This window comes from SAR324 cluster bacterium, assembly GCA_015232315.1.
In the GTDB taxonomy this organism is placed as follows: domain Bacteria; phylum SAR324; class SAR324; order SAR324; family NAC60-12; genus JADFZZ01.
Genome location: JADFZZ010000001.1, coordinates 57,672 through 115,342 on the forward strand (window position 1 = coordinate 57,672; position 57,671 = coordinate 115,342).

At 46.4% G+C, this 57,671-nt stretch carries 47 protein-coding genes (2 of these 47 cut by a window edge); 29 read left to right on the forward strand and 18 right to left on the reverse strand.

Annotated features, from left to right (window positions below):
* On the forward strand, positions 1-134 hold the 3' end of the coding sequence (locus tag HQM11_00240) for a flagellar hook assembly protein FlgD (GenBank protein MBF0349424.1). It extends 682 nt beyond the left edge of the window; the window shows 134 of its 816 coding nt (coding positions 683-816); the start codon falls outside the window, past its left edge; it ends in the stop codon at positions 132-134.
* 68 nt (positions 135-202) lie between these two features.
* The gene (locus HQM11_00245; GenBank protein MBF0349425.1) at positions 203-1,681 is read left to right on the forward strand and encodes a flagellar hook protein FlgE; all 1,479 of its coding nucleotides are present in this window, start codon (positions 203-205) and stop codon (positions 1,679-1,681) included.
* A 39-nt stretch (positions 1,682-1,720) separates the two neighbouring features.
* On the opposite strand, the gene HQM11_00250 is transcribed toward HQM11_00245, so the two are convergent.
* From HQM11_00250 to HQM11_00270, 5 genes are all read right to left on the reverse strand, one after another.
* Positions 1,721-2,491: an SAM-dependent chlorinase/fluorinase gene (locus HQM11_00250; protein ID MBF0349426.1), complete on the reverse strand. Its 771-nt coding sequence runs from the start codon at positions 2,489-2,491 to the stop codon at positions 1,721-1,723.
* Positions 2,492-2,987: 496 nt separating this feature from the next.
* Positions 2,988-3,476 (reverse strand): chemotaxis protein CheW, encoded by a 489-nt coding sequence (locus tag HQM11_00255; GenBank protein MBF0349427.1) that lies wholly within the window; start codon positions 3,474-3,476, stop codon positions 2,988-2,990.
* Positions 3,477-3,485: 9 nt separating this feature from the next.
* Entirely contained in the window at positions 3,486-4,682 is a 1,197-nt protein-coding gene (locus HQM11_00260; GenBank protein MBF0349428.1) for a hypothetical protein, read from the reverse strand.
* A gap of 810 nt (positions 4,683-5,492) precedes the next feature.
* The gene (locus tag HQM11_00265) at positions 5,493-6,710 is read right to left on the reverse strand and encodes a serine hydrolase (protein ID MBF0349429.1); all 1,218 of its coding nucleotides are present in this window, start codon (positions 6,708-6,710) and stop codon (positions 5,493-5,495) included.
* Positions 6,711-7,021: 311 nt separating this feature from the next.
* Positions 7,022-7,723: a 5'-methylthioadenosine/S-adenosylhomocysteine nucleosidase gene (locus HQM11_00270; GenBank protein MBF0349430.1), complete on the reverse strand. Its 702-nt coding sequence runs from the start codon at positions 7,721-7,723 to the stop codon at positions 7,022-7,024.
* Here HQM11_00270 and tilS point away from each other — a divergent pair.
* The 5 genes from tilS (at position 7,722) to HQM11_00295 (ending at position 13,027) form a co-directional block, all read left to right on the forward strand.
* Positions 7,722-9,095, forward strand: a complete 1,374-nt coding sequence (gene tilS / locus HQM11_00275) for a tRNA lysidine(34) synthetase TilS (GenBank protein ID MBF0349431.1) — start codon at positions 7,722-7,724, stop codon at positions 9,093-9,095. The genes HQM11_00270 and tilS overlap by 2 nt on opposite strands.
* Positions 9,092-9,583: a SpoIIE family protein phosphatase gene (locus HQM11_00280; GenBank protein MBF0349432.1), complete on the forward strand. Its 492-nt coding sequence runs from the start codon at positions 9,092-9,094 to the stop codon at positions 9,581-9,583. Before tilS ends, HQM11_00280 begins: the two co-directional genes overlap by 4 nt.
* A 77-nt stretch (positions 9,584-9,660) precedes the next feature.
* A complete protein-coding gene (locus HQM11_00285; GenBank protein MBF0349433.1) occupies positions 9,661-9,945 on the forward strand; it encodes a SpoIIE family protein phosphatase in 285 nt (94 codons plus the stop codon).
* A 320-nt stretch (positions 9,946-10,265) separates the two neighbouring features.
* Positions 10,266-10,565: a nucleotidyltransferase domain-containing protein gene (locus HQM11_00290; protein MBF0349434.1), complete on the forward strand. Its 300-nt coding sequence runs from the start codon at positions 10,266-10,268 to the stop codon at positions 10,563-10,565.
* Positions 10,566-10,945: 380 nt separating this feature from the next.
* Positions 10,946-13,027 (forward strand): response regulator, encoded by a 2,082-nt coding sequence (locus HQM11_00295; GenBank protein ID MBF0349435.1) that lies wholly within the window; start codon positions 10,946-10,948, stop codon positions 13,025-13,027.
* Here the strand turns inward: HQM11_00295 and corA (HQM11_00300) are convergent.
* Positions 13,005-13,985, reverse strand: a complete 981-nt coding sequence (corA, locus tag HQM11_00300; GenBank protein MBF0349436.1) for a magnesium/cobalt transporter CorA — start codon at positions 13,983-13,985, stop codon at positions 13,005-13,007. The genes HQM11_00295 and corA (HQM11_00300) overlap by 23 nt on opposite strands.
* A gap of 3 nt (positions 13,986-13,988) precedes the next feature.
* Positions 13,989-15,038, reverse strand: coding sequence for a magnesium/cobalt transporter CorA (gene corA, locus HQM11_00305; GenBank protein ID MBF0349437.1), 1,050 nt, complete (start codon positions 15,036-15,038; stop codon positions 13,989-13,991).
* A gap of 200 nt (positions 15,039-15,238) precedes the next feature.
* Between corA (HQM11_00305) and HQM11_00310 the strand changes: the two genes are divergently transcribed.
* From HQM11_00310 to HQM11_00340, 7 genes are all read left to right on the forward strand, one after another.
* Positions 15,239-15,907, forward strand: a complete 669-nt coding sequence (locus tag HQM11_00310) for a pentapeptide repeat-containing protein (GenBank protein ID MBF0349438.1) — start codon at positions 15,239-15,241, stop codon at positions 15,905-15,907.
* 199 nt (positions 15,908-16,106) lie between these two features.
* Positions 16,107-17,069, forward strand: coding sequence for a phosphate ABC transporter substrate-binding protein (locus HQM11_00315; protein ID MBF0349439.1), 963 nt, complete (start codon positions 16,107-16,109; stop codon positions 17,067-17,069).
* A gap of 376 nt (positions 17,070-17,445) precedes the next feature.
* Positions 17,446-19,668, forward strand: coding sequence for an ABC transporter permease subunit (locus HQM11_00320; protein ID MBF0349440.1), 2,223 nt, complete (start codon positions 17,446-17,448; stop codon positions 19,666-19,668).
* A 21-nt stretch (positions 19,669-19,689) separates the two neighbouring features.
* On the forward strand, positions 19,690-21,306 hold the full coding sequence (gene pstA / locus HQM11_00325) for a phosphate ABC transporter permease PstA (GenBank protein ID MBF0349441.1): 1,617 nt from the start codon (positions 19,690-19,692) through the stop codon (positions 21,304-21,306).
* A 27-nt stretch (positions 21,307-21,333) separates the two neighbouring features.
* Positions 21,334-22,110 (forward strand): phosphate ABC transporter ATP-binding protein, encoded by a 777-nt coding sequence (locus HQM11_00330; protein ID MBF0349442.1) that lies wholly within the window; start codon positions 21,334-21,336, stop codon positions 22,108-22,110.
* Positions 22,111-22,277: 167 nt separating this feature from the next.
* Positions 22,278-23,159, forward strand: a complete 882-nt coding sequence (phoU, locus tag HQM11_00335; GenBank protein MBF0349443.1) for a phosphate signaling complex protein PhoU — start codon at positions 22,278-22,280, stop codon at positions 23,157-23,159.
* Positions 23,160-23,167: 8 nt separating this feature from the next.
* Positions 23,168-23,860, forward strand: coding sequence for a response regulator (locus HQM11_00340; GenBank protein ID MBF0349444.1), 693 nt, complete (start codon positions 23,168-23,170; stop codon positions 23,858-23,860).
* Between the two features lie 166 nt (positions 23,861-24,026).
* Here the strand turns inward: HQM11_00340 and tesB are convergent, their stop codons facing one another.
* From tesB to HQM11_00355, 3 genes are all read right to left on the reverse strand, one after another.
* Positions 24,027-24,887 (reverse strand): acyl-CoA thioesterase II, encoded by an 861-nt coding sequence (gene tesB / locus HQM11_00345; protein MBF0349445.1) that lies wholly within the window; start codon positions 24,885-24,887, stop codon positions 24,027-24,029.
* A 107-nt stretch (positions 24,888-24,994) separates the two neighbouring features.
* Complete coding sequence (locus tag HQM11_00350) at positions 24,995-25,759, reverse strand: YkgJ family cysteine cluster protein (protein ID MBF0349446.1); 765 nt, start codon at positions 25,757-25,759, stop codon at positions 24,995-24,997.
* A complete protein-coding gene (locus tag HQM11_00355; GenBank protein ID MBF0349447.1) occupies positions 25,756-26,547 on the reverse strand; it encodes a metallophosphoesterase in 792 nt (263 codons plus the stop codon). The genes HQM11_00350 and HQM11_00355 overlap by 4 nt, the downstream gene beginning before the upstream one ends.
* A 272-nt stretch (positions 26,548-26,819) precedes the next feature.
* On the opposite strand from HQM11_00355, the gene HQM11_00360 reads away from it, so the two are divergent.
* From HQM11_00360 to HQM11_00370, 3 genes are read left to right on the forward strand one after another with little or no spacing between them, the layout of a single operon-like run.
* Positions 26,820-28,157 carry a response regulator gene (locus HQM11_00360; GenBank protein ID MBF0349448.1) on the forward strand — a complete coding sequence of 446 codons (1,338 nt, stop codon included), beginning with the start codon at positions 26,820-26,822 and terminating at the stop codon, positions 28,155-28,157.
* Positions 28,157-28,960 (forward strand): pyrroline-5-carboxylate reductase, encoded by an 804-nt coding sequence (locus HQM11_00365; GenBank protein MBF0349449.1) that lies wholly within the window; start codon positions 28,157-28,159, stop codon positions 28,958-28,960. The genes HQM11_00360 and HQM11_00365 overlap by 1 nt, the downstream gene beginning before the upstream one ends.
* 59 nt (positions 28,961-29,019) lie before the next feature.
* Entirely contained in the window at positions 29,020-30,303 is a 1,284-nt protein-coding gene (locus HQM11_00370; GenBank protein MBF0349450.1) for an adenylosuccinate synthase, read from the forward strand.
* Positions 30,304-30,350: 47 nt separating this feature from the next.
* Here the strand turns inward: HQM11_00370 and HQM11_00375 are convergent, their stop codons facing one another.
* The 3 genes from HQM11_00375 to uvrA form a co-directional block, all read right to left on the reverse strand.
* Entirely contained in the window at positions 30,351-30,635 is a 285-nt protein-coding gene (locus tag HQM11_00375) for a hypothetical protein (GenBank protein ID MBF0349451.1), read from the reverse strand.
* Between the two features lie 31 nt (positions 30,636-30,666).
* Positions 30,667-31,911 carry a hypothetical protein gene (locus HQM11_00380; GenBank protein MBF0349452.1) on the reverse strand — a complete coding sequence of 415 codons (1,245 nt, stop codon included), beginning with the start codon at positions 31,909-31,911 and terminating at the stop codon, positions 30,667-30,669.
* A gap of 79 nt (positions 31,912-31,990) precedes the next feature.
* Positions 31,991-37,408: an excinuclease ABC subunit UvrA gene (uvrA, locus tag HQM11_00385; protein MBF0349453.1), complete on the reverse strand. Its 5,418-nt coding sequence runs from the start codon at positions 37,406-37,408 to the stop codon at positions 31,991-31,993.
* 208 nt (positions 37,409-37,616) lie between these two features.
* Here uvrA and HQM11_00390 point away from each other — a divergent pair, with 208 nt between their 5' ends.
* The 10 genes from HQM11_00390 (at position 37,617) to HQM11_00435 (ending at position 47,111) form a co-directional block, all read left to right on the forward strand.
* Positions 37,617-38,375, forward strand: a complete 759-nt coding sequence (locus HQM11_00390; protein MBF0349454.1) for an outer membrane lipoprotein-sorting protein — start codon at positions 37,617-37,619, stop codon at positions 38,373-38,375.
* An 11-nt stretch (positions 38,376-38,386) separates the two neighbouring features.
* On the forward strand, positions 38,387-39,607 hold the full coding sequence (locus HQM11_00395; GenBank protein ID MBF0349455.1) for an ABC transporter permease: 1,221 nt from the start codon (positions 38,387-38,389) through the stop codon (positions 39,605-39,607).
* A 4-nt stretch (positions 39,608-39,611) separates the two neighbouring features.
* Positions 39,612-40,835 (forward strand): ABC transporter permease, encoded by a 1,224-nt coding sequence (locus HQM11_00400; GenBank protein MBF0349456.1) that lies wholly within the window; start codon positions 39,612-39,614, stop codon positions 40,833-40,835.
* Positions 40,836-40,849: 14 nt separating this feature from the next.
* A complete protein-coding gene (locus HQM11_00405) occupies positions 40,850-41,692 on the forward strand; it encodes a Uma2 family endonuclease (GenBank protein ID MBF0349457.1) in 843 nt (280 codons plus the stop codon).
* 135 nt (positions 41,693-41,827) lie between these two features.
* Positions 41,828-42,796 (forward strand): Uma2 family endonuclease, encoded by a 969-nt coding sequence (locus HQM11_00410; GenBank protein MBF0349458.1) that lies wholly within the window; start codon positions 41,828-41,830, stop codon positions 42,794-42,796.
* An 11-nt stretch (positions 42,797-42,807) separates the two neighbouring features.
* Positions 42,808-43,497 (forward strand): ABC transporter ATP-binding protein, encoded by a 690-nt coding sequence (locus HQM11_00415; GenBank protein ID MBF0349459.1) that lies wholly within the window; start codon positions 42,808-42,810, stop codon positions 43,495-43,497.
* Positions 43,466-44,698, forward strand: coding sequence for a hypothetical protein (locus HQM11_00420; GenBank protein ID MBF0349460.1), 1,233 nt, complete (start codon positions 43,466-43,468; stop codon positions 44,696-44,698). Before HQM11_00415 ends, HQM11_00420 begins: the two co-directional genes overlap by 32 nt.
* Before the next feature lie 235 nt (positions 44,699-44,933).
* Positions 44,934-45,281, forward strand: a complete 348-nt coding sequence (locus HQM11_00425; GenBank protein MBF0349461.1) for a hypothetical protein — start codon at positions 44,934-44,936, stop codon at positions 45,279-45,281.
* 249 nt (positions 45,282-45,530) lie between these two features.
* Positions 45,531-46,118, forward strand: coding sequence for an AgmX/PglI C-terminal domain-containing protein (locus HQM11_00430; protein MBF0349462.1), 588 nt, complete (start codon positions 45,531-45,533; stop codon positions 46,116-46,118).
* Between the two features lie 12 nt (positions 46,119-46,130).
* A complete protein-coding gene (locus HQM11_00435; protein MBF0349463.1) occupies positions 46,131-47,111 on the forward strand; it encodes an alpha/beta hydrolase in 981 nt (326 codons plus the stop codon).
* An 18-nt stretch (positions 47,112-47,129) separates the two neighbouring features.
* On the opposite strand, the gene HQM11_00440 is transcribed toward HQM11_00435, so the two are convergent.
* Both HQM11_00440 and HQM11_00445 read right to left on the reverse strand, forming a co-directional pair.
* Positions 47,130-50,060: a PAS domain-containing protein gene (locus HQM11_00440; protein MBF0349464.1), complete on the reverse strand. Its 2,931-nt coding sequence runs from the start codon at positions 50,058-50,060 to the stop codon at positions 47,130-47,132.
* A 12-nt stretch (positions 50,061-50,072) separates the two neighbouring features.
* Complete coding sequence (locus HQM11_00445; GenBank protein MBF0349465.1) at positions 50,073-50,483, reverse strand: CopG family transcriptional regulator; 411 nt, start codon at positions 50,481-50,483, stop codon at positions 50,073-50,075.
* 158 nt (positions 50,484-50,641) lie between these two features.
* Between HQM11_00445 and HQM11_00450 the strand changes: the two genes are divergently transcribed.
* Both HQM11_00450 and HQM11_00455 read left to right on the forward strand, forming a co-directional pair.
* Positions 50,642-52,360 carry a response regulator gene (locus HQM11_00450; protein ID MBF0349466.1) on the forward strand — a complete coding sequence of 573 codons (1,719 nt, stop codon included), beginning with the start codon at positions 50,642-50,644 and terminating at the stop codon, positions 52,358-52,360.
* Between the two features lie 8 nt (positions 52,361-52,368).
* Positions 52,369-54,897, forward strand: a complete 2,529-nt coding sequence (locus HQM11_00455) for a response regulator (GenBank protein ID MBF0349467.1) — start codon at positions 52,369-52,371, stop codon at positions 54,895-54,897.
* Between the two features lie 14 nt (positions 54,898-54,911).
* On the opposite strand, the gene thiD is transcribed toward HQM11_00455, so the two are convergent.
* From thiD to tadA, 3 genes are all read right to left on the reverse strand, one after another.
* The gene (thiD, locus tag HQM11_00460) at positions 54,912-55,691 is read right to left on the reverse strand and encodes a bifunctional hydroxymethylpyrimidine kinase/phosphomethylpyrimidine kinase (GenBank protein MBF0349468.1); all 780 of its coding nucleotides are present in this window, start codon (positions 55,689-55,691) and stop codon (positions 54,912-54,914) included.
* A 366-nt stretch (positions 55,692-56,057) separates the two neighbouring features.
* Positions 56,058-57,338: a phosphoribosylamine--glycine ligase gene (locus HQM11_00465; protein MBF0349469.1), complete on the reverse strand. Its 1,281-nt coding sequence runs from the start codon at positions 57,336-57,338 to the stop codon at positions 56,058-56,060.
* A 3-nt stretch (positions 57,339-57,341) separates the two neighbouring features.
* Positions 57,342-57,671: the end of a Flp pilus assembly complex ATPase component TadA gene (gene tadA, locus HQM11_00470; GenBank protein MBF0349470.1), read on the reverse strand. It continues 1,167 nt past the right edge of the window; only the last 330 of its 1,497 coding nucleotides appear in the window; the start codon falls outside the window, past its right edge; the stop codon is at positions 57,342-57,344.

The following is a 57,671-nucleotide window of genomic DNA, read 5'->3' on the forward strand; positions in this document are numbered from 1 at the left end:
AGCGCTTGGGCAATGACTCTCTGCGCCGTTTTGACAGCGCAATGCCCTTGCCGCTTCGCAAGGATTTAAATACGCGGAAACTTGTGATTCCGCCTGCTTATTCCCAGGCTTCCAAACCTGAGGAAATCAAATAAATGCAATGGATGCATCATTTTTGTTCTGGAAAACAGTCGTAATTGTTCATTTTTAATGGAGTAGTTCTATGAGCTTGCTAGGCGCATTAACAACAGGTTCCAGCGGTGTAACGGCTTTTGGCCGGGCCATGACGGTGGTAGGTAGCAATATCGCTAACGTTAATACCTTTGGTTACAAAGCCGCCCATGTTTCTTTTGAAGACGTGCTTTCTTCGGATTTTCCACAAGGCACAGGCCCTACCAAGGTCAGTCAGGGTGTGGGAATTGCCAGCATCAATCAAAATTTCACTCAGGGCGCGTTTGAACAAACCGAACTGCAAAGCGATATGGCGATCAACGGGGAAGGTTTTTTTACCGTGCAGGATCAGTTTGGCCGACGTTATTATACCCGGGCCGGACAGTTCACTTATGATAAAAATGGTCAACTGTCTACTGACAGAGGATTGAATGTGTTGACCAAGGATGTCGATCCTGTCACCAAAGAAGCTGTTGGACTGCCCAAGCCACTGAAAGTGCTGGGAACGATTGATCCACCTGTACCGACCGGTGATGGACGGATGGATTCCGGTATCAAGGTCGCGGCCAATCTGGATGCGGGTGCCGCTGTGCTGGACACCCCGTTTGATCCAACCAACGTGAAAAGTAATATGTACAATTATTCTACCACCACCACGGTTTATGACCGGTCAGGCGCAGACCACACCGCCACGATTGTCTATCGCAAACGACCGGACATTCCGGAACAGGTTGATCCCAACAGTGGACAGGTGATTCCAGCCATCCGCAACCAATGGGAATGGTACACGCTGTTTGAAGGCGAGGAAGTTGGCCAACGACCGGGGCAAATGGTGGCTGTCGGTGGTGGATTTCTGCAATTTACAGATGATGGCCGGTTGGTTCAATCCACAGGCGGACAATTTATAGCGCAACCAGGAGGTGTGGATCCAAACACAGGTCAGCCCTTACCTTCCGGTCCGCCGATTTTGCAACCGGCACCTGTCAATCCTGACACAGGCAAACCGCAGATCACGGTTGATTTTGGCTCTGACGCACCGCAGGTGATCGGTATCAGTCTTGGTATGGGCTCCAATCCGGATGATCCCAATGATGAACGTACAGGTTTGGAAGGACTCACCCAGTTTGCGTCTCCCAACAGTATTATCGGGGTCGATGCCGATGGGCATCCAAGTGGTACACTGGAAGGCATTGTTGTCGAATCCAGTGGTGTGGTGATGGGTCGTTTTGATAGTGGGTATATGCGACCTATGGGCAAAATTGTCCTCACAAAATTTGACAATCCACAAAAATTGCTCAAACAGGGTGATAATCTGTTTCAAACGTCTCCGCATTCAGGCAAGGCAATTCTTGGTGAACCGGGTGTGGGCGCATTTGGAGAGATTCGCAGTCAGACGCTGGAACAATCCAACGTGGATCTGGCACGGGAATTTGTGAAGATGGTTGAAACCCAGCGCGCCTTCCAGGCCAACGCTAAAACAGTGACCACCGCGGATGAAATGATCCAGGAAATGGTCAACCTCAAACGATAACACAAGGCGCGGGCTTCGGCCCGCCACAGGCTTCAGACATCACTCCTGAAACACAATTCTCACTTCCTCATTTTCTTTGAGATCCCAGCGTATTTGAGCGGAATCGGCATAACAGGCGAGTTCCAGCAATCCATCACTGTTGATCAGGGCCATCAATGGTTCAGATCTTCCGGCTTCATAATGATGATATAACGGGATTTCCTGATTCCTGAAAAAAATTTTTACAGGTCTGGTGTGCCATTGCGATGCACGCAAATTGGTCAGCGCATTCCCGAAACGATCGAACAAAATAACCGTTCCCGCAACATAGCCGGCAGTTTCAACCGAATCAGGGACCTGGAGCTTCTGAAAAGATGAAGCAGGGACGCCCACATCGAACAACGACATTCCACGAGACAAGTGAGCGGCAACAGGAGCAAACACTGCGAGTCCGTCAAAACTGGCATGAGATTGCCAGAAAGGCGTGTGTTTATGAATCCGCACTATTTGTTCCGCAACCACGGTGTTCAGCAGTAGTGAAACAATGCCATTATCAGGGCCGATCCAGATTCCATGAGGTGTTTTTATGGCAAGTCCCCCCCTGTCTGAGCCAACACCGGGATCAATCACCGCAATATGAATCGTATCCTGGGTAAAACTGGGAAGGGAGCGTTGAATACAATAGGCTGCGGCGATGAGATTTTGCGGAGGCAAGTCGTGCGTGATATCCACCAGTGAGACGGATGGCACAATCGAAAGGATTTTACCTTTCATGGCACCCACATAACCATCACGGGTGCCAAAATCAGTGGTCAAAGTGATCACAGGCATAGAACAAATCCTTTATGAAGATGCTAAGGAATGGCAAAAGTAAGTTGTAAAAGTTTGCTCGTGCCCTACGTCCCGTGGGGCACGTTATCCCTCAGGCAAAGCTCTGCTTCGCACCTACCGGAGGTGGGCAATGTCATAAGCAATCAATTAAAGTGCAAAAAAAAATATAATTTTCTGGAATCGTCTATTATTTTGAGTTTTTCTGATTATAACGGACATACCATCCCGCGCGCGGAGGATAAACTGACTATCATAGGAGAACAGTACCATACGCTGAGATCAATCAACCAGCAATATTCTGGTCGCCTCTATAATCATGAATAATGCGAAGATTGGATGGAATAAACGATTGATGGCGAGATGGGAACATGCGTATTTGCTGAAGGTTCTGAAAGGAATCAGTCTGTAGCGTGATTGCCTTGGTGTGTCCACGAACACCTGCCTTTTGAAATTGGGATAACGAAAGACAGGCGTCATGGACACATTTTTCCAGGATTTATGTAGTTTCTGAAATGTCTGATGCCATCATCAATTCATCCTGCGAAAAAACTTTGTCTATATCCAGAATAATCAGGAATCCCTCGTTGTGTTTTCCCATTCCCTTGATAAACTCTGTGTTGAGTTTTGTTCCAATTTTAGGCGGGGGTTGAATGAATTTATGATCCAGTTCAATCACCTCCCTGACAGAATCCACCAATGCGCCAATCACCACCTTCTCTGTGGAAATATGGATTTCCACAATGATGATGCAGGTGTTGACGGTCTTGCTGGTGACCTCCAGACCAAATTTCATCCGCATATCCACCACAGGAACAACGCTTCCGCGAAGATTGATCACACCGCACATGAAGGACGGCATTTGTGGGACTTTGGTGATGGTGGTGACTTCGAGGACTTCCCTCACCTTGTTAATGTCCAGGGCAAATTCCTCGTTATCCAGCGTGAGGGTTAAATATTGAGTGGTTTGAGTTTCCTGTTCAGCCATAAGTTCCTCCTAATACCGCTCGAATGTGTTGTCATCATCCTTATCCTTCAGCATGAGTTTGACACCTGTATCTTTTTCAGCGGGGGCTGATAATTGTTTTTTTGCCTGGAATTGAGAGGTGGCCAATTGTTTTTTGGGCTTGGTCTGCATAGTTTTCCTTCGTTGTGTCTCGACCTGAAAGAAAGCGACCGTATCTTGCAGTCCTTGCGCTTGAGTGGATAGTTCTTCCGAAATGGAAGACATTTCTTCTGAGGCGGAAGCATTTTGCTGAATCACACGATCCAGTTGCTGAATGGCCTGATTGATCTGATCTGCACCAGATTTTTGTTCATTACCAGAAGCCGTAATTTCCTGCACCAGTTCTGCTGTTTTCTGGATGTCTGGCACTAATTTATCCAACATTTCTCCTGCTTTTTCAGCAACTTGAACAGACATTGAAGATAGTTTCGTAATCTCTCCTGCTGCTGACTGACTGCGTTCAGCCAGTTTTCGAACTTCTGAGGCCACAACAGCAAACCCTTTGCCATGTTCTCCGGCTCGTGCTGCCTCAATGGCGGCATTAAGCGCCAACAAGTTGGTTTGACGAGCAATTTCTTCAATGATAGAAATTTTTTGCGAAATATCTTTCATGGCACTGACGGCTTGTCTCACCGCCGTCCCACTCTCTCTGGCATCCTTGGATGCTTTGGACGCGATATGATCCGTTTGTTTGGAATTATCCGCGTTTTGCTGAATGTTGGAGGACATTTCTTCCATGGATGATGACACTTCCTCAATAGAAGCGGCTTGTTCTGTCGCGCCTTGTGACAAAGACTGGGCGCTTTGGGTAATCTGTTCGGAACTCATGGTGAATTGTTGGGTTGCGTCATTGACTTGTCCCAGCACATTCTTCAAAATACTTACTGTCTTCTCCATTTCGCCATAAACCCCTCTCAATCCATGCGTATCAAAAGCAATCATCAAGTTCCCTTCGGCTATTTTACGCATCACCTCCGCAAGCGTTCCGGGTTCATTCCCCAATTGTTTCAAAATGCCTTGTGTAATAATGGTTCCAATTAAAAGACTGACCAACACGCCCAACACACCGCCAATAATCAGGACCATCTTGGTTTGAGATTCCAAGCGTTCCATGTCTTCACTCCTTTTGCCTAATAAAGAGCTTTCTTCATTGATCATGTCACTGATGATTCCTCTCATTCCATCCATGGACTGCTTCCCTTTTCCTGACGCGATGAAACTAACCACATCCTCTGTTGTCTTGCGACCGTCATTGGCCTCACGACGTAATTTTATGAGCGCGTCAATTTCATCAGCAAACCAGCGGTTGTATTGTTCCCGCAAACGGTTGAATCGTTCTTGCTGTTTCATGTTATCAGAGGTTAATGATTTTGCTTTATTGAAATGTTCTTCAAAGGCAATTTTGCCACCATTGAGCGGTTCCAGAAAGTTTTCCTTGCCTGTAATGGCGTAGCCTCTTTCACCTGTCTCAATGTTAATCAGCGATTCCAAAATTCCGTTGACCTCGCCGATGACCTGATACGTATGAATATTCCATTTACTGGCCTGGCCTTGATTGGAGAAATTTACATAACTGACAGATATAACGACCAACAGTATTACGACTACAGTTCCAAAGCCCATCGTTAATTTACGACCCATTTTCATATGATCCAACCACGCCATAAAATCCTCTTCAAAATAGTTTTTGTTTAAGCTTGATGACTAAAGAATGTTCCACAAAAATTAACCGTAGCAATGAGTTAACTTTCATAGAACCCCAGCGACGACTAAACTCATCACATCCTGGTAAGTGAAGTGTCAGTTTGAAAAGTGTTTATCAAGATCATTCAGAGTTTTTTCTGCGATGCTCCGTCTCAACACAAACAAGGTTACACAGTCATTTGTTGGCGTGACTCAAATTAACCGATCATGACATTGACCGGAGGTGGGTCATGGAACGGTTACGAACGGGACGTTCGTAACCAGAACGTTTTCCCTGTTATTTTTTGAATGGTCCTAAAACGCGGATTTTTCCATTTTTGCAGGATCCATATATGAAAATTGTGACCGTGTTTTTAGATCAATTGTATGCGTCGCGTATTTTACCAGTTCATTTCTGCCGCAGGCTTCAAACCCCTGATGCTGGTTCATGAACCAGGCGTAAATCATTTCGGAAATACGCCGCATTCTGTAACTTTGCACTGCGGCCCAACGGTTTCCCCCCCCACGTATACGCCAATAATCTTCACGATCAATGATACTGACCACCGAATACGCCTTGCGACCTTGCGGAGTGTCAATTTCAATAATACCGCTGTTGCCATTCAAGCCCCGCACAAATCCAGTCTTGTCCCAGATTTTCACCGAATCAAACTGTTCAAAACAGGTTCCATCTTTAAGTCGGTCGCGTGAATGTCGGTGTCCTTCAATACCGAGCAGACTCAACATGAATTCAGAAGCCTGCTGATTGTCTTCCTGACTGAAGCCCGAGCCAAGAATCCTCTTTTTCCAGATTCTCGCGAACAAACGGTTCAGATCGCTGGCTGAGATTTTATTCTGGTAAGTCCGGCCTCCTGCGGGAATATATTCCACCAGTTTGAGGTGATTGTACAAGCCTGTGTTTCTCAGCAGTTCAGACACATGCTCAGGTCCGCCCAGTGTTTTCAAAATATGATTGGTGCTGTAGTTGCTGCTGAGATTGATCATGCTTCTCAGATGACGATACAGAGAATCGGTATGGGTGATATGCCCGCGATACCATTCCAGCATGTAGGCATGCAACACTGGAACCTTGATCAGACTGGCAGCTTTTACCTGTTCCTGCGCCTTCACAGACACCAGCATTTGCCCTGTTTCAAGGTCCTGAACCATCAGTTGCAACTGATCTTTACCACCACCACCATTCAGTTTATTCTTTTCGATAAACCCAAACACAGCCTGTTCCAGATAAGAAGTATATTCTGAACCTGTTGAATGTTGTTTATCCAGATTTGGTTGCGGTTGGTAATGCCGGAGATATTTTTCCTGAGTCCAGCCTTCAGAGCCATCAGGCAGAACAACCTGAACCCACCCTCTTGAATCGTGACGGTTGACAATCCTGAGATGACTGCCTTTGCTCAACATCCGGATTGTCTGGGATTTTGCCTGAGGCTGTTGTTTTAAATTAAGTCTGCTGACCCGGGTAATGGCATAATCTGGTGCCGATACCGCAGGGAAGGAAAATCCTGTTGTCATTAATATTACAACGATTGATAGTAATTTGGCCCATCCTGGGCCTGAAAAATTGCGCGTCATGCTCAATCTCAAAAAAAATTTGATACTCATGAAATGGAAAAACGTTCATTCCAATACGCAAATTTCATACCGTCAGAGGCGATTGCTTTGAATAATATTATGACAGTGGCTCTTGATCAGGGCTGTTCATTGCTCCTTATTTTGAGCGTCAGGATGGCGGCGGGGATTACATGTCCCGTAAACGCCAACAATCGTAGGTTTAAGTGCGAAGGGGCTGTTATTCTGTGTCTCTTCTTGATCAAGAGAGGACGTCAAACTTCAGTATTTGCGGGGATGGTGGAGGGCAAAATCTCAATGGATTGCAACAGTGCTTTGAGTACCAGTGCGGCCTGTGTCAGTACCTGAGTGGCGTTTTTAAAAAAATCCGCCAAAAATTCCGCATTACCAAAATCAGAAATAACACGAAACGCATGGGCTGGAATCCCATACTGACTGCAAACTGCCATGACCGGCGCGCTTTCCCAATCTCCACACCATGCGCCATAAGTTTCCCATAAGATTTGTTTCTTGAGATCATTATCAATATTCTGGTCTGACGAAACAATAATGCCTGAATGAATTGAAAAATTCTCGCAGCAGGACTGCGCTATGAATTCAGTGCCGGACTGCAACAGACCAAAATCATCAGGCATACAATAAGCGGCTGTTCGATAGGACAATACCATATCCCCGATAGCGGAATGAGGCGCAATCGCGCCGGCTGTCCCGAAATTAAGAATATAACCCGGATGATACGTTTCAATCAGCAGACGGGTGGCTTTTCTGGCCGCATCCTTTCCCGGGCGTCGGCTGATCACGACAATGATTTGGCAGTCACCACGATTCCAGCGAATCCAGCGGTGTCCCCTGTCAAACACAAATTCTGGTTCAGGAAACCATGAAATCAGACTGAGGGCTTCAAGTTTCAGCGCACAGACGACACCCAAAACAATTTTTTTGTCAGAGACTCTCATGGCTCATACTCAACAATTGATTAATACCTTCAGCTTCAATCTTACGCGTCATTGCGGGATTCCTGCCGGCAGTCGTGGAATTGTCTGTGTCAGTGGCGGTTCTGATTCTGTGGCGTTGTTGTTATTGCTGCTGGAATTGCGCCAGTCCCTGAATCTGGAATTGCATGTGCTGCATTTTAATCATGGATTGCGTCCGGAATCGCTTGAAGAACAACAATTTGTTGAACAACTGGCACAAAAACACAATATTTCCTGCACCGTAAAAATTTCGGATAAGCTGATTTTAAAAAAAACAGCCCTTCAGGAACAGGCCCGAACTTGGCGTCTTCAAGAAGCACAAATTCTGCGGAAAATCATTCAAGCCGACTGGATTGCCACAGCCCATCATCAACAGGATCAGCTTGAAACGCTATTGATGAAATGGTTACGAGGGGTTCACCTCTCTCATTTCAGCGGAATGGCCTGGCGCAGAGACCATCAGATTCGTCCGTTGCTGAACATCAGCAAACAGGAACTTCAGGATTATTTAAAGGACCGTCATCAATCATGGAAAGAAGACGCGTCCAATCAATCCTCCAAATATCATAGAAACAGGGTGCGACTCGAACTTCTGCCGCTGTTGAATGACTTGGCTCGTGAAAATCTTGACGCGCGTCTTCAAGACATGAGCGAACAAAGTCAGCAACTGAAAGAGTTGCTTGAGTCGTTACCAGTTCCCGCTGGACTCAGCATGGAGGCCTTGTCATGGAATCTTGAGGAATGGCACACACTTCCTGTTTTACAGCGTGATCATCTTCTGCATCAATGGATTTTGATCAGAACAGGAGAGCATCTGACTTATGCGAAATTAAAGTTAATCCAACGGGAGCTTTTTACAGACAGGATCTCAAACGAGCATCAACTTTCCAGTCATTGGAGACTATTGCGTCAGAACAGAACCCTGAGTTTGCGATCAACAGTCACGTCATCCAACACGATGATTTCAACTGAAAATGGAATTCAGCTCATCCACCCGTCAGCATGGATCGTTCAAATCACTGTTTTGTCTGGCAATGTAACGATGTCACCGGCAGAAGGAATTGTGCTGTATAACATTCCGCCCGGAACATGCCTCGAACTCCGAAACAGACTTCCCGGAGATGTCTTTCATCCACCTTGGAAGGAACATCCGGTAAAAATCAAAGATTTTTTAAGAGATCAGCACATTCCCCTGGAGCAACGGGATTTCCTGCCACTGATCGTGGTGGATGGAAGGGTCGGGGCCATTTATCCGCGTTTCCGCTCTATCCGCCAGGAAGCGAGCCATTCTTCGTATCCTCCTGTTTTGATCCGTATTGAGCGCAGGCATTATTTCCCCAAAAACTGCCTGTGATTCCTAATGTGGCATTGGCCGCGTTTTACCGGTCAGCCTCAGAAACAGGGGGCGACTGGTATGGCATTTTTGACAAGTTCAAGGATCATGTTTTTTTTCTGATTGGAGATGCCACAGGGCATGGTGCTCCGGCGGCTCTTGTAACGGCAGGAGTGTGTGCCTCTTCCCGGATGCTGGAAGAATTATGGAGCAGAACAGAACATGTTTCTTCGCCCGCGGAGGTCATGACTTATCTGAATAAATCGGTCTATGACAGTGGACATCCGCACTTTATGATGACTTTTTTTATTTTGTCGCTCAATTTGAACACATTGACCATCACTTATTCTAACGCCGGTCACAACTTCCCATTTCTCATCCGTTCCAGTTCAGAAGAACTTGTACCGTTACTGAATAAAAATCCCGTAAGCGTTCAGCCGTCAGTTATCAGTTTTCAGGAATTCTCAAGGCCTGGAAGCCAAACGATATTTTCTGCTATTGAGTTATAATGCTTCTGAAGCGCATAAACACTGAAAGCTGAATACTGAAAGCTGAACGCTTACAAAATCCCTTGTTAGGGTACAGTTTGGAAACCCGGTATGTTGAAGATGAGACAAGGAGGGAATGGGGGGATAAATTGTTTTTTTATACCGATGGACTTATTGAAAACATGAATGAACAGGAGCAATGCTGGAATCAAAGAAATTTGCGGACGTTTCTAAAACAGCACGCTTCTGATTCAGCCTCCATGCTAACCGGCAAACTGGTTCAAAATATCCAGGAGTTTTACGGTAGCCATCCCATGAATGATGATGTGAACCTCCTCTGCGTTGAACTCAATCCTGACGCTGTCGGAGGACAAATCTATTGATCCATCAGTTATTAAAAATGGAGCTATGATGATTCACCGGGTTTGGGGGGTGTCACGTAGGGGCAGAACTATTATCCCTCTGGTTTCTCTGGCTGACGGAAGTACCTCCCGGTTGAAAGTTTCCTTGTGGGGAGCCGATTTTTAAAGCATCACTAATGAACGATAAAAGAATAACATGGAAACTTTTACCAAAAAATATCTTCTATTAATATGTCCCTCATGTGGGTCTCATGTAAGAAATTGACATTCCATGATGTGAATTCTATCATTCAGATTGATGGCTTACAATAATGTTTCAATCCTCTCACCTACAGAATGCAATGCTTGATTTTAATGGATATCAATCAAGAATAACAAACATCTGTCAAAAGTTTTCCGTACTTCGGCTGGATGTGGTCGGTTCTGCATCAAGAGATGATTTTGATCCTCAAAAGAGTGATCTGGATTTTTTGATTCAGTTTGAGGGAAAAGAAAACCTTTTTAACAGATATTTTGAATTAAAGTTTGAGCTCGAAAAATTATTTGGAAGAAAAGTTGACCTTATTCAAGAACAGGCAATCATTAATCCTTATATTAATCAATCAATTCAACATGATCGAAAAATAATTTATGCAGCATGATCACAAAGCGTATCTTTATGACATCTTGCAAGCATGTCTCTCGATCCTTGAGTATACAAGGGAGATAGATTATAAAGGATATCTCCAAAATAGAATGATCCAAGATTTGGATTCTTCTGGCTGGAATTTTACAACAGGGACATTGTCCAAAAACAACCTGACTTGCACAAAAGATGATGACTTCTTGTGAATCAATGGAAGTTATTTAGAGTATTCCTTCAGACCCACGCTCTTCCAACTCAAATATGGATCACCCATCTGATGCTGAATTAACACGCCCCTCATATTGGTCTAACTGAACATGGAGATCTTATACAAAAAGCGCAGATTTTTCATGTGGTGAACAGTTGCCGAACAATAAATATTTAGGGGGGTGTGTTATGGAGTCATTGATGCAGAAATTTGAAAACGCATTACAATGCCAGGATGAGAGTGACTGTGACACATGCATCACAAAACATTGTCTAAAAAGTCCGAAATTCAAGGAACTCTGCTATGCCAGAGATCTGGCAGAAGCCGCATGTCGGGCAAAGTCTACATTTCTGGCCAGCATGAGCCATGAGATCCGGACTCCCATGAATGCTGTGATCGGAATGAGTAATTTGCTGTTGAAAACCAGATTGACCGCCAAACAGAAGGAATATGCAGAGTCGATCCAGATTAGTGGCAACCACCTTCTGACCCTCATCAATGACATTCTGGATTTATCAAAAATTGAAGCCCATAAGATGTCTCTGGAATATCAACCCTTCGGTTTAAACGCTTGCGTTGAGGAAGTGATGGATATCTTTGGGGCAAATTTAAGACCTAAAAATGTAGAGTTGATGTATCTGATTGATCCGGAACTCCCTAAAGTCATTTCAGGCGATATGACTCGTTTGCGTCAGATTTTAGTCAACCTCTTGAGCAATGCTCTCAAATTCACACATCAGGGAGAAGTTTTATTATCCATCGGGATTCAGTCGGTTTCAGAAAATGAAATTGAGCTATTGTGTTTTGTCAAGGACACCGGAATCGGGATTTCTGAAAGTCAAATCCAACATATTTTCGACTCATTTTCACAGGCGGAACAATCTACCACGCGCAAATATGGTGGCACCGGGCTGGGTTTATCGATCTCTTCACAGTTGGTCCAAATGATGGGTGGCAGGATGTGGGTGGAGAGCCGGGTCGGTTATGGCTCAACCTTTTATTTTACCTTCAAAACCAGAGAGGTTTCATATGAGGAACAGGCCTATCTTCAGCAAAACATCCCGGAACTCCTGAATTACCGTGTGCTCCTGATTGACCACAACCCGACACACACGTGCATTTGGAAAACACAACTGGAACATTGGGGTCTGCGTGTTCGGACCACCGACTCCATTGAAGTTGCGTGTGAATGGCTTGCTGCGGGCTACAGATTTGACAGGGTCATACTGGATTTTGAGGCACTTCAAACCCCTAAAGAAATTAAAAGGTTGAGAGAGAAAAGTCAGGTTCCGAATCTCCCGATATTGCTGTTCGCCAACATCCTGCAACCGCTACCGGATGAACCAAACTTGGTCTGTTTGCAAAAACCATTGAGGCAGTCACAAGTTTTCAGGGAACTTCTAAAAATGGTAAGGTGTAATCCTGAAGCCGCATTGGTCGAAAATATTGATGAGCAGGATCCTTCAACTCAGAAGAACCCTTTAAGAATTCTGGTTGCCGAAGATAACGAAATGAACCAGATTTTCACGATGGATCTGCTGGAATCAATGGGGTATCAGGCTGAATTGGCAGGCAATGGAATGGAAGCCCTGCAATTGTTGGAACAACAGTCATTTGATGTCATTCTGATGGATGTCGAAATGCCCATCATGGGTGGGTACGAAACCACTGAATGCATTCACCAAACCTACTCTGATGACGATCGCCCCATTGTGATCGCATGCACTGCCGAAGCTCAGGAAGCGGACCAAACCAGATGTTTGGAAGCAGGTATGGATGATTATCTCAGCAAACCCATTGACGAAGATAAACTCCTGGAAAAGCTGGTGCGTTGGGAGCATAAAATCAAGGATCGCAATAAACTGCTCAAGAGTGAGCAAAAACCGATCCTGGAGCAGAATACTCTTTCAGGACTCAAACCGGACACTCAAAAAAGGCTGTTTCAACTATTTATGGAAACAGCACCTGTTTCCATCAGTAAAATCAGACAAGCCGCAGAAATCGGGAATTGTGAACAACTTGAGAAAGAAAGTCATTATTTTAAGGGAAGTTGCATAGCGATAGGAGCCTCTCAGTTATCGTCCATGTGCAAAATTCTTCAGAAAAAAGGCCAGAACAAGGATTTGTCAAACATTGATTTCATCTTCAAACGCCTCGACCGAATTTATCAAACGACAATTGACGAATTAAAACATGATGTCACGGATAAGGCTCACAGGATGGTACTCTCTCGTCAAACAGAATCCGTCACAGCAAATCCTTGCGTTTGAGATAGAATAAGGTGAAGAGCGCGATAACCATAATCGCCAGCATGCACAAGGGGTAGCCCCATTTCATGCCCAGTTCCGGCATATGGTCAAAATTCATCCCGTAAATTGTGGTGATCAGCGTGGGCGGCATGAAAATTCCTGAAATGATGGTGAGAACCTTCATGACATGATTGAGCCGGGTGCTGGTCGCGGAATGAAACGCGTTGCGAGAAGCGGAAAGCGTGTCCCGATACGTGACCACCATATCCACCAGTTGAGCTGTCTGTTCATACAAATCCCGAAAATAAATCAGATTGCTTTCTTCTACAAAATCCAGTTGCCCTTTTTGCAAAAACCGGATGGCTTCTCTCATTGGAAGCAAAAAGTTATGAATAGCCATGATTTCCCTGCGTAAATAATAGATTTGCTGCAATTGCTGGGGTTCCGGCGCATTCATGATGGCTTCCTGCAACAACTCAATCTGCTGTTCAATCTGTTCCATATTTTTGAAATAATTTTCTACGACAGCGTCAATCAGGGTATAGACGAGATAATCCGCGCCCATTTTTCTGATTTTATTATGGGTGTTTCTCAGATTTTTCCGGACACTGTCAAAAATCCCAAAGTCATATTCCTGCAACGTAATGACAAAATGATCCCCCAGGATGAACGCGATTTGACCCCGGCGAACTTTTCGATATGGAACGTCATAAAAAATATTTTTCAGGATGATCAACAGGCAATTGGAGAATTCTTCGATGCGTGGAGGTTCATGGATGTTCAGAATGTTTTTCAGTAGCAGAGGGTGCATTTCAAACAGATGCTGGATTTGCGGAATAATGCGGTTGTCATGAAAGGAACACAGATCCAGCCAGGAAACCCCCTGTTCAAGGCTCAGGGAAAAACCCAGTTCCTTGAGTGGTTTCTCTTCAAAAAAAGTCGCATCGTAATTGGTGAGCACAAGGCTTGGGAGTTTCATGGGTCAAAACCATTTTTTACGTTTAAAATAGCCCAGCATGAGCAGCATCAGCCAGACCATGACAAGAATCACCAGCGGATATCCCAGATTCCAGTGAAGTTCAGGCATGTGCTCAAAATTCATTCCGTACACGCTGGCAATGAATGTTAAGGGAATAAAAATGGTGGAAAGCATGGTCAGGGTTTTCATGACTTCATTCATTTTATAATTCATGCTGGATATGTAGGTATCCACCATGTCGGTCAAAATATCGCGTATGGAAACAAACATTTCCATAGCCTGACTCATATGGTCATAGATATCCCGAAAATAAATCAACGTGGATTCCCTGATGAGTAGCGTGTCACGCTTCTGCAAGGCTCGCATGGCATCAATCGATGGCAGGATTATTCCCCGCAGCCAGATGATTTCTTGTCGGAGATTGTGAATTTCTTCAAGAACTTCCGCCGACGGCGACGATAGCACGGTTTCCTCTATCCTGTTCACTTTCCCATAGATCCGTCCCAGCACCACAAAGTAATAATCCACCACGGCATCAATCAGCGCGTACAACAAATAATCTATCCCCATTTTTCGAACTTTCCCGGTATTTTTTCTAAGCCGTTCGATGATGGGATTGAAAGTGATGCCACTGACTTGCGGAAATGAGACCAGAAAATCTGCGCCCAGGATAAAACTGATTTGAGGTGTCTGGATTTCATGGGTCTGGTCGTCGTAATTGATTTCTTTCAGAATCACCAGCAGTGTTTCTTCATACAGTTCTGTTTTGGGACGCTGATCGTCACTGGTGATATCTTCCATCAACATCGGATGGATCTCGAACACACGGCCAAACTGTTCCATGAACTGACTATTGTGTGTTTGATGCACATGAATCCAGGTCATGGATTGCCCACCCGATTCCTGGGAAATCGGCAAATACCATAAATCCATGTTGGATAAATCTGCTTCATACAATTCACGCTCATGAAACACGTTTGCGTTAAAACTCATGACGGTCATCAGCAGTGAACCCTGTGGAGTGCTTTCTGTGTTTTTCTGACTTTGATCCATAACATCTCAAAATGCGCTTATAATAAAGAATGGGCCTGACTCAATTTCATATCTCCGGAAACTCTATGAATCAAGTGATCATTCAATGACCAAAGGTTAATGAAGGCCTAATATCTGCCAAACAATATCAGTCTAATCTCATGGACAGGTGAATCACCTACAGGGGAGACCAATCAAAAACCTGTAGCAAGGAGGGAACCATGACGATCATGGAATTGATTCATTCACATCAAGAGTGGCTGAGTAGTGATGGCCATTCAGGAAAACAATTCAATGCATTTAATCTCAGAAGATATGCTATTGAATTGCATAGCGCTGATTTGCGTGGCTGTGACTTACGCTATGCCAATCTATCGGGATTGCATTGCAGTCATATCAATTTTAAGGATGCGGATCTATACCATGCCGATCTAAGCAATGCTCAATTGTATGATTGTTGTTTCGATCATGCCAAAATGGAAAAAGTTGATTTAAGTGATTCCAATTTGTTTGGCAGTACCTTTCAGGATACATTTCTCAGTTCCGCGACACTGACAGGCTCGGAGTTTTGGAATACCTCATTCCTGAATGCTGATTTGCAAAACGCGATGTGCGACAAAACCCAATGGGTTAACGCCGGGTTAACAAATGCCAATCTGGCTGGCACCAATTTCAGTCATGCTCAGTTGTATGGAGTGGATTTTCGTGGTGCGTATCTGATCTGGACCAATTTTAACTGTGCCCTGCTGGAGTCGTGTTTCATTCAAAAAAACGATATCAAACAGAAATACTTATTTTGCCTTACCTATGAAAAACTGATGCAGTTATGTTTGCATCAGCAACGTCATTCCGGGGTTATCAGTAAACGATCATTCATGGTTGTTGAGTGACTCTTTTGTTCAACGGTCTCAACCATCCGTGAACATGGAAAGAGTCCTCAAACAAAAGTTTTGTCCCTCGCTAATGAAACTCTAACAATGTCATAATACATTTCACGGGCGTCAATGGCGATGCGGTGGTTGAGGGAGTTTGCTTCCTGCTGAAGAAGGCTCCCTCTCATTTTAATCAAATAATTTGGAGTAGTGATCTATGGCACGATATATCCTGACAGGGATGATTGCTATGTGTCTTGCCGGGCAAGTAGCATTCGCCCAGGTGAAACTGGACAGCAATCTGAAAAATTATAAAAAAACAACAGGCGTTTCAGGAAATCTGAACAGTGTGGGTTCTGATACCCTGAATAACCTTATGACGTTCTGGGCAGAAGGATTTCGCAAGGCCTATCCGAATGTCAACATCCAGATCGAAGGCAAAGGTTCCACCACAGCGCCACCGGCTCTGATCGAAGGAACCGCCCAGTTGGGACCAATGTCCCGAAGCATGAAATCCCAGGAAGAGGAAGCTTTTGAAAATAAATATGGCTTCAAACCCACCCGGATTGGTGTGGCGCTGGATTCTCTGGCGGTTTTTGTCAACAAGGATAATCCGGTCAAAGCACTCTCACTGGTACAGGTGGACGGAATTTTCTCCCAGAACCGCAAAGGTGGATCTGCGGAAATTACCATCTGGGGCCAATTAGGTCTGAGCGGACAATGGGGAAATATGCCTATCAGTCTGTATGGCCGTAATTCAGCTTCTGGAACCTATGGTTATTTCAAGGAAACTGCTTTGTTCAAAGGCGATTACAAAAACAGTGTGAAAGAACAGCCGGGATCCGCTTCCGTGGTCATGGGCGTCACTGAAGACATGGGTGGCGTTGGCTATTCCGGAATCGGCTATAAAACCTCCGGTGTCAAAGCAGTCCCTCTCTCAAAAAAAGATGGGGAAACCGCCTATGAACCATCCTATGAAAATGTGTTGAATGGCAAATATCCATTGTCACGGATGCTGTATGTTTATGTGTCCAAAGCACCCAACCAACCCATTGATCCCCTGGTTGGCGAATTCCTCAGATTTGTCCTTTCCAAACAGGGACAGGAAATTGTGGTGAAAGATGGTTATCTCCCCTTGACCGGAAAAGTGATCGAAAAACAACTCGATCTTCTTAAATAATAATGGGAAAAGAAAAAAACTTTAGAACCTCCCCCCTCTCATCATTGAACTAAGGATGGGAGATCATGCTGCCTTTTACGCTCCCCTGTGAGAGGCAGATATGGGGGAATTCATGCGCAACCGGGCTTTTTCATGTCATTTCTTCAACGTTCCTATTCCAACGGAATCAATCTGAAATGATGTCATTCTAAATGAAATGAAGCCTCTTCAATTGATTCTTTTGCCGTTCCTAAGGAACGTTCAAAAAATAACATGGAAAACTTTCTGGTTACGAACGTCCCGTTCGTAACCGTTCCATATTTTTACAACTTATTCTGTTACCGTTCCTAAGAAACCAACTGGCACCATGGGTATCACTTATTAACAGGGAGAAAGTGTGGGCGCATCCGTCTTTGATAAAGCCAAACGAACAGATAAAATCGCCCGTATCATCATCACCTGGGGTGGTATTTTTGTGATCGTGTGTGTGATCGGAATTCTGGTTCTGATCGCGAAAGTCGCGATTCCGCTGTTTTTACCGCCGACCGCTGACAATATCGCCCGGTTTCAGCTTCCGGAAAAAACCAAGGCTCTGGCTGTCGGGATGGATGAATATCTGGAAACAGGATTTGTGCTGTCAAGCGATGGGCATTGGCGTTTTTTCTCTCTGACTGACGGAAACACCCTGGATGAAGTGACGTCCCAACCTGCTCTTGAAAATGCGACACTGATTTCCGTGGCGCAACACGAAGGCCTGAAATATACGCTGGTCTGGAGCGATGGACGCACCACCCTGGAAGAAGTCTCGTTCAGACCTGTTTTCTCCGGAAGCGATCGCAGCATCCAGCACAAGTTAAAAACCATAAAATCCTTTTCTGCCCCTGAACAACCTTCCCCATTTGTTTTTATACGCTATTCCGAGCATTCTGATGAAAAAGTGACCACAGCAGTCCGTCTGAATGAGGACGGACTGCTTCAGGTCAATCAATCCGTAACCCGTGAAAATATGTTTGGCGATGAAGAAACTGAAGATGCGAACGCAACGCTTCCAACAGAACTTCCCGGAAAAATCATTGCGGCCACGCTGGATGGTCAAGGTAAAAAATTATATGCGGGCACAAGCAATGGTTATCTGTTGCGCTGGAATCTGGAAACCATCGGAGAACCCCGCTTTGTGGAAAAAACCCTGGCATTTGAGGATGGCCGGGCCATCACGGCACTGGGGATGATTTTTGGTGGCAACTCACTGGCTGTCGGCGATGAAAAAGGCGGACTTACCACATGGTTTCCAGCATTGGTGGAAGGCAGTAGCAACATTCGGAAAATGCAGAAAATTCATGATCTGGAAAGTCAGGAGTCCGCCATTGTCAGCATTGTGCCTTCCCGGCGTGACAAATCCCTGACAGTCCTGGAACAAAATGGCACCCTGCACGCGCATCACATGACGAGTGAGCGGCATCTGCTTCAACTTCGAGGCGATACGCCACTCAAAATTGTGAACGACTCGTCTCGTGGCAACGGATTGATTGGCCTGGACGAAAAAAATCAGGTTTATGTCTGGGCTGTGGATAACCCTCATCCGGATGTGAGCTGGAAACTCCTGTTTCAGGAAATCTGGTATGAAAGTTATCCCGAGCCGGCCTATGTCTGGCAATCTTCTTCGGCCAGTGATGATTTTGAACCGAAATACAGTCTGATCCCCCTGGTATTCGGTAGCTTCAAGGGAACCGTCTATGCCATGCTGTTTGCGATTCCCCTGGCGTTGTTGGGGGCCATTTATACCAGTCAGTTTGCGCAGGATTCTTTCAGGAATGTGATCAAACCCGCGGTGGAGATCACCGCCGCCATGCCATCGGTGATCATTGGTTTTCTCTGTGCCTTGTGGTTGGCGCCGATCATTGAGTCGTATGTGGTCAGTGTGTTTCTGGTCATGATGGTGCTTCCCTTTGTCTTTGCTGGCTTTGTGGGGTTGTGGCACAGAATTCGACATCTTGATTTTGCCAAGCATGTGGAACAGGGCTATGAATTTTTGATGATCCTTCCCGTGCTGATTGTTTCAGTTGCCCTTGCGCTCTGGCTGCAACCCCTGGTGGAAACCGCGTTTTTCGGCGGTGATTTCAAACTCTGGCTGTTTCAGGAAATGGGCCTGCGTTATGACCAGCGCAACAACATCATTATTTCCTTCGGTCTGGGGTTTATGGTCATTCCCATCATTTTTACCATTGCGGATGATGCCTTGTCCAATGTGCCGTATAATCTGAAAGCCGCGTCGCTGGCCTTGGGCGCAAGCCGCTGGCAAACGGTCTGGCGTGTGGTGCTCCCCTCCGCGAGTTCAGGGATTTTCGCGGCGATTATCATTGGTTTTGGCCGGGCTATTGGTGAGACCATGGTGGTGCTGATGGCCACTGGCAATACCCCGATCATGGACTGGAGTCTGTTCAACGGCATGCGAACCCTGTCTGCGAATATCGCGGTGGAGATTCCGGAAGCACCCGCGGATGGCACCTTGTATCGCATTCTGTTCCTGTCCGCGGTGTTGTTGTTTCTGATCACGTTTGTCCTGAATACATTAGCGGAACTTATTCGCCATCGCTTACGTAAACGCTACGGCCAAATGTAATTTTCCCTGCCTGGAGACTTCATGTCAAATTCTGATAGCAAAAAACCATACTGGTCCATTGGTGAACCGATGGTCTGGATTACCGGCCTTGCACTGAGTATCACCTTACTGTCCGCAATCATTCTGCTATTGGTTGTGATGCGAAATGGATTGGGCGTGTTCTGGCCTTCCGAAGTGCTGGACTTCCAGCAAAAAGATGGCTCACGAGCCATCGGTGTTCTGATGCAGACAGAGGATCATCCCCACACTGGAAAACAACGATTTCAGCTTTATACTGGCAATCGGGACATCTATGGACTGGATTTTCGCTGGGTGGATGCCGCGGATATCCGGGAAACCTCAGTTCCGGAAAAGCTGATTGTGCTGGAACGCATGGAATATGGAAATTATCTGGGTTTTCTGAAAAATGTGGAATCTCCTGCGTCTCATGCCCTGGAATCACAGGAGTTGACTCAGAAATTTGAAGAAATCCTGGATTACGCTCATGAACGGAAAAAAGACATTGAAGCAATTGAAGACCAGATCACCGAGGTGAATTATGCGATGGAAAATATCCTGCGTCATGAATTGAAACTCAAATATAAGAAAGTTCCCGGAGATGATCCCGAATTTCAGGAAATCAAGGACCAAAAAGCTCAGTTGCAGAAAAAATTCCAGGACCTGATGGTCCAACAGAATCAGAAAATCCAGGAACTCTCGGTATTCACCGCTGAGTTTGAAGACGCGTCCGGCAAGACAAACCAAATCCCGGTCATGAATATTGTCCGGTTTTTTTATCCCAATCAAATGTCTGTTCCGCAAAAAGTCGGATTCTATATTGGAAAAATCCATGAACTGCTGTTTGATGAACCCCGGGAAGCGAACACTGAAGGCGGACTCCTGCCGGCGATTTTCGGCACAGTGATCATGGTGCTCCTCATGAGCATGTTTTCCTTTCCGCTGGGCGTGATCACCGCCGTGTATCTGCGAGAATACGCCAAAGAGGGCTTTGTCGTCAGGCTGGTACGCATCGCGGTGAATAATCTTGCGGGAATTCCCTCCATTGTCTATGGCGTTTTTGGACTGGGCTTTTTTGTGTACGGTATTGGTAGCACCATTGATCAACTGTTTTTTCCTGAAGTTTTACCGACCCCAACCTTTGGAACCGGTGGTATTCTGTGGGCCAGTCTAACCCTTTCCCTGCTCACAGTGCCGGTTGTGATTGTGGCAACCGAAGAAGCCTTGGGCTCGATTCCTTCTGGAATCCGTGAAGGTTCACTGGCATTGGGCGCTACCAGATTTCAAACCCTGATGCGGGTCGTATTGCCCATGTCTTCACCCGGCATCATGACCGGATTCATTCTGGCCATGGCTCGTGCCGCCGGTGAAGTGGCTCCTCTGATGATCACCGGAGTGGTTAAATTGGCACCATCACTGCCGATTGATGGAAGGTTTCCCTTTGTGCACCTTGAACGTAAATTCATGCATCTTGGATTTCATATTTATGATGTGGGTTTTCAATCCCCCAATGTCGAAGCGGCCAAACCGATGGTGTTTGTCACCACGTTTTTACTGGTGTTGATTGTTCTGGGGATGAGCAGTGTGGCGATTTATATGCGCAACAAAATGAAAAAACGCTACACCATCAAATCCTTTTGAGAGGAACAGACTATGGCTGAAAAAACTATGACAGAAAAATATGTGATCAATGATCCGATCCTCACAGTCAGGAATCTGGATTTTTTTTATGGAACGTCCCAAGCGTTGTTTCAGGTTGAAATTGAAATACCGCGTCATGAAGTCACTGCATTTATCGGCCCCTCCGGTTGTGGGAAATCTACCTTTTTAAGATGCCTGAACCGGATGAATGACCTGGTGGACGCTACCCGTATGGTGGGCAGTATCAAACTGGATGGGGAAGAAATCAATTCACCTGTTACGGATGTGATCCGCTTGCGCAGAAAAGTGGGCATGGTGTTTCAGAAATACAATCCGTTTCCCAAAACCATCTATGAGAATGTGGTGTATGGCCTGCGGATTGCCGGGATCAATGACAAAAAAACACTGGATGAAGTGGTCGAAAAAAGTTTGCGAAGAGCCGCCTTGTGGGATGAAGTCAAGGATCGTCAGCACACCTCGGCCTTGGGGCTTTCCGGTGGGCAGATGCAACGCTTATGCATTGCCCGGGCAGTGGCGGTGAACCCCGAAATCATTCTGATGGATGAACCCTGTTCCGCCCTGGATCCACGATCGACCTCCAGAATCGAGGACTTGATCGCTGAGTTGCGCTCAGATTACACCATCATCATTGTGACGCATAACATGCAGCAGGCCTCCAGGGTTTCTGACCACACCGCGTTTTTTTTCGAAGGAAAAATGATCGAGCGCGGACACACGGAAAAAATCTTCACCAGCCCTGACAAAAAACAGACAGAAGATTACATCACCGGACGGTTCGGGTGATTTTGACAGAAGACTACCAGAATTTTGGATAAAATATTGCATGGTTTTGACTCTCCGGAAAGAGGACGCGAAGTGAAAAACAGTCAGCAGAAAATCTTTTGTAGAAACGCACGATCGTGTGTCTCTATTCATAGACAGAGTCCGTCATCCCCAATTCGGAGCGATTCATGTTATCACGTCTGAAACAGGAATTTTCACGGTTAAGACGCAGGATTTCGGGATTGCCTGGACAGGTCATAGAAAACAGTCTGATTGCGGTTCAGGCCACCAATCTTCTGCCTCGAAAGGAAAAAACAGATTTTAAAAGGTTGTCAAAGGATGACAGCCACCCTGGAGGATATCCCTCACTCATGCCTTATATGGAGCGGTATATGTCATTGCACCTGGAACGGGAAGTTTCCCGTTTAAAAAAACAGATTCTAGCTCTCTGCTCAATGGTGGAAGAAAGTTGCCTCAAGGCAATTCAGTCTTTAGAAGACAACGATATCAGACTGGCACAGTCTGTGATCGGCAATGATGATCAAATTGATGATCTGGAAATACTGGTAGAAGAGGAGTGTATGAAGATCCTGGCACTGCATCAGCCAGTTGCTGTGGATTTGCGCTACATCGTGTCCATGCTGAAAATCAACAACGATCTGGAACGTATTGGAGACCTGTCCGTGGATATTGCTGGACACGTCATTAATTTACAGAGCAAACCAACCTTTGTTAATCCCGTTGATCTGAAGAGCATGGCTGAAAAAGTATTGAGGATGGTCAAAGATGCGCTGGATGCGCTCATTCGCCTGAATCACAGAGCAGCCTATCAGGTTTGCTCCATGGATGATGAGGTAGATGCCGACTGCATCGAGATTCAACGAGCGCTCGAAAGTGCCATACAAAAAGATCCTCACCATGTTTCCGCTCTCATGGATGTGTATTCTATGGCAAGCTATCTGGAACAAATGGCCGATCATGCCAAAAAGGTATCTGAGGATGTGATATATCTCGTGGAAGCGCATATTGTCCGCCACCGGAAATGGCAACCACAACAAGACAAAAACTGAACAGGATTATGCCCAAAGAAAATATTCTGGTCGTGGAAGATGAACACGATATTATGGAGCTGATCACTTACAACCTCATCCGTGAAGGCTATCGGGTTTCAGCGGTATCGAGCGGAGAAGAGGCGCTGACCGCGATTCATGAATCGCCTCCGGATCTGGTGATGCTGGATATCATGATGCCGGGACTGGACGGACTTGAAGTGTGTCGCCGGTTGAAGGCAGATAATCAAACCGCGAGAATCCCGGTCATCATGCTCACCTCAAAAGGCCGTGATTCTGATGTGGTCCGGGGTCTGGAAATGGGTGCGGATGATTACATTGTCAAACCGTTCAGCAACAAGGTGGTCAATGCTCGCATCCGTGCGGTTTTACGAAGGCTTCCCGCAGAAAAGGATGAAGGCGAGTTTGTGCAGATCCACGATCTGATGATCAATCCGGGCAAACATGAAGTGATGGTTCATGGAGAGCCTGTGGAACTTACCTTCACGGAGTTTAAAATACTGCATTATCTGACAAAGCATCCGGGCTGGGTTTATACCCGCTATCAAATCGTTGAAGCCGTCAGAGGTCAGGATTATATTGTCACTGACCGGGCCGTTGATGTCCAGATTGTCGGTTTGCGCAAAAAGCTGGGTTCCATGGGCAAATACATCGAAACCGTCCGCGGTATTGGTTACCGGTTCCGTGAAATCAATGGCTAAGGAATAGACAAACAATAACCTGTAAACACCTACTCACCTGCTGTTTTTCAGGACTGTAGAGACGCGCTATAGCACGTCTCTACGAGCCCCATCAGAAGAAATTTTTTGAAATATTGCATTCTTATCACGTTTCTGAGTGGACAAAGGTATCCCCTGAATATTGATCTTATTTTTGCCGCAATCTGATCAACCCTTCCTGTGCGGTGGATGCGACCAATTTGCCCTCACGAGTGAAAATACTTCCCCGATTGAAGCCCCTCGCATGGCTGGCGCTGGGGCTGTCCATCACATACAGCAGCCAGTCATCCATTCTGAAATCCCGATGAAACCACATGGCATGATCCAGACTGGTGACCTGCATGGAGGGTTCCCAGAAGGTGTGTCCATGCGGATACAGGGCTGTACCCAGCAAGCCGAAATCAGAAGCATAAGCCAGCATGTATTTGTGAATGGCAGGGTCATCTGGCAGTTTGTCAATCGCACGGAACCAGGAATATTTCAGTGGAGGCTGTTTTTCAGGTGAAAACGGGTTGATTGGATTGATCTGTCGAATTTCAATCGGCTTGTCACAAATAATTTTGTCACGAATCACCCGCGGGATTTTATCTTTTATACTCCGTACACGTTCCTGATCGGAGATGAAATTTTCCGGCCCCTGAACTTCGGGCATGGATGACTGATGCTCAAAACCTTCTTCCGCAATCTGAAATGAGGCGGACATTGAAAAAATAGCCTGTCCTTTTTGAATGGCCATCACCCGGCGTGTCGAAAAACTTTTGCCATCCCGGATACAATCCACCTGATACACAATCGGCAAGGCTGAGTCACCGGCTCTCAGAAAATAGCCCTGCATGCTGTGAGCGCTCAAACGCGGTTCTACGGTGCGTGATGCCGCGGACAGCGATTGACCCAGAACCTGACCCCCAAAAACATTGCCAAACCCCAGATCCTGGCTTTTTCCCCTGAACAGGTTTTCTTCAATTTTTTCCAAGCCCAACAAACTCAATAATTCTTCCAGAACATTCATGGTTTTCTCCAGATAAAAAGTGGTTCATTATAAAACGTCATTCCCTGGTAGTTGAGGCATAACATGTTACGTCTCTGCTATTCATTCCGAGATTAGCAAAATATATTTCAGACATCAGACTTAGCAAAAATCTGCTCGAGATACTCCGGTTCAATTTTTTTGAATTCAACCAGTATTTCCGGATTGGTCTGGTTCATGTTGAAATGTCCTTTGCCGTTTCTATGGTGTTCCAGCGCGATCAACAGCATTCCCCCCCGAAGCGGTTGGCGTTTCCATGCTTGTTGGGTCAAGCGTACACATTCTTTGAGGCCTGTGTCTTCATCGGGTTGGTCCAGTTGACATTGTTTGGTGGCCAACAGACCGCGGCATCCCATGGGACGTACAGGATAAATCGCACAGGCTCTGGCTTCCTGATCCAGAAAAGGGCATGGTTTGTATTCCAACGAGGACACCAGCGGTTTTCTCACCTGTTCCAGCAGTTTTTGGCGAATGTTTGCGGGCATATGCTGTTGAATGAAATGCAGAATTTCTTCCAACTCAAGGCCGGTTGAAGCAATTTCGGTATACCAGCAGCAGGCATCACACCCCTGACCACAGGCAATCTGGAGGTTTTTCCCAACCAAGTCATCCGCGGTTTGTCGGGAGACGGCATCACACAAGTCATGCACTATTGCCACAATTGGATTCTGTTTGGGTAGCTTCTGTGTGTCGATCAGCTTTTTTCCCTGCTGGTGCCAGGGATCCAGAAATTTTTTAATATTCATTCTCTGGGATGGTTGATTTTGCGGTGAAGTTTGTTCAATACGTTGCAGGGCTTTGCTTCCGTCAAGAACAGCCAGACGAAATCCGGTTTTTGTTCGAGTTGGCTTCATGTTTGATCCGGGTTTGAATTAAAAGTAAGGGTTTCAACCGTTCCTTGAGGATCAATTCTCAAAATAGACTGGCGGGAAAACCAGTCAGGAACAAGCCTGAGTGCGACAGGATGCGCAGGATTGATGATTTCCCTGTCCTGGTGAAAATGTCCCAGAAAAAACCGGGTGAGTTCCGGATGAAGGTGTTCCATGAATCTCTGGATTTCCTCCTCGGGAAACGAAATTTTGTAGTCCATATTGGTCTGAGACATTCCTTTTTCGGTATTATGGGCGATCCAGCGTGTCAGGGCACCTGGCATTGCTCTGAAACACCATTCAAACGGAAGACTGTGGCTGAGAGCATACCATCGCAAATAATTCCGGTCTTGTTGATTGACTTGATCTCCATGCTCAAAACCGTAATGGCGTTTTCCCCATTGAATATAAAAATCCCGATGCGTCAAGTGGGTGAAGGGCAGGTATTGCCTCCATTCTTCGGTATAGGTTTTGGGCAATAGAAGTTCCCGGTTTCCAGCAACCAGAACCGTTGGGATGTTCTTTTCCCGGAGTGCCCGGATGCCCTTGAGGACTTGCATATGAGAGTCATCCTGAAACTCAGGCAGTGCGAGCCATGCCTTGAACACATCGCCCAGAAAGACGATGACTTCTGCGTCATTCAGCGTGGACAACATTTTCAGAAAGGGTGCAATGGCCCCCTGATGGAGATGTGAATCCGCAATAATGTACAGTGGTCCGGTTGGTGTTTCGATCGCTAAATTGATGGAAAATTTGCTGTCAGTTGATTTCATGGTTCCCATGGTGAATAGGGGAATAGAACTTGTATTTACGCACTCATCAGGTATGCTTCGGCCCGTTTGCCAAGCGAATAAAATGGTTTGCTTTTTTCAAGAGTCATTTCATATAAATGATTTAGAGGAAAATAAAATCAAAAAATGCGGAATCATCGAATCAGGATGTTTGATGAGGCACTGAATTACAAAATTTTTATTTTATCTGCGTCTTTATTGAAGACAGCGTTTAATGCGTCATTCTCGTTTCAAGGTTTCAGGAGATGCCACACATGAAAAATCAGTCTTACAAAGTTCTGGTGGTTGATGATGATGAAACCATTTTGTACCTTTTGGAAAAAATTCTTTCCACACAGTACGAATGCATTTCAGCAAAAAACGCACTGGATGCTCTCAAAATCATGGAATCTGAACCCATTGATATTGTGCTGACAGACATTCATATGCCTGAAATGGATGGGGTAACCTTTCTCAAGAAAGTCAAAAACCTCAAACCGCATATTCCTGTCATCATCATGACAGCCGATCCCAATATGCCTCTTGTAAAAACCGCGTTGAAAGAAGGCGCAATCGATTTTCTGGAAAAACCGTTTGATCTGGATAATATTTTTGAAGTTATTTCCCGTTATGCCGCGAAACGGATCACAGGTCGGGTTGTCAGTGTCAAAAACAAGGCTATTCTTCTGGTAACAAACCGGGATAATAAAAACCAGTTGAGGCGCGCTCTGGCATCGACACAAGGCAATCTGGTCGTGGTCGCAACCGAAGCCGAAGCGTTGGAGATCCTGCGTCAGCAACCGTTTGATCTGATGGTGCGATCCATTGAAGAAGGTGGAATGCCCAATCCTGAATTTCATCGGGAAACTCAAAGCCTGTCTCCGCACATGAAAAGCATCTGTGTGCTTGAGCAGTATGATATGGCACAAATGAGCATTTTGCTGGATATTCCCAATATCGACAGCATTGTTTTCAAAAATAACACTTTTTCTGAATCCGAATTTCTGGTCGGAATCAGAAAATTGTTCAGTCGTGATATTTTCGGGCTGGAAAAATACCTGCGCTGGGGATTTGAACCGATCCAGCATGTCACGCAACACACGGATGACCGGTTTCAGTTTATTGAACGGATGTCGGAATTTCTCCGAAGTTTGAAAATTTCCAATCATTTCATCTCCCGTCTGGAAAATGTAGCGGATGAGTTTTTATCCAATGCGCTGTATAATGCGCCGGTGAAAGCCGATGGCTCTCCTCTGTATCGTGCCACGGAACGCACCAGTTCACGGGCTTGCACCGAGCGTGAGAAGTGCATTTTGTCCTATGCCTATGACGGTCGCTATTTTGGTATTTCCATTCAGGATAATTTTGGAGCGATCACCAAACAGGATATATTCAACGGAATTCGGCGCTGTCTGGAAGAACAGGGAAATCCATCACAGAAAGCCGGAGGCGCGGGATTGGGTTTGTATCTGTCTTTTCTGACGTTGAATAAATTCATCATCAATGTTTCCCCCGGACAAAAAACGGAAATGATCGGTCTGTGTGATATCCGTTCCTCTCTCAAGGAATACAACCTGCTTGATAAATCTTTGACCATGTTCATGGAGTCCTGATGCGAATTGCGGTGATTGGAGGCGGCAACATGGGCAGTGCCATGACCAGAGCTTTTTTTAGAAATAAACTTGTGCAGAGTGCGGATGTCTGTTTTGTGGAACCTGACGCGGAAAAAAGAGCAGCACTTGCGGGGGAATTTGGCTGTCAAATTCTGGATTCTTGTTCTGAGACACTGCGGGAATATGATTTTATCCTGCTGGCTGTCAAACCCCAAATTGCGATTAAAGTGATGCAAACGCTCAAATCAGGCATGGATTCCAAACAGGTGGTGATGTCTATCATGGCTGGCGTTTCCATTAAAACCATCAGCGAAACCCTGAACCATGCAAGAGTGGTTCGGATAATGCCCAATACGCCTTCACAAATCGGGGAAGGCATGAGTGCGTATTATGCGGAAAGCTCCATTCTGCCTGAAGAAAAACAGACGATTGCACAATTGCTGGAGGCCTGTGGAAAATGCATTGAAGTTCCGGATGAATCCTGGATGGATGCCGTGACGGCGGTTTCAGGAAGCGGTCCGGCTTATCTGTTTTATCTGGCAGAACAGATGGTCTCTGCCGCTCTTGCCTTTGGATTCAATGAAACAGACGCCGTCACCATGGTTGCGCAAACTCTCAAAGGAGCTGTTCTTCTTTGGGAAAATTCCGGAATTTCTCCGCAAATTTTGAGGAAACAGGTCACATCTCCCGGGGGAACCACTGAAGCCGCACTCAATGTGTTTGAGGCGCGGAATGTCGGCCCTTCCATTCAACAGGGAATCCAGCGTGCGTGCGAACGCTCCCGTGAACTTTCCCGCCAATAAAATTCAAATTTTCAACGGATTCTCGTTTTATCAATCATTAACTTTTAACAGGACGAATTATGACGTGTACGGTTGTCGTAGGCACCCAATGGGGCGATGAAGGAAAAGGGAAAATTGTAGATCTTCTGACAGAGCATGCCGACGTGGTTGTGCGGTATCAGGGGGGGAATAATGCCGGGCATACGGTCATGTTTGGCGACAAAACATTTATTTTGCATCTGATCCCCTCGGGTATTTTGCGCAATTCAATTTCAGTTCTGGGCAATGGTGTCGTGATTGATCCTGCTGAAATGATCAAAGAAATCGATGCCTTGAAAAAAATGGGTGTCGCGGTAGAAAACAACCTGAAAATCAGTAGCAGGGCTCATCTGGTGATGCCGTATCACAAGGCCATGGATCAGTTGCGTGAAAAACAGAAAGGCGATCAGAAAATCGGCACGACCGGACGGGGTATTGGCCCTGCGTATATGGACAAAATCGGACGCCTGGGTGTGCGCCTTGAAGACTTGAATGATGTGAATGATTTCAAAAGAAGACTTGAAGAAATTCTTCCTGAAAAAAATTGTCTGTTTGAACATCATTTCCATTCTACTCCCTTTTCCGCGCAACAGATTGTTGATGAATATATGGAATATTATGTTCGTCTTAAATCTTATCTGGCTGATACCTCAACACTCTTGAATACAGCCATTGAACAAAAGAAAAAGATTTTGTTTGAAGGTGCCCAGGGGACTTTTCTGGACATTGATCATGGAACCTATCCCTATGTGACCTCATCCAGCACCATTGCCGGTGGCGCCTGCACAGGCAGCGGTATTGGACCAGGAAAAATTACGTCTGTTGTGGGAATCGTTAAAGCTTACACGACGCGTGTTGGCAGTGGCCCGTTTCCTACAGAATTGAATGATGATATGGGAGTTTATCTGCGAACCACTGGCCAGGAATTTGGTGCGACCACTGGAAGACCACGACGTTGCGGATGGTTTGACGCGGTGTTGGTGAAACAGGCAGCAGATCTCAATGGACTGACAAGCCTGGCGATCACCAAACTGGATGTTCTGGATAAACTGGAAACTATTCAGATTGCGGTTCATTACAAAGATCGCAACGGACAATTGATGGATAGCTTTCCCAGTTGCGGGCTGGAACAGGTGACACCTGTTTATGAGGAAATGCCGGGATGGAAATGTTCCACCAGAAATATTTCAAAGTATGAAGATTTGCCTCAAGCTCTGAAAAACTATCTCAAGCGAATTGAAGTACTCACCGGAGTGCCTGTGGCAATCATTTCGACCGGACCACGTCGTGAAGAAACGATTGTGCATCAGTCTGTCTGGATTTGATCAGGAACTGGAGACGATCCTGAGCCTGAAGCTCAGGATCTGGAGAATCATGTGCTGTATTCCACAGAAACAGCATTCAGTGCTAACTGGCCGGGAGACATTTCAATCACAGAAGCAATTTTGTAGCGTTTCTTTTCGAAAATAAAAATATTTTCCGGTATCACATGGTCGTTTTCAAACTGTAAATCGAGACAACGAGTATATCCAATCAGGCCATACACTTTTACGATCATTTTATTATTTGGAACGATCACGGCATCGGCTGTATTATCCGCAATCAGTTCGGGACTGATTGCTTCCTCAGTGTCCTGGTGTGCGTCAATTACTGTCATATTGTATCCTTAGGGGTTAATAATCAGGAGTTTAATCATCATCTTCCTCAGTGTTTTCATCCTCCTGTTGTTCATCCTGCGTGTTTTCCTTCTCATGTTCTTTTTCTTCCTTGGCAGATTGATAGTCCATCATCAGTTTTCCGAGAGAATTCTGCAATTCAATAACGCCGGGTTCGTCAGAAATTTTTCCCAGAACCTTGACGGCATCTTCCATGCGCTTGGTAATATCTGCGGGTGGAAGTCTTCCGATGGCGGGTGAATCCCGAAAGGCCATGTGGCATACCAGTGCGTTTTCCCTTAAACAGGCTTTTTCCAGTTTTGATACCGGTGGATCAGATACCTGGGACATCATGGTACTGCTGGAATTAAGAGCCGCGCCGATCTGTTTGGCACATTCATTTCCTGCTGTTTTATCCCCCATGCCATATGCCGCCATATAGAGCTTTTCTGCATAACGATGCCGTCGTGTTTCATAAAAAGCACCAATTGGGGACTGGGGAACAACTTTTTTCATAGCTTCTGTCAGTCCTGGGCCATTGGAGTGGGCCAGCGGCAACACAACAAACGCACCCATCATGGCAGATATCACATTATTGATTTCTTCTTTGGACGGTGGTGTGGTCAATATATCCTGGATGGACAGGCTGAATTCCTGATGACTTAGTTTGGCGCGCAGAAGGTTGGAGCATTCCACCACAAAGCGTCCTCCACGTTTGATTTTTTCCATCTGCTCAATGATCATGGCCTGCCGACCGCTTTTGGATGCTTCATCAATTTTTGACTGAAGATACGCAATTTCATCCTTTAGAAATTCAACCAACTTATCCAGATAGCGACGTTGTGCCATCAGTGCGATGTTGAGCTTGTGCGGAGTGATATGCACACCCTCAACTTCCAGCATCGCATGCAAAAAAACATCTCGATACACCAGCAGATTTCCCTTGATCCCCTTGACTGCAAAAGGTTCCAACATACCCAGGCGTGCCTCTGAATTGGTTGGATCAAATTTAAGGACATCATAAAACTCCTGCATTTTTTTAACAGGGAAATATTTGGCGATGCGGGCGCCCGTGATATCCAGAGTATCCGCTTGAGGAGTCTTGGTGGAAATGGAGGACATGGCTCTGCGGAACAATTTGGTACCAATTCCGACAGAAGAATGCTGTTTCATGTCAGCTTTTAAACGGTCCAGATCACTTTGAAGGATATCAAAAAGTCGAAACGGTTCTTCAACCTCAGGCAATCGTCTAAATATCTGTCGTTCATCGTAGGACATAGGGCACGTTTCAAAAAATGGTTACAAATAAAGGGCATAGAGAGTAAATAACCATTTATTTCAATTATGGCAAGTGAGTTTAAACCATTAAAAATGGTCGTAGAAACCGGCCTGTATGGCTGGTTTCGCAATTCTTTATTTCTTCAGGCGTCCCTGTGAAAACAAGCTGACCGCCATTTTCGCCGCCTTCCGGACCAAGATCAATCACACAGTCCGCGGTTTTGACCACATCCAGATTGTGTTCAATCACAATGACCGTGTTGCCCGCATCCACCAGATGATGCAGCACTTGCAGCAAACGTGCTGTGTCATCAATGTGCAGTCCGGTCGTGGGTTCATCCAGAATATACAACGTTTTTCCTGTAGAGCGTTTGGCCAGTTCCGCTGACAGTTTGAGTCGTTGGGATTCTCCACCGGAAAGGGTGTTGCCGGGTTGACCCAGTTTGATATAACCCAGTCCGACGTCCTGAAGTGTTTTGCAGATTCTTAGAATTCTAGGTTGGTGATCAAACAGTTCAACAGCCTGATTCACTTCCATGTTGAGCACATCGGCCATCGTGTGTCCTTTGAAGGTGACACTGAGGGTTTCCCGATTATAGCGCTGTCCCTTGCATTCATCACACTGGACCCACACATCCGACAAAAAGTGCATTTCAATCAACACATGTCCCTGGCCTTCACAGGCCGGACAGCGGCCTTCCACTGCATTGAATGAAAATCTGCGTTTGGTGAATCCCCGCTTTTTGGCTTCAGGCATTTCCGCGAATAACTCCCGGATGGGTGCCAGAACGTTGCTGTAAGACGCAGGGTTGGAGCGTGGACTCTTGCCGATCGGGTCCTGATCAATCACCATCAGTTTATCAATGTGTTCCACTCCACTGAGTTTCTGGTGCTTTCCTACAGGTTGCCGGGTTTTGTTGAGTTTTTTCTGAATAGTTTTTTGCAGAATATCAATCACCAGTGACGATTTACCGGAACCTGAAACCCCTGTCACAACAGTGAAAACACCTATTGGAAACGAGACATCAATATTTTTCAGATTATTCTCTTCCGCGCCATGCACTTTCAGGCATACATCTTCAGAAAAAGGCCGTCGTTTTGCGGGGACATTAATGGTTTTGATACCATTCAGATATTGTCCTGTCAGCGAATTTTCATTCTTCATGATTTCAGGCACCGTTCCTGAGGCCACTACCTGTCCGCCGTAATGTCCGGCTCCGGGGCCGATATCCACCACATGGTTGGCACTGCGGATCGTATCCAGATCGTGTTCCACCAGAATGACAGTATTGCCCAGATCCCTGAGTTTGTGCAGTGTACTGAGCAGACGGTCTGTGTCACGGGAATGAAGGCCGATTGTGGGTTCATCCAGAACATACATCACCCCCACCAGTCCCGAACCGATCTGTGAAGCCAGACGGATGCGCTGTGCCTCACCGCCAGAAAGCGTAGCTGTCCGCTGATCCAGCGTCAGATAGGTCAAACCGACATTGTCCAGAAAATCGAGCCGACCTGTGACTTCTTTCAGGGCTTGTTCCGCTACAATTGTCTGATTTTCAGACAATTTCCAAAGATTGATTTCAGCTTGAGCCATCCGCACATTCATCGCGCAGAATTCACTGATATTTTTCCCATTGACACGAACCGCCAGATATTCTGGCTTCAGGCGTTGTCCCAGGCAGGTCGGGCAGGTTGTTTCATCTTCCCTCTGGCCCAGTCCATCACAGGCCGGACAGGCACCGACGTGCGAATTGAAAGAAAACATCCGTGGTGTCAATTCCTCTTCCAGATAAAAATCACAGGCCACGCACCCGGGTTTTTCTGAAAAGAATACTTCCTGATTGGCATGATCCGCCCGTCTCACTTTGAGAATGCCATGTCCTTTCTGAAAGGCCACTTCCGCAGATTCTGCCAGACGTTTCTGCTCAATTTCCGAAACGTGGATCCGGTCAACCACCAGATCCACATTGTCTTTCTTTTTAAGAACCAGATTCTTGTGGGTGGTGTCCCATTCATCCAGTCTGATCAGTTGATCTTTCACATACACCCGGGCAAAACCATCGTGTTTCAAATGGTCCACAACCTGTTTCAAATGAGATGCCTCATCCAGCAGTGTGATTTTTTTGGAACCCGGACGATACAAGGGCGCCAGAATTTCCAGACGTTCTTCAGGAAAAAGCTGAAGCCAGGCCTGCGCAACTCGAGTGGGCGTGTAGCCTTTCAGCGGTTGACCGCAATGCGGACAGTGAGGTTCTCCAATTCGGGCAAACAGAAGCCGCAGATAATCATAAATTTCGGTTGTGGTGGCCACGGTCGAACGTGGATTCCGGCTGGTACTTTTTTGATTGATCGCGATAGCTGGAGCCAATCCGTCAATGGAATCCACCGGAGCCTTGTCCATCCGTCCCAGAAAGCGTCGGGCATACGTAGAAAGTGATTCCACATAGCGGGCCTGTCCTTCGGCGAAAATCGTATCAAACGCCAGGCTGGTTTTGCCGGAACCGGAGACGCCAGTGATGACGGTCATTTGATTGACCGGAATTTCAAGGCTGACATGCCGTAAATTATTTTTTGAAGCCCCCTTGATTACAATGTTGCGCTCCTGTGACAGTTCGGTTGTTGCGTTTCTGGAACCCGAAGTAGTATGAGATTTGTCTGTCAGCCAGGGTTTTTCCAGTTTCAGGGTGGGTTTCAGAAACTTGCCGGTGAGGCTCTCCTTCAACGCCAGTTGTTCCGGCGTGCCGCAAGCGACCAGTTCGCCACCATATTTTCCACCACCCGGCCCCAGTTCGATCACATAATCCGCGGTTTTCAGCACATCCAGATTGTGTTCAATGACCAACACGGTGTTGCCCTGTTCCACTAGTTGGTTGAGGCATTGCAGTAACAGGCGGATATCCTGAAAATGTAGTCCGGTCGTGGGTTCATCCAGGATGTACAGTGTTTTTCCAGTGGCTTTCTTGCGTAATTCTGAGGCCAGCTTCACCCGTTGTGCTTCTCCCCCGGAAAGAGTGGTGGAGGGTTGGCCCAGATGGATGTATCCCAGTCCGACTTCCTTGAGAACACGCAGAATGTTGGAAATTTTGGGAATGGCCTGAAAAAAATCCGCGCCTTCCTCGACGGTCATTTCCAGCACCTCATGAATGTTTTTTCCCTTGAAAAAAATTTGCAGGGTTTCCGTGTTAAACCGCTTTCCTCCGCAGGTATCGCAAGGAATCTGCACATCACTTAGAAACTGCATTTCAATGGTCTGGATACCTGCGCCTTCACAGTCTTCGCAACGTCCACCCTTGACATTGAAGGAAAACCGTCCGGATTTGTAGCCCCGAGCCCGTGATTCGGGAACACTGGTGAACAGATTGCGGATTTCATCAAATACCTTGGTGTAGGTTGCCGGATTACTGCGTGGTGTTCTGCCAATCGGCGACTGATCAATTTCAATCACCTTGTCGATGTGTTCAATGCCGGTGATTTTTTCATGAGCGCCGGGAACATCCTGACTGCGATGCAGTTGACGACTCAGTGCTTTTTTCAGAATGCCATCCACCAGTGATGATTTGCCGGAACCTGAAACTCCCGCAATCGCCACAAACAGACCCAGCGGAATTTCGACAGTGATTTGTTTGAGGTTATGGAACTCTGCCTTGTGAACGGTCAGAACCACATCTGAGGGTTGTCGTCTTTGGGAGGGGATCACAATATTTTCAGCGCCTGACAGGAATTTTCCGGTCATCGAAGGCGACTGAATGATATCCTTCAGCGTTCCCTGCGCAATGATATATCCTCCCAGACTTCCGGCTGTCGGGCCAATATCCACGACATGATCGGCGGCGGCAATGGTTTCTTCATCATGCTCCACCACCAGCACGGTATTGCCCCGATCACGTAGCATTTTGAGGGTATGAATCAATTTCTGGTTATCGCTCTGATGCAGTCCGATGGAAGGTTCATCCAGCACATACAGCACGCCCTGAAGTCCTGATCCCAATTGTGACGCAAGCCGAATTCGCTGTCCTTCACCGCCTGATAACGTAGCGGCAGAACGGTCCAGCGACAGGTAACCGACTCCCACTTCATTGAGAAACAGCAGACGGTCCCGAATTTCCCTGAAAATATCCCGGCCTATGGTCTGTTCTCTGGGTGTCAGGGGCAGAGTGCTGAAAAACCGGAGCGATTCCTCAATCGGCAGTCCGGTGAGAGAATGAATCGAATGTCCATGGAATTTGACCGCAAGTGCCATTTTGTTCAGACGTTTTCCTTCGCAGTCGGGGCATCCGGAGGTGTGCTGGAATTTTTCAAGTGGCCCTTTCACAAACTTGTACACAAACTGCAGAATCGGAATGATGCCCGGCCATTGTTTTTTATTCAGCTTACTCATCAATGATTCAGGATAACGGAATACATTGGAGATCCCCAGCGCAAAGGACGCATTGCCATGCATAATCAGATTTCGGTGTTCCCCGGACAGCAATTTCCACGGGACATTGCCGGGAATGCCAAAGACCTCCAGCATTCTTTCAATGTGTTCCATTTCAATTTTGGTGAACAGAATATTGCCTCGTTCCGTGAAGCATTGCAGAGATCTTTGTTCAATGCTTTTCTCAGGATCGCAAAGTTTTTCTTCATGAAAGGTGTTCAGCACGCCTAGTCCAAGGCATGTGGGACATGAGCCTTGAGGGGCATTGAAAGAAAATAGCCGAGGTTCCATTTCGGGCAGGGAAATCTGACATTTCGGGCAGGCCATGAGTTGACTGAACAAATGGTCTTTTTCAGCGTAATTGACAATAACAAGTCCGTTTGCCAGGCGAAGGGCTTTTTCCAGGGCTTCCACAAACCGGCTTTTTTCATCATCCGTCAATGTCATGCGGTCCAGCACCAGATCAATGGAATGCTTTTCGTAACGGGCGAGTGTGATTTTTTCATCCAGACGGCGGAGTTGGCCATCAATTCTGGCCCGGATATAGCCTTCTGCCAGCCAGTCCTGTAATTCCTTGCGGTATTCTCCTTTGCGTTCCTGAACCATGGGCGCCAGCACCATGCAGGCTTGATCCCGTGCGTCGGCATACACATGATCGGTGATTTGCGCAGGCGTCTGCGAGGTGATGCGCTCTCCACACTGGGGGCAGTGAGGTTCTCCAACCCGTGCAAACAGCAGGCGGTAATGGTCATAGATTTCAGTGATGGTTCCCACGGTGGAGCGGGGATTGCGGTTGACCGTTTTCTGGTCCACGGAAATGGTCGGACTCAACCCTTCCACATGCTCCACTCTGGGTTTGTCTGTCTGTCCCAGAAACTGCCGGGCATAGGGTGACAGCGATTCCACAAACCGGCGCTGACCTTCCTTGAAAATTGTATCAAACGCCAGCGATGATTTGCCTGAACCACTGACCCCTGTAAACACGGTCAAGGTGTCTCGTGGAATCCGGATGTTCACATGTTTCAGATTATGTTCATATGCGCCGATGACCACAATTTCGCTGGATTTATGCTCTGACATGGAAGGACTCAAAGAGAGAGGAAGAGAAGGTTGAAGGTGCCAATTATGAAAAATCCAGACCGAAGCTTACCGTCTCAAGGTGGGATGTCAAGACAGGTTCAGGACTTCCTTGAGACAGACACTTGACTATAGGTCACAAGAGCCGATAGATTATAAAAAATGCTGATTATTTCTCATGTGGAATGCGGTCTGGAGAAAGGAAACATCGATGAAAAAAAAATGGCTCAGTCTGTCGCTTCTTTTATGTGCCTCAAGCGTGTTGTTGTGCGGTTCTATTGCGTTTGCGGATCAACAGGTCGATGATCTGCTGGACCGTGTGGACCGGTTGTATCGCAGTGACAAAAGTTATTCAGAAGTGGAAATGGAAATCACCACGCCTGACTGGCAACGCACCATGAAAATGCGGATGTGGTCACGAGGGATGGAGGACACGCTCATTGAAATTCTGGCTCCGGTCAAAGATGCCGGTGTCAAGACGTTGAAACTGGATAACCAGATGTGGAATTTCCTGCCAAAGATCGGCCGGGTGATCAAGGTTCCACCTTCCATGATGATGAATTCCTGGATGGGGTCCGATTTCACCAATGATGATCTGGTGAAAGAAAATACGCTGAAGGATGATTATGTGTCACAACTCCTTCCGCATCCAATCGATCCCGATTTGTATTATTACATCGAATTGCACCCCCAACCTGAAACAGTGACGGTCTGGGGGAAAGTCACACTCAGTATCCGCAAGGATGATCTACTGCCGGTGGAATATGCCTATTTTGATGAACGCGGAGAAAAAATCCGGACCATGAGTTTGTCCGATGTGCGTGAAATGGGTGGAAAAAAAATTCCGGCTGTGATGGAAATGAGAACGCTCCAGAAGAACAGTCGAACCATCATCCGTTATCTGAACATGGAATTCAATCCGCAATTTGAGGATGATCTGTTTTCTTTCAGCAACCTGCGACGACGTTAGGATCAAACTTCATGCTGGAATTTAAAATTGCGTTTCGTAATCTTTTCCGTCAGCGTAGCCGCTCCTTGCTCAGCGGGTTAAGCATGATGCTGGCGTTTATGCTACTGTCGTTGTCACTGGGGTTTGGCGAGGGGAGTTATTCCAACATTATTCGCCTGTTAACGGATAACCAGACCGGCCATATTCAGATCCACCAGCAGGGATATCTGGATCGTCCCACGCTGTATAAAAATTTTGAAGTCACTCCTGAAATTACACAAATTCTTGAAAACGAACCTGCCGTCAAAGCTTTTTCCTCGCGGGTTCATTCGGCGGGACTGATCTTTGGTGAACAGAAATCCTCCATCGTGCGCCTGATCGGGATGGATCCTGAAAAAGAACCGCAGGTGTCCCAAATCACGGCGTTGGTTCATACCGGAAATTATTTTGATGAAGTGAACGTCCGCAATCCTCTGTTGTTGGGATACGGCGCGCAACGTCTGCTTCAGACCAAATTAGGCGATGAAGTCATTCTGCTCACCCAGGGGGCCGATGGATCCATGGCGAATGATCTATTCACGGTTACGGGAATCGTGGGCAATGAGTCCGATCCCTCCACAGCCAACACGGCGTATGTGCCTTTGTCGGTGATCCAGCAGTTTTTGACGATGGGCAATCAGGTCCATGAAGTGGTCATCCGACTCAACAGCTATAAGGATTCACGACGTGAGACCAAGGTGTTGAGCAAGAAGATTTCAGACGAATCTCTGGATATTGAGCCGTGGGAAGTCGTGGCCTCTGATTTTTACAAAGCCATGCAGGTTGACAAGCAGGGCAATTGGGTTTCGATCATCGTGATTATGATCATGGTGGGCGTGGTGGTGCTGAATACGGTGCTGATGAACACGCTGGAACGTCAGAGCGAATTCGGCGTGATGAAAGCTCTGGGAACCGCACCATGGCTCATTTTCCGTGCGATCCTTCTGGAAATGTTTCTGCTTAGTCTGATCAGTTGCGGCATCGGTGGAGTGCTGGCGCTGGGACTGAATTATTATTTCACAGTAGCGGGAATTCCTGTGGACCCGCCCATCGAATTTGGCGGAATCGTGTTTGAAAAAATGGTGTCCGAAGTGTCCTGGTTTGTATTCTGGGTTCCTGGATTATTAACGATCGCAACCGCTGTGATTGTGGCCGTGTATCCTGCCATCAAGGCCGCACGCACCATTCCTGTCAAAGCCATTCGGGGAGAATGATATCATGTTCTGGAAACTGGCCTGGCGCAACATCTGGAGAAACAGTACCCGGACCTTTCTGTCGGTGCTGATCATCGCGATCGGGATAGCCGCACTGATTTTTACGGATGGATTATTCCTGGGAATGACCAGCAACGTGATCAAAAATGCCACGGAAACGTTCATTGGGCAGGCACAGGTTCACCGGAAAGGATTCCGGGATGATTATGCCATTGAAAAAACAATCCATCAATTGCCCCTGGTGCTGGCACAGTTGAAACAACAGTCCCAAATCACACACCTCAGCGTCCGTTTGGTCGTGCAGGGTATTCTTTCCGGCGCGGGTGGCACGGAACCTGTGACCATTTATGGGGTTGATCCTCAAACCGAGCAATCCCTTTCCAAATTTGATGAAGGCATCATTGAAGGCAACTATCTGACTTCCACAGATGGACGCGAAATCATTCTGGGCCGAAAACTCCGGGAAAAACTGGAATTGCGTCTTGGCGACCGTCTGGTGATGTCAGCGGTCGAACCCCAAAACAATGAAATGGCACAGGAATTGTTCCGGTTGAGTGGGATTTTTCATCTGGGTGAAAAACAACTGGATGAAACAGTGGTGCTGGTTCCCATTGAAATGTTGCGCAAGATGGTAGGACTTCAGGGAGAAGCCCATGAAATTGCCCTTCGCTTCGATAAACTTGACGCCAGGGGACAGCCGTTGTTTCCTGCCAAACTGGACGATCCCGAACAACAGAATGAGTTATTAACCTGGAACAAGCTTCTGCCCTCGTTGGATGTCATGATGCAGACCTCTGATATGAGCATGGGCATCATCGGCGCGATTCTGTTTTTTATTGTAGGGTTGGGAATCATGAACTCGCTCTTGATGGGCTTGTATGAACGGATGTTTGAATTTGGCGTGCTCCGTTCTATCGGAAACACCCCCCGACAAATGCTGAAACTGATTTTTTATGAAACCGTGTGTCTGGCTGGAATCAGCGTGATTGGCGGGCTGATCCTGTCGGCAATCCTGATGACTCTCATGGGGTATGTCGGTATTGATTATTCCGGCATTGATTTTGGCGGCATCACGTTTCAGGAAAAAATATTTCCGCAGTGGACCCTGTACCAATGTATCAAATATCCCGTCTGGGCAGTGATCTGTACGTTGTTGGCCGCGATCTATCCGGGTTGGGTGGTCAGCCGCATTTTGCCGGTGGAAGCGTTGAGGAAGCGTAAATTATGAAGAAAGGAGAACCTATGAGCATCTCTGTTGAAAATAGTCAGGAGATTGATCCGTTAATGGTTCCCACGCGTGAAGCCTGGGAAAACATGTCACCTGTCGAACGGCGACAAAAGGAAATGTCAATCATTGCCGCATTGGAACAGGAATCCAGTCTCATGGGAGAAACAACGATTCATTTTGAGTCCCGTGCGTCAGCAACGGAAGTTCTACGCCGTTTCTTTCAGGGAAAAGGCCGAACAGCGTTTATTGCCTCGGATTTACATACATTGTATCCGGGAGAACGGGCGTTTTATCCGGATTTACTGGTTGTCTTTGATGTGGAAACACATCATCGCCGCAGTTGGAATGTTATGCGGGAAGGACGGGGACTGGATTTCGCTCTGGAAATTTTATCCAGGGAAACACGGCGCAAGGATCGGGTCGAAAAGCTCAATCTCTACATGCGTATAGAGATTCCGGAATATTTTATTTTTGACCCTGATTTATTTTCTTTGAAAGGATACCGGCTTATCCAGCAAATTTATCAGGAAATTCCACCGGAGGATGGAAAAATATTTTCACAAATCCTTGGACTGTATTTGAAAGTTGAGGCGGATAAATTACGGTTTTCCGTTCCGGATGGTTTGGAAGTTCCCTTTGCCTATGAGTTGGTGGAGCAACTCAATCAAAAACTTCTGCACAAGGAACGGATCATCGAAGATTATGCAAGAGACCTGGACGAGGAATATCAACGGGCCGAGGATGAAAAACAACGAGCCGAGGATGAGAAACAACGAGCCGAAGCAGAAAAACAACGGGCAGATAAAGCCGAAGCCGAGTTGCAACGGCTTCGGCAACTTCTGGACTTAAAAAAGTGAGGAACTTCAAACCAGCGAATGGCTCAGCTCTACCTGTTAATCAGTGTGCCGGAGAACCACTATGGAGTGTGTTGACTCTGGCTTGTGGAACATACATGTAAACGTTTTTTCAAAAGATATCATCGAGGAGACTTTATGGGTTCACATCTTGATCGCAATAGCGCAACAGATCCGCTTATGGTTCCAACACGGGAGGTTTGGGAACAAATGTCTCCTGTTGAGCAAGATCACAAGGAATCTTCCATCATTGCCGCGCTGGAACAAGAATTCAATTTGATGGGAGAAACGACGGTACATTTTGATTCACGCGCGTCAGCGACAGAGGTGTTGCGACGTTTTTTTAAAGGAAAGGGAAAGACCGCATTCATTGCCTCGGATCTGCACACCCTCTATCCCGGCGAGCGGGCCTTTTATCCGGATTTGCTGGTTGTTTTTGATGTAGAACCACATCATCGCCGCAGTTGGAATGTCATGCGAGAGGGCAAGGGGCTTGATTTCGCGCTGGAAATTTTATCAAAAGAAACAAAACGCAGAGACAGGGTGGAAAAACTCAATCTTTATGCGCGTCTGGCGATTCCGGAATACTTTATATTTGATCCGGAATTACTGACTTTGCATGGATATCAATTGTTCCAAAAGTCCTACACAGCAATTGAATCCTCGCAGGGAAAAGTCTTTTCTGAAATTCTCGGACTTTATTTAAAAGTTGAGGAAGACAAACTCCGGTTCTCGGTTCCTGACGGTTTGGAAATACCCTTTGCCAATGAATTGATGCATCAACTCAATGAAAAATTAACGCGCAAAGATCGGGTGATCGCTGATTATGCGCGTGAACTGGCCGAAGAAAAACAACGAACCCTGGAAGAAAAACAAAAGGCTAAGTCCGCACGGCAAAAAGCAAAAGAAGAACGGCAAAAGGCAAAAGAAGAACGGCAAAAAGCAAAAGAAGAACGGCAGAAGGTAAAAGAAGAACGGCAAAAAGCAAAAGAAGAACGGCAAAAAGCAAAAGAAGAAAAACAACGGGCCTTAGCCGAAAAAGAACGGGCCGATAAAGCCGAAGCCGAGTTACAGCGACTTCGGCAACTTCTGGACTTGAAAAAGTGAATAAGGAACTCATGACAGAAACAGTGATTGAAGTGCGAAACGCCACCAAATCGTTTGGTGAAGGCGAAATTCAGGTGCAGGCTCTCCGTGGTGTGAGTGTGTCCATTCAGCGTGGCGATTTTGCCGCCATTGTCGGCCCCTCCGGTTCGGGCAAATCCACTCTGCTGAATATCATGTGCGGACTGGATGTGCCGTCTGATGGCGAAATCAAGGTGGCCGGACAGGATTTGAAAAGCATGAGTTCAACCGAGTTGACCCTGTTCCGGCGTAATCATGTGGGGTTGGTGTTTCAGGCCTATAATCTGATTCCGGTGCTGACTGTGATGGAAAACATTGAATACATCATGCTCATCCAGGGACGCCCTGTCGCGGAACGTCGGCAACGTGTGCAGGATTTTCTGAAAAAAATCGGACTGGAAGGCAAGGAAAACCGTTTCCCCCATCAGCTTTCAGGTGGTCAACAGCAACGGGTGGCAATTGCCCGGGCCATGGTCTCACATCCCGATATTATTCTGGCGGATGAACCCACTGCCAACCTGGATTCTGATACTGGACACCAACTTCTGGAAATGATGCGCCAGTTCAATGAAGAGCAACGCATGACTTTTGTGTTTTCCACTCACGATGAAAAAATCATGAAAATCGCCAAACGTCTCATTATTCTGGAAGATGGCCATATTCAATCCGATGAACGCCGATAAATTTCTGAAACGGTTTGCTCTCTGTTTCATGGTGATAGGGTTTTGTGCAACCCCGCCACTTCATGCGTTGGAATGGACGGCCAGTTTCCGTAGCATGGCCGCCCGTCAAACCGATGATGCGGAAAACAGCTTCTGGTGGAATCGCCTGCGTTTACAGGCCAATCATGAAGTGTCCGCCGATTGCCTGATGGAAATGGCGTATGAACTTCGCCCCGTCTGGGCCAATCACCTTCAGCAATTATCCTCCTTTTTTTCTGTTGAAAGCGACTCTTCATCCATCTACCGTTTTGACGATCTGAACAATCCGGTTTATCCCACTGCGGACACTCTCGAAAACACGGATGATGCACATCTCCTGTTGACACAAAATCTGGACCGGATGCTACTTGCTTGCCATGCCGGAAATCTGGATGTCACCCTGGGCCGACAGACCGTGGCCTTTGGTGGTGCCCAGACCATCAACCCCACCGATGTTTTTGTGCCGCTCCGGTTCAATTCTCTGGATGGTGAATACCGGGTGGGTGTCGATGCGCTACGGATGGTTTGGGGCATTTCTCCGACCACTGAAATGGATGTGGGATATCTGCTGGGAAAAAATGGCAATTCGGAAAATAACGGGGCTTATGCCCGATTGCATTTTGTTGTGGAATCCACCGATATCACCCCCATGCTGGCTTTATTTCGCGAACATCAAATGCTGGGACTGTCTCTGCAAACAGCGTTGCCTGGCGATGTCGGACTCGTGTTTGATGGCGGGTCTTTTTTTCTGAAAGAGGAGGAGCATCCTTTTTCCCTGTGGACGCTGGGATTCAATTATCAATGGAATGAAGACTGGTTCACCGCACTGGAATATCATCGCAATGAAGCTGGGGTCAACAAACCCGCAAATTATTTCCAGAATACCGGTTCCTACCGTTATCAACAGACCCCCATCTCCCTGATGGGACCATCCTATCTCATTCCGGTGCTCAGCTATCAGATCCATCCTCTGTGGAATGCCAGCGCGTCGCTGTTCCTCAATCTGGCAGATCACTCTGCACTGATCAGTCCACAACTGGAATGGAGCGCCGATGAGAACGTCATGGTGGAATGGGGCGGTTTTCTGGCACAAGGCCTTTCCTCCGGAGATCCCCTCAATCCCAAATCCGAATTCGGTGAATCCGAAAACCTGATTTTCATGGCAATAAGATATTACCTGTAGTGACGTAGCACGCAACGGCTATGCGGGGTTAGGACTCAACTGTTATTAAAATCCGAAACTCAAGCCAGCACTCTTCGCACCTTAAAGGTTTTAGTCAGTTTAAGCGAAAGCCAGCTAAGAATTTATCAGGCTTCTGTCATACACGCGAAGGCCGACATAATTCCGGATATGTTTATAGCTGGTGATCGCTTTTGTTTCGGATCTTGTTTAATTTTCAATCCATAAAAGTTTGAAAGTGACATCCCGACAGAGCAATGGGGGAACCATCCCGGAACGGGCATACCTGCTCAATAGTCTTCTCGGAATTGGGAGTTGTCTATTTTTATCACGGATCATTCTCCGGTTGACCAATAATCACCATGCGGGATTGTTCGCGGGAACGTTGATGAAGGATGATATGGTGACATTGTTGCAGGATGCGGTCAATCGGGTCATGCCAGCCATCAGGGATGATCCGTTCTGCGAAAACAAGGTGGCACTGAATGTTCTGCAGATTGCGGCATCCGTTCCTGTCACGCTTGACCATGAATGGTTCCGGAAAACTTTCAGTAGCTGTGAAAGGTTTGTGCCGTTATTGCACTGATAATTTATGTGTGAATTTAAAATGGAAGAATGCACCAGTCTGGTAGAAACGGGATAACCCTACAGAGGTATCCACCAATTTCTAGACAATAGATTCGCCTTTCTGTTGTTGCCTAAACCCGTTGGGCTATGTGGAATTGGCCTGGTTTAATCTTCTTGATTCTTGTTGTTTTAATGTTCATTAATTCATCGGTTAGAAAACCATTTCGAAAAATATATGCAACTCTCATTATTTCAGGAGAACTGAGTCATGCCGGAAAATCAAACACCTGTCAAAGACCCCAAAACCATTTTAATCATTGTCCTGTTGCTCGCTGTTGTTGTTCTTGGAATTTTATTTGTGACACGTAAACCTGAGCAACAGGTCATTTATCGCACAGATCCTGCCCAGCAATCTCAACGAAAAAGTGAGGTAACACCTTATGTTCGTAACGAAGTCAACAACACCATTGCCAAAAAATGGAAAGAACTCAATGGTTGTTACAATCAGTTTTTGGCATCAGAACCGACGCCAACGGTGACTGATGGCAAAGTGGTTGTGGACTGGCAGGTGGAAGCGGATGGAACTCCGGTTAATCCTGAAGTAGTTTCCTCTGAAATCAACCATCCTGTGTTGGAGAAATGTCTGGTTGCCCAGATCAATGAATGGAAATTTCCTCCGCCACCACCCAGCGGACGCAATGAATACGTGGTCTACAAATTTTTCTTCAAGAAAGAAGTGCCTGAAACACAGACGGACACGTCAACGCCCTCTGTGAAAGCTCCGGTTGTTGATTCAGGAACAAATCCAGCGGTTCCTGCACCAGTAGTTCCTGCGGCAACCAATCCTGCACAATAATCCGGATGTTTTATGATTGTGGTCAGCAACAGAAATCTGCAACCCAAACATCCGCCGCTGGAGCGGTTTGGCTCAGGATTCAATTCCAAAGGGCCTGACGAATTACGGGTGGCCAAGGCTTGGAAAGAAAGCAACAGTTGGCAGGTGGAGATTTTACCGGACACAATGCGCGGGGCCAGTGGCAAACGGATAACGGCCAGTGAATCCGTGTTTTTGGAGACACAGGAACGGGCTCGCACTCAAGGCATCGATATTCTGGTTTATGTTCACGGATTCAATGATGATTTCGGAAAAATGCTGGAACGCTGCTGGCAGATGGAACAGCTTTACGGGTTGGAAATCATTCTGTTCAGTTGGCCCGCCAATGGCCGGAACGGATCAGCGGTTTCTGGTCGTGTGGAAGGCCTGCTGTCCTATCTCAGTGATAAACGGGACGCGTTACGCTCGGTCATTGCCTTTGACCGTTTTCTGGAAAAACTCAATCAGCATTTTCGCAAACATTCTGAAGTGTCACAAACCTGCAACCGGAAAATCTCCCTGTTGGTTCATAGCATGGGGGTCTATCTGCTCAAAAACTGGCTCAAATCTTCTGCGTATCAAGGGGAAACGAGTGTGTTTGACAACATCATTCTGGCGGCGCCCGATGTGAATCATGAGGCTCATGCGGAGTGGGTGGACCAGATTGAGCATCGCCGCAGGTTGTATATCACGATCAATGAAAACGATGTGGCACTGATGGCCTCACGCATGAAATGGGGAGAACGACAACAAACCCGGTTGGGACATTATGCCCGCAATCTGGTCGCGAAACACGCAGTGTATCTTGATCTGACCCGGACAGCTCATGTGGGAGTTTCCCATACCTGTTTTGTGGGAGATCCAGTGGAACAAAACCCGCATTTGCGTCGGGTTTTTCATGCCCTGTTTCATGGAGATCCCATTGAAAAGGAGCTTCAATGGGACCTCCAGAGCGGTGCGTTTCTGGTGAGATGACTGAATAATTTCCTGTGCTCAACGAAGGGAACATGATTGGCTGTTTCCAAGCGGACATTGGACCATGCCACTGTTCACATCCTGAATCACGCCTAATATGCCCGAGGGTTCGCCCTGGTGATTTCTGATCACTTTCAATTTTTCCCGGACCAAGAAAACCTCTCCATTTTTTATAAGACGATGCTCCAGTATTTCGTCGCTTTCCTGCACGACAGTCTTGCGAATGAAACTGTTCAGATTTTCCTGATCATCAGGATGGGCCTTACTGATAAATTCATCCAGCGTCAAGGGAACGTTCCGGGGATGGTCCAAAATCTCAAACGCAAGATCAAAACACTGGATCAGTTCTGACTGAAGATCCAACTCCCAACTGCCGATTCCCACAAGTTCCTGAGACAGGTCCAGTCGCCTTTTTTCCTGTTCCAGTTCCTGCTGGGTCAGTTTCAAGGACTGAATATCAATGGCTGAGATCACAACACCTAAAGGCTCGCCATCTTCATAGTAGGGATTGATTTTCAGCAGATACCAATGTTGCTGATCATTGATGACTTCCTGCTCGATTAAAGTATCATTGTCCAGCACCTCCTGAATCCAGGCAAGCGGATTCACCTTAATCAATCGATGATTCAAGTGTGTGATGGGGCGTCCAATGTCGCTGTCAATCACTTGAAAAATCCTGTTAATTTCCTGTGTGAATTTGCGGATTTTCAGATCAGGTCCCAAAAAGAGCATGCCGACATCCCTGTTTTTTAACAGGTTATCCATGTCATTGTTCAGTTGTGTCATTTCAATGATTTTCTGCTGCAATTCAGCGTTCACCGTATAGAGTTCCTCATTCACGGATTGCAATTCTTCATTGGTGCTTTGAAGTTCTTCATTGCTGGCGAGCAGTTCTTCGTTGGTTGCCTGCAATTCTTCATTGGAGGTTTCCAGTTCCTCTACTGTTGCCTGAAGGTTTTCACGGGTGAACTGAAGTTCATGCTCCAGATCCAGAATACGTTGCTCACTTTCCTTGCTGACATCAAACGTGTTCTTTTCCGGCAACATTTCACTGATGACAGGTTGTTTGGATTCCGTAATGAAAATGCCGACCAGACGTTCGCGGTTTCGTTTTTCCGGTAATGGACAAATGCGAATATCCACACTCAGGGGAGTGTTTCCGGAATAAATCCGTACACTGTTGTAGCGGAGTGTTTCATTGGAACTGAAGGCTTTCTGCAGACCTGTGGAGATCGGGATTTTAAGTTCATCAATGATAACCTTGTTGATCTCCTGTGAGGTTTTACCAAAAGGATATTTCAGAAAATGATTCTGGTCATTGAGCACAAACACCAGTTCCATGTGTTCATTCACCACCACAGCAAACGGTTGATAATCCTGAGCAATGAATTCCAGAAAACGTTGTAAAAACCGGTCTTGTTCATAATCCGATTGCTTGACACTGGTCGGGTAACCATTGCGTTTTTCGACGACATGCGGCAATTCCGACATTTGTGTCAGGTATTTGGAGCGTCCCCGTGAAAGATAGATTTTCCATTTATGGTCCACAGCCTCAAAAAAATCAGCCATGTCCCCCAACGACTCACTGGGTCCCAGCAATAGAATGCCATGAGCGTTCAGAGAAAAATTAAAGAGCTGAAAAACCTTTTTCTGCAGAACAGGTTGCAGATAGATCAGCAGGTTCCGGCAACTGATCAGATCCATGTTGGTGAACGGCGGGTCCTTGATCAGATTATGTTGGGCAAAGACCACCATTTCCCTGATTTTTCGTGTAACCACATAGTTTTCATCGCGTTTCTGGAAATATTTGGTGATGAGTTCCGGCGAAAGATCCGCCGTGATGCTTTCCGGATACGCTCCGGTTCCGGCAATCGTGATGGCATCTTTATCCACATCGGTGGCGAAAATCTTGACATCCAGAAACACGTTGAGTTCTTCCATGCATTCCCGGCACAGCATGGCCAGTGAGTAAGCTTCTTCTCCGGTCGAGCATCCGGCGACCCAGATTCGGAGCTGTTTATTTTCGGCTTTCTCTATCAGTGTCGGCAACCATTTGGTCCGGAGTGTTTCAAAGGCTTCTCCATCCCTGAAAAAATAAGTCACGCCAATGAGCAATTCATTATACAATGAGAGCAATTCTCTGGGGTAGCTTTCCAGAAATTTGACATAGTCTGTCAGTTTTGGAATCTGATTGACTGTCATGCGCCGTTCAATGCGCCGGATAACCGTGTTGGGTTTGTAATAGGTGAAATCGACACGGTGTCGTTCCCTTAACAAGGAGAAAATTCGCATCAAGCCATCTTCACTGGGAAACAGACCGGATGAATGTTTGGTCGCACCATAAGGATTTTTTACAAAGGATAATAGTTGGGAGGGCATTTGCTCAGGGCGCAGAACAAAATCAGGCACGCCGGTGGCGATAGCGCTACGGGGCATTCCGTCAAATTTGGATGAATCTTCATCCTGCACCATGACCATGCCGCCATTTTCCTTGATGGCTCGCACACCCCGTGTGCCATCACTGCCTGTACCAGACAAAATGATGCCGATGGCTTTCTCTTTCTGGTCATCGGCTAACGAACGGAAAAAAATATCAATCGGGAGGTTGATCCCCCGTGGAACTTCCTGTTCGTTGAGCAACAATGTCCCATGGAAAATGGTCAGGTTTTTTTTGGGTGGAATCAGATAAACCGTGTTCTGGCAAGCCTGCATGCCTTCTTCAATGGTGACAACTTCCAGGGCCGTATGTTTTGATAGCAGTTCCACCATCAGCGTCTTGTAATCCGGAGAAAGATGCTGAATCACGATAAAGGTTAATCCAGTATCAGCAGGCATGTGCTTGAAAAAGGATTCCAGCGCTTCCAGGCCTCCGGCTGAGGCACCGACGCCTACATAGTACATCGGTTCTGTAGGAGTTTCTTGAATTTCATTAATAATTTCAGGTTCCATTCACTTGTCTCATTAAAGTTTTTTACCGCTTTGCATCTGAAGTCTGCTGTTTGCAATCAACTTTTTGCTTTCGTTCACCATTTTCTGGGCTAAGGCCAAATAGAGACTGCTTTCCTGAAGTGTATCATTTTTCTCAATCAGTCTGGTTGATTGAAGAGCTGGCGCTGTTTGCGGCAATGGCGCAGGTGCTCTCAAATCAGTGTCCGACTCTGTTGGTGTGCTGTTTTCCGTAGGTTCATTTTCTTCAGAATAAAGATCTTTGCTGTATTGACTGATAATTCGTTGAACCAGTTCTGATTTGCTGGAACCGTTGCGAACACAATGATCTTCCAGAAATTTTAACAGCTCATCTGGCAGGCGAATAGTCAGTCTGTCGGACATTTTTGATTTAAATTTGACTGGTCTTCCACGAAGTTCTTGCATAAATTATTTTTGTCTGACAAAAATAAAGCGCTCATATTGGAGCGGATTAATAAATAAACAAGATGATTTAAGTTGCAGGTGTTCTATTATCAATATTGGACTAGACCAAGTTCAGAAGGACCCGCTATTTGAACTCCTGATTTGCAGAATAGAGAAACATGGAAGATATTTCTACAAAAATATTACAATTAAAACAAGACCCACGTTATGCAAATTTGTATCAACAGGCGGCTGAACTCCTGAAAAAAACACAGGATGAATCGAATCGGGACGGCATAGATACCTTGCAGGAGGCTTTGCATGAAATCAATGTGTATCAAGTGGAACTCCTGATGCAAAATGATGAACTGCAACATACTCAAAAAGAATTACAGCAGGTGAATCAGAGATATGTCCATTTGTTTGAAAATGCGCCTGTCGGATACATGATCATCAATCAGCACCTGCAGATTCTGGAAGCCAATAAGACTTTGTGCGTTATGTTGTCCATGACTCGCAATCAACTGCTCAAACGGTCGTTGATTCCCTTTCTGCGTTCGGGTGACAGCAAATATTTTTTTCAATTTCTGAATGAGCTGGAACACGGAAACAAGGCCTGTCGTGTGACTGCGCTCAAAGGACTGGAGGGGTTGTATATCCCAGTAAGAATGGATGGGATAAAACTGGATCTCGAGTCAGGGGATGTGCAATATCAGATTGCGCTCACTGACATGACCTCGCAGGCCCTCCTGGAAAAACAGCTTCGCATGATTCAGAAAACCGATGCGGTGGGAACGCTGGCCACAGGCATTGCGCACGACTTCAATAATGAAATGAATATCATTCTGGGATTCACTAATCTTATTGCGGAAACAAAAGACAATGCGGAAGAGCATCCGCGCTATTTACAGATGATATTAAATGCAGGGGGACGGGCCACACAATTGGCGAAACAGATTCTCAGCTATCAACGGGATGTGAACCCGCATCTGGATCTTGTGGATATCACACCGATTGTCAAGGAAACGTTCAACATGATCAAAACACTTGCTCCAGCAAATGTGGATGTAACAAGCATGCTTCCAGCCAGTTGCGCACCCGTGTTAACCAATGCTTCGAGCATCCATGAAATATTGGTCAATCTTTGTACCAACGCGATTCAGGCCATGTCACAGAACGAATTCGGGAAACTCCATGTATATCTTGGCACAGCACATATCGCGGCGAGCCAGGGTTCAAAGAAAAATATTCTACCCGGGGATTATGTGAAACTCACCGTGAGTGATACCGGCGGGGGAATTCCGCAAAAATTCCGACAAAAAATTTTTGAACCCATGTTTACCACCAAAGAGCGTGATATTGGCACAGGGTTGGGACTTTACAATGTGAAAACACTGGTGGAGCAACAGCATGGGTATATTGACTTTGAAAGTATCTTGGGTCAGGGAACCGCGTTTCATGTGCTGTTTCCGGTTCAGCCTCAGCAAACGGTGGTTAGTGGTGTGTCTGAGGAGAAAAAAATTCTTTCCGGAAGCCATAAACTACTCATCATTGAAGACAGTTCAGAACAACTGGAGTTGTATTCGCTGGCACTTTCATCACTTGGATATTACATCGTTGGCTGTGAAAATGGCTATGATGCGTTACAACAGTTACAACAGAACCCACACCACTTTGATGTCATTATCGTGGATCATCGCCTTCCTGATATTCAGGGGCGGTATTTGATAGAACAGATGCATGAACTTTCACCCGCAACACCCATAATCCTGACCACAGGGTATATTGGTGACACTGATCTGGAAAAGTTGAAACAGGCAGGTGTTCTTTCTTTTATGCACAAGCCGGTTTTGTTCAACGAACTCACACACTTGATCCATCATCTCGCAAAGGCTTAAGGATTTTTATGAATGTTCCGATAGAGACGGTTGTGCAATTCATTACGGATATGGCCTCAGGACAACTGGGCAATCGAATGTCTGTGACAGGTACCAGTGAAGAACTGGATGCCATTGCGTTAGGTTTGAACATGCTCGCGGAGGAGCTCCAGGCGACCATGGTTTCCAACGCGAAGTATCTACAGGCTGAAAAGGAGTTAAAAAGAAAAATACTTGAACAGAACAGTCTTTATGAAATCTCAAGACTGGAGAACCAACAGGAAATTTCTCAAGATGAGTATTTTGAAAAGGCCCTGGCTTTGATTCAAAAAATATTGCCCGGGGACATCCATATTTGTGTCATTCTTGAGACAGGCGAGGTTTATAAAACGGCAGGTTTTACAAAAAAGCTGAAGCCTCAGGTCCATGAGTTGAGAATTGGCGGAAAATTTTGGGGACTGATTGAATTTCATGGCACAGATCAACGGATTTTTGATTTGGACTTACTGGCGTTGTGGACCTCTCACTTGTGTGGTTTTCTATACAAAAGGCATAACCACAACAGATTGATGGAAACAGCGGAGCAATTGCGGATCCATCAGGTAGAACTGGAGATGCAGAATGATGAACTGCGCCAGACACAAAAAGAACTGGAAATATCGCATGATCGTTTTGCGAATTTGTTTGATTTCGCGCCAGTGGGATACATGCTGATTGATCCACATGGAATTATCAAACAGGTTAATCAGACGGCCTCCCACATGCTCAACCGGACCAGGCAAAAACTGGTGCAAAAACCATTTTCCCTGTTTTTAAGAGACCATTCCCCTGAAATCTTTTTTCATTTTTTAATGAAAATGTTTCGTGACAATCATGCGGAGTCCTGTGACCTCCGTCTGTATATTTCGGCAACGGATTATCTGGATGTCAGCATCAGTGGTTCTATTTCAGCGAGTGCTGGTGGAGACCGGTTATGCCATATCAATCTTACCGATATCACCAGAATCAAATCCACGGAGAAACAACTTAAAATCAAGGACCATGCGATTCAGTCTTCCAATAACGCGATTGTCCTGACTGATTCATCGGGGCAAATCACGTATTTAAATCCCGCATTCAAACAAATGTGGAAGGTTCCAGATGGTGAACGTGTGGTTGGGCAGAACCTGGTCAATTATTTTGAGACCGAAGAACGCTGTTATGAAATGATCGCCAGCATCTATAAAAATGGCCAGCAATTGAAGGAAATGTCAGCCAAAGGGAAAAATAATAAAATGTTCCCTGTGCAGGTTTCAGGTTCTCTCATCAGAACTGATGTTGAAGATCCTGCGCAAATCATGCTTTCCATGGTCAACCTTACCAACCAGAAACAGTTGGAAAAAGAGTTGCTCCATGCCCAGAAAATGGAATCGTTAGGGCATCTTGCCGGAGGAATTGCCCATGAATTCAATAATATTCTGCATGCGATGATGGGCTTTGCCGAGATGTTGATGGACAACCATCAGGATGAAAAAACCCTCAGGTATGTGAAACATATTCTTGATGGTGGCTCCCGTGCTTCGGATCTGATCAAGCAGATTCTGACGTTCAGTCGTGCGGGAAATGTCAAATATGAACCGCTGACTCTGTCTGAAATTGTCAAGGACTCTGTCAATATGATGAAATCCATCATTCCGGCGACCATTGAAATACAAACCCATTTTTCCTGTACAGATTGCAAGGTCAACGCAAACGCGACACAGATTCACCAGATTTTGATGAATCTGTGTACCAATTCATTCCATGCCATGCCCAAAGGTGGAATACTCACCATCTCACTGGAACGGATTCAGCACAAAACCTTAGGAAAAGAATATGATTTTGAATGGGAACAATCAGATTATGTCCGGTTATCCATTCGTGACACTGGCGAAGGCATCCCTGAACTTATCCAGAAAAATATCTTTGATCCATTTTTTACCACCAAGGAAGTCGGAAGCGGTACAGGCTTAGGCCTGGCTGTGGTGCATGGCATCGCCCAGGCGCATAACGCGCATATCCATCTGAAAAGCAAACCGGGAAAAGGAACAACCATTGAAATTCTGTTTCCCGTTGTTGAAACGGTAGAATCAAATCCGGACATTGCACTTGAGGCACCTCTTCCGGAGAACGCTCCTGTTGAGCAGAATTTTAAAATTGTGATTGTGGAAGATGAATCGGTTCTTTCTAAAATCTATCAAGAATTTTTGACTGAAAAAGGTTATGACGTGTCCCTGTTCAACAACGGGTTGGAGGCCTGGCAATTCATGGGGGAAAATGGAAAATTTGTGGATCTGGTGCTGACGGATTATTCCATGCCTAAGATGTCTGGTGTTGAATTGAGTAAAAACCTGAACGAACTTTGTCCTGATATTCCCGTTGTGTTGATCACCGGCTTTGGTGACATGATCAAACATGATCGGAGCAAATATCCCAACATAAAATCATATTTGCCTAAACCCACGACACTTCAGTCATTGCTGGGCGCCATACAACAAATATTGTCAAACAAAGGAAGTCAGGAAGGAACAGGCACCTGAAAAACAAGCACCCTTCAGCGAAAATGCCGCAAGGTATGGCGTTTCTGCACGATAACGGCTGATTGCAGGGATTGGGTGATATAATCCTTGGCTTGCTGAATACTCTGCTTCAGGGATTTTCCGGTTGCCAGACCGGCCGTTATGGCGGCAGATAACGTGCATCCGGTACCATGCACATCGCTGATCGGTAGAAATGACGCCCGAAAATCAAAGTCCTCAAGGCCATCATAAAAATAATCACAAGATTCTTGATCGACAGGCAGGTGGCCACCTTTCAGCAACACCGCGGTATGAAACCGATCATGGATTTTTTTCGCGGCCCGGCGCACGGATTCATAATCTTTAATTGGCATATCCGCCAGAATTTCCGCTTCACGGGTATTGGGGGTGATCAACCGCGCAATCGGCAGTAAATCCCGCGTCAGGGATTGAATCGCTGCTTGTTCCAGGAGCACAGCTCCGCTCGAAGCAACCATGACCGGGTCCACCACCAGCCATTGTGGACTGAATTGACGCAATGCCCGCACCACCTGTTTAATAATATCAGCGGAAAACAGCATTCCTGTTTTAACCGCAGGCACGGGATGCCAGTCAAACACAGCCTTGATCTGGGCAAATACTATTTCGGGAGGAACTGGAGAGATCGCGATGACTTCACCCGGATTTTGTGCCGTGATGCAAGTGATGGCGGAAGTTCCAAAGACCTGATGGGCGGCAAATGTTTTCAGATCAGCCTGAATGCCGGCTCCGCCACTGCTGTCTGAACCGGCGATGGTCAAGGCAAAAGGAATCATATTATTTCTCTATGACAATATTTCAAAATAACCTGGAACGGAAAAAGAATAACTTACCAAAGTTTTTTTAACACACCGCTCTTGCTCAGGTCTGTAGAGACGTGCGAATCGCGCATCTCTACCCATGCCCGGCAGGAAATGTTTTTGAGAAGTTATTGAAGTTATTTTCTGAGTATTTCTAAGTTAATAAAAAATCCTCGTTCCGATGCTCCTGCGTCGGAATGCTCAATCCGGCGCTTCTGCGCCCGCACCGCAGGAGCAGTGCCATCCTGGTTCCCACTCAGAGCATGGGAACCAGTGTTGTAACCTTAATTTGCCTTGGTCGGGATGTATCGCCGACCCGACATTGTGCGAGATGCCCGTTCCTCAATAACCTGTCCCGGGTGGCCATAAGCTCTGGCCGACGTCGGTTCGATAATAACTGGCCAGACAACGAATTTTCCGGATATTCGCATACGTTTTCTGAATCACCTCCTGCAGATCGGAACCGCACACATTCACATCCGCAATACGGTGCCCCATTTCGGCCACTTTGTGATCTCTCATGTGCAACTGTCCTTTGACCTGTTCCACTTCATTCCACCAGATGTCACAGTCCGGATCCGGTGAACCCGATACTGTCACGGGAATGCTGGGAGCTTGAGGAACCACATAGGGATAACCATAACCAGCAAGACTCAGCGAACATCCAAATGGTTTTTGCGCATTCCAGTGGAATTTGGGGGGCGTTGCCCGCATGATGTCCAACACAACTTCCAGCGAATTTTCAAGCATACTCAGAAACAGTGCCCCGGATGTCACACCAAGCCGGACATTGTATTCAATCGCATGCCATTGTTCCTGATAACGGATTGCCGTGACCTGAAGCGGACCATAAAAATGATTGGCTTTCAGCCAGGGTTGGAGCGGCATGATCAACTCTTTTGCCAGGCCATATTTGTCTTGGGGATCCTGTTCCACCAGTCCTCCCATGGGGGCACCCGCCACGGGTCCCATGTTTTGATTGAAAGCCCGTTTATATTCCTGATTGGTGGCAATGCTGAAAATTTCTCCATCACTCACAAACACAAAATGTCCGGCTTCAGCAGTACCCAGATACTCCTGCAGAAAAACTCCTTCCGCATAATCAATCCGGTCAAGCCATCCCAACGTGTCATCGATGCTTTCACACACAACCGTATGCACTGGACTGAAGGGGGAGCATAACGGATTTTTAATCACATAGGGTTTGGGATCTTTTTTCATCAACGAGAGTGCTTCAATTCTGTTTTGAACCCGATAGGAACTGGGGAACGGAACACCATATTCCCGGCACAAATCCCTGGCAAAGGCACGGTCCACTTCAAGCTGGATGGCTGTTCCTTTCGGACAGAAAACCGGTATGTTCTGTGCCAGCAATTCTTCAGACCAGGCTGAAGTGTGCCAGTCAATGGACATTGGGATGATCAGATCCGGTTTGATCTGTTGAATGACCGGAATCGGCGAAGGGTGTTGACGGGAGTCCCAGACCTGACCTTCCTGCGACGGGCCGTAGTGGCCATAATTTCGGGTAAGATAACAAAAAACCTCAGCTTGTTGCCTCCGCATGATACGCATGATCGACTGGGCAAATGCGCCCACTCCGAGAACCAATATTTTGGGTGCCATAATTTATTCCGTTAGAAAAGGTCGTAATTCCTCATCAGTTGTGATCTGGCGACGGATCAGTTCCAACGCGGTGCTTCGGAATGACTGATAATAAAATCCATCACCTGTGAATAACGCATGTCCTGAAATGCCCTGACGAATTTTTTCCTGCATGGGTGTGTCAATCCTGAGAATTTCATAAATCGGTGTGCGGCCATGATATCCTGAACCATGGCACAGGGAGCAGTTGGTTTCCGTTTCAGGGTGTGTGCACACACGGCGTACCAATCTTTGGGAGATCACCAGTTTGACTGTTTCGGCCAGCAGATCAGCGGACACACCCAGATTGAGCAT

What these genes read in the sequence shown, in the direction of transcription:
- HQM11_00245 (MBF0349425.1), top strand. Translation starts at nt 203, where the DNA reads ATGAGCTTGCTAGGCGCATTAACAACAGGTTCCAGCGGTGTAACGGCT.
- HQM11_00250 (MBF0349426.1), bottom strand. Translation starts at nt 2,491, where the DNA reads ATGCCTGTGATCACTTTGACCACTGATTTTGGCACCCGTGATGGTTAT.
- HQM11_00255 (MBF0349427.1), bottom strand. Translation starts at nt 3,476, where the DNA reads ATGGCTGAACAGGAAACTCAAACCACTCAATATTTAACCCTCACGCTG.
- HQM11_00260 (MBF0349428.1), bottom strand. Translation starts at nt 4,682, where the DNA reads ATGGATGGAATGAGAGGAATCATCAGTGACATGATCAATGAAGAAAGC.
- HQM11_00265 (MBF0349429.1), bottom strand. Translation starts at nt 6,710, where the DNA reads ATGACAACAGGATTTTCCTTCCCTGCGGTATCGGCACCAGATTATGCC.
- tilS (MBF0349431.1), top strand. Translation starts at nt 7,722, where the DNA reads ATGGCTCATACTCAACAATTGATTAATACCTTCAGCTTCAATCTTACG.
- HQM11_00270 (MBF0349430.1), bottom strand. Translation starts at nt 7,723, where the DNA reads ATGAGAGTCTCTGACAAAAAAATTGTTTTGGGTGTCGTCTGTGCGCTG.
- HQM11_00290 (MBF0349434.1), top strand. Translation starts at nt 10,266, where the DNA reads ATGCTTGATTTTAATGGATATCAATCAAGAATAACAAACATCTGTCAA.
- HQM11_00295 (MBF0349435.1), top strand. Translation starts at nt 10,946, where the DNA reads ATGGAGTCATTGATGCAGAAATTTGAAAACGCATTACAATGCCAGGAT.
- corA (MBF0349436.1), bottom strand. Translation starts at nt 13,985, where the DNA reads ATGAAACTCCCAAGCCTTGTGCTCACCAATTACGATGCGACTTTTTTT.
- corA (MBF0349437.1), bottom strand. Translation starts at nt 15,038, where the DNA reads ATGGATCAAAGTCAGAAAAACACAGAAAGCACTCCACAGGGTTCACTG.
- HQM11_00310 (MBF0349438.1), top strand. Translation starts at nt 15,239, where the DNA reads ATGACGATCATGGAATTGATTCATTCACATCAAGAGTGGCTGAGTAGT.
- HQM11_00315 (MBF0349439.1), top strand. Translation starts at nt 16,107, where the DNA reads ATGGCACGATATATCCTGACAGGGATGATTGCTATGTGTCTTGCCGGG.
- pstA (MBF0349441.1), top strand. Translation starts at nt 19,690, where the DNA reads ATGTCAAATTCTGATAGCAAAAAACCATACTGGTCCATTGGTGAACCG.
- HQM11_00330 (MBF0349442.1), top strand. Translation starts at nt 21,334, where the DNA reads ATGACAGAAAAATATGTGATCAATGATCCGATCCTCACAGTCAGGAAT.
- phoU (MBF0349443.1), top strand. Translation starts at nt 22,278, where the DNA reads ATGTTATCACGTCTGAAACAGGAATTTTCACGGTTAAGACGCAGGATT.
- HQM11_00340 (MBF0349444.1), top strand. Translation starts at nt 23,168, where the DNA reads ATGCCCAAAGAAAATATTCTGGTCGTGGAAGATGAACACGATATTATG.
- tesB (MBF0349445.1), bottom strand. Translation starts at nt 24,887, where the DNA reads ATGAATGTTCTGGAAGAATTATTGAGTTTGTTGGGCTTGGAAAAAATT.
- HQM11_00350 (MBF0349446.1), bottom strand. Translation starts at nt 25,759, where the DNA reads ATGAAGCCAACTCGAACAAAAACCGGATTTCGTCTGGCTGTTCTTGAC.
- HQM11_00355 (MBF0349447.1), bottom strand. Translation starts at nt 26,547, where the DNA reads ATGAAATCAACTGACAGCAAATTTTCCATCAATTTAGCGATCGAAACA.
- HQM11_00360 (MBF0349448.1), top strand. Translation starts at nt 26,820, where the DNA reads ATGAAAAATCAGTCTTACAAAGTTCTGGTGGTTGATGATGATGAAACC.
- HQM11_00365 (MBF0349449.1), top strand. Translation starts at nt 28,157, where the DNA reads ATGCGAATTGCGGTGATTGGAGGCGGCAACATGGGCAGTGCCATGACC.
- HQM11_00370 (MBF0349450.1), top strand. Translation starts at nt 29,020, where the DNA reads ATGACGTGTACGGTTGTCGTAGGCACCCAATGGGGCGATGAAGGAAAA.
- HQM11_00375 (MBF0349451.1), bottom strand. Translation starts at nt 30,635, where the DNA reads ATGACAGTAATTGACGCACACCAGGACACTGAGGAAGCAATCAGTCCC.
- HQM11_00380 (MBF0349452.1), bottom strand. Translation starts at nt 31,911, where the DNA reads ATGTCCTACGATGAACGACAGATATTTAGACGATTGCCTGAGGTTGAA.
- uvrA (MBF0349453.1), bottom strand. Translation starts at nt 37,408, where the DNA reads ATGTCAGAGCATAAATCCAGCGAAATTGTGGTCATCGGCGCATATGAA.
- HQM11_00390 (MBF0349454.1), top strand. Translation starts at nt 37,617, where the DNA reads ATGAAAAAAAAATGGCTCAGTCTGTCGCTTCTTTTATGTGCCTCAAGC.
- HQM11_00395 (MBF0349455.1), top strand. Translation starts at nt 38,387, where the DNA reads ATGCTGGAATTTAAAATTGCGTTTCGTAATCTTTTCCGTCAGCGTAGC.
- HQM11_00400 (MBF0349456.1), top strand. Translation starts at nt 39,612, where the DNA reads ATGTTCTGGAAACTGGCCTGGCGCAACATCTGGAGAAACAGTACCCGG.
- HQM11_00405 (MBF0349457.1), top strand. Translation starts at nt 40,850, where the DNA reads ATGAGCATCTCTGTTGAAAATAGTCAGGAGATTGATCCGTTAATGGTT.
- HQM11_00410 (MBF0349458.1), top strand. Translation starts at nt 41,828, where the DNA reads ATGGGTTCACATCTTGATCGCAATAGCGCAACAGATCCGCTTATGGTT.
- HQM11_00415 (MBF0349459.1), top strand. Translation starts at nt 42,808, where the DNA reads ATGACAGAAACAGTGATTGAAGTGCGAAACGCCACCAAATCGTTTGGT.
- HQM11_00420 (MBF0349460.1), top strand. Translation starts at nt 43,466, where the DNA reads ATGGCCATATTCAATCCGATGAACGCCGATAAATTTCTGAAACGGTTT.
- HQM11_00430 (MBF0349462.1), top strand. Translation starts at nt 45,531, where the DNA reads ATGCCGGAAAATCAAACACCTGTCAAAGACCCCAAAACCATTTTAATC.
- HQM11_00435 (MBF0349463.1), top strand. Translation starts at nt 46,131, where the DNA reads ATGATTGTGGTCAGCAACAGAAATCTGCAACCCAAACATCCGCCGCTG.
- HQM11_00440 (MBF0349464.1), bottom strand. Translation starts at nt 50,060, where the DNA reads ATGGAACCTGAAATTATTAATGAAATTCAAGAAACTCCTACAGAACCG.
- HQM11_00445 (MBF0349465.1), bottom strand. Translation starts at nt 50,483, where the DNA reads ATGCAAGAACTTCGTGGAAGACCAGTCAAATTTAAATCAAAAATGTCC.
- HQM11_00450 (MBF0349466.1), top strand. Translation starts at nt 50,642, where the DNA reads ATGGAAGATATTTCTACAAAAATATTACAATTAAAACAAGACCCACGT.
- HQM11_00455 (MBF0349467.1), top strand. Translation starts at nt 52,369, where the DNA reads ATGAATGTTCCGATAGAGACGGTTGTGCAATTCATTACGGATATGGCC.
- thiD (MBF0349468.1), bottom strand. Translation starts at nt 55,691, where the DNA reads ATGATTCCTTTTGCCTTGACCATCGCCGGTTCAGACAGCAGTGGCGGA.
- HQM11_00465 (MBF0349469.1), bottom strand. Translation starts at nt 57,338, where the DNA reads ATGGCACCCAAAATATTGGTTCTCGGAGTGGGCGCATTTGCCCAGTCG.